This is a genomic window from Pseudarthrobacter sulfonivorans, assembly GCF_024391045.1.
GTDB lineage: Bacteria > Actinomycetota > Actinomycetes > Actinomycetales > Micrococcaceae > Arthrobacter > Arthrobacter sulfonivorans_B.
Genome location: NZ_JANFCZ010000003.1, coordinates 57,408 through 115,078 on the forward strand (window position 1 = coordinate 57,408; position 57,671 = coordinate 115,078).

55 protein-coding genes and 1 tRNA gene (2 of these 56 cut by a window edge) are annotated in these 57,671 nt (G+C 65.6%); 41 read left to right on the forward strand and 15 right to left on the reverse strand.

The window, feature by feature from the left end:
- Positions 1–306 carry the 3' portion of a metal ABC transporter ATP-binding protein gene (locus NQJ30_RS02980; RefSeq protein WP_255768248.1) on the forward strand. Its footprint begins 522 nt before the window's first position, so 306 of the gene's 828 nt are visible here — the last part of the coding sequence; its start codon lies beyond the left edge, outside the window; its stop codon occupies positions 304–306.
- Positions 306–1,181, forward strand: coding sequence for a metal ABC transporter permease (locus NQJ30_RS02985; RefSeq protein WP_255768249.1), 876 nt, complete (start codon positions 306–308; stop codon positions 1,179–1,181). The genes NQJ30_RS02980 and NQJ30_RS02985 overlap by 1 nt, the downstream gene beginning before the upstream one ends.
- A 16-nt stretch (positions 1,182–1,197) precedes the next feature.
- Here NQJ30_RS02985 and NQJ30_RS02990 read toward each other — a convergent pair whose 3' ends face one another.
- Complete coding sequence (locus NQJ30_RS02990; protein ID WP_255768407.1) at positions 1,198–1,686, reverse strand: Fur family transcriptional regulator; 489 nt, start codon at positions 1,684–1,686, stop codon at positions 1,198–1,200.
- Between the two features lie 106 nt (positions 1,687–1,792).
- Here NQJ30_RS02990 and NQJ30_RS02995 point away from each other — a divergent pair, with 106 nt between their 5' ends.
- A complete protein-coding gene (locus NQJ30_RS02995) occupies positions 1,793–2,449 on the forward strand; it encodes an MBL fold metallo-hydrolase (RefSeq protein ID WP_255768250.1) in 657 nt (218 codons plus the stop codon).
- Between the two features lie 4 nt (positions 2,450–2,453).
- Here NQJ30_RS02995 and NQJ30_RS03000 read toward each other — a convergent pair whose 3' ends face one another.
- Positions 2,454–3,530, reverse strand: coding sequence for a PLP-dependent cysteine synthase family protein (locus NQJ30_RS03000; protein ID WP_255768251.1), 1,077 nt, complete (start codon positions 3,528–3,530; stop codon positions 2,454–2,456).
- 121 nt (positions 3,531–3,651) lie between these two features.
- Between NQJ30_RS03000 and NQJ30_RS03005 the strand changes: the two genes are divergently transcribed.
- The 3 genes from NQJ30_RS03005 to NQJ30_RS03015 are packed head-to-tail and all read left to right on the forward strand — an operon-like array spanning position 3,652 to position 6,161.
- Positions 3,652–4,518, forward strand: a complete 867-nt coding sequence (locus NQJ30_RS03005; protein ID WP_255768252.1) for a sulfurtransferase — start codon at positions 3,652–3,654, stop codon at positions 4,516–4,518.
- A gap of 60 nt (positions 4,519–4,578) precedes the next feature.
- On the forward strand, positions 4,579–5,736 hold the full coding sequence (locus NQJ30_RS03010; RefSeq protein ID WP_255768253.1) for an NAD(P)-dependent alcohol dehydrogenase: 1,158 nt from the start codon (positions 4,579–4,581) through the stop codon (positions 5,734–5,736).
- Positions 5,733–6,161 carry an HIT family protein gene (locus tag NQJ30_RS03015; protein ID WP_255768254.1) on the forward strand — a complete coding sequence of 143 codons (429 nt, stop codon included), beginning with the start codon at positions 5,733–5,735 and terminating at the stop codon, positions 6,159–6,161. The genes NQJ30_RS03010 and NQJ30_RS03015 overlap by 4 nt, the downstream gene beginning before the upstream one ends.
- Positions 6,162–6,203: 42 nt before the next feature.
- Here NQJ30_RS03015 and hrpA read toward each other — a convergent pair whose 3' ends face one another.
- From hrpA to NQJ30_RS03050, 7 genes are all read right to left on the reverse strand, one after another.
- Positions 6,204–10,205, reverse strand: coding sequence for an ATP-dependent RNA helicase HrpA (gene hrpA, locus NQJ30_RS03020; protein ID WP_255768255.1), 4,002 nt, complete (start codon positions 10,203–10,205; stop codon positions 6,204–6,206).
- A gap of 64 nt (positions 10,206–10,269) precedes the next feature.
- A complete protein-coding gene (locus NQJ30_RS03025) occupies positions 10,270–10,569 on the reverse strand; it encodes a protealysin inhibitor emfourin (protein ID WP_255768256.1) in 300 nt (99 codons plus the stop codon).
- A 60-nt stretch (positions 10,570–10,629) separates the two neighbouring features.
- The gene (locus NQJ30_RS03030) at positions 10,630–11,748 is read right to left on the reverse strand and encodes a M4 family metallopeptidase (protein WP_304663774.1); all 1,119 of its coding nucleotides are present in this window, start codon (positions 11,746–11,748) and stop codon (positions 10,630–10,632) included.
- A gap of 135 nt (positions 11,749–11,883) precedes the next feature.
- A tRNA-Arg gene (locus tag NQJ30_RS03035) sits at positions 11,884–11,956 on the reverse strand.
- Positions 11,957–12,077: 121 nt separating this feature from the next.
- A complete protein-coding gene (locus NQJ30_RS03040; RefSeq protein ID WP_255768257.1) occupies positions 12,078–13,634 on the reverse strand; it encodes a ferredoxin--NADP reductase in 1,557 nt (518 codons plus the stop codon).
- On the reverse strand, positions 13,631–14,503 hold the full coding sequence (locus NQJ30_RS03045) for an FAD:protein FMN transferase (RefSeq protein ID WP_255768258.1): 873 nt from the start codon (positions 14,501–14,503) through the stop codon (positions 13,631–13,633). Before NQJ30_RS03045 ends, NQJ30_RS03040 begins: the two co-directional genes overlap by 4 nt.
- A gap of 3 nt (positions 14,504–14,506) precedes the next feature.
- Positions 14,507–14,977, reverse strand: a complete 471-nt coding sequence (locus tag NQJ30_RS03050; RefSeq protein ID WP_255768259.1) for an FMN-binding protein — start codon at positions 14,975–14,977, stop codon at positions 14,507–14,509.
- A 182-nt stretch (positions 14,978–15,159) separates the two neighbouring features.
- Between NQJ30_RS03050 and argS the strand changes: the two genes are divergently transcribed.
- From argS to NQJ30_RS03175, 25 genes are all read left to right on the forward strand, one after another.
- Positions 15,160–16,824 (forward strand): arginine--tRNA ligase, encoded by a 1,665-nt coding sequence (gene argS, locus NQJ30_RS03055; RefSeq protein WP_255768260.1) that lies wholly within the window; start codon positions 15,160–15,162, stop codon positions 16,822–16,824.
- Positions 16,821–18,302 carry a diaminopimelate decarboxylase gene (gene lysA, locus NQJ30_RS03060; protein WP_374113208.1) on the forward strand — a complete coding sequence of 494 codons (1,482 nt, stop codon included), beginning with the start codon at positions 16,821–16,823 and terminating at the stop codon, positions 18,300–18,302. The genes argS and lysA overlap by 4 nt, the downstream gene beginning before the upstream one ends.
- Entirely contained in the window at positions 18,303–19,619 is a 1,317-nt protein-coding gene (locus NQJ30_RS03065; RefSeq protein ID WP_255768261.1) for a homoserine dehydrogenase, read from the forward strand.
- Positions 19,620–20,726 (forward strand): threonine synthase, encoded by a 1,107-nt coding sequence (gene thrC, locus NQJ30_RS03070; protein WP_255768262.1) that lies wholly within the window; start codon positions 19,620–19,622, stop codon positions 20,724–20,726. It begins immediately after the preceding gene.
- Between the two features lie 2 nt (positions 20,727–20,728).
- Positions 20,729–21,703, forward strand: coding sequence for a homoserine kinase (gene thrB / locus NQJ30_RS03075; RefSeq protein WP_255768263.1), 975 nt, complete (start codon positions 20,729–20,731; stop codon positions 21,701–21,703).
- A gap of 298 nt (positions 21,704–22,001) precedes the next feature.
- Positions 22,002–24,185 (forward strand): transcription termination factor Rho, encoded by a 2,184-nt coding sequence (rho, locus tag NQJ30_RS03080; RefSeq protein ID WP_255768264.1) that lies wholly within the window; start codon positions 22,002–22,004, stop codon positions 24,183–24,185.
- A 201-nt stretch (positions 24,186–24,386) separates the two neighbouring features.
- Positions 24,387–25,460, forward strand: a complete 1,074-nt coding sequence (prfA, locus tag NQJ30_RS03085) for a peptide chain release factor 1 (RefSeq protein ID WP_255768265.1) — start codon at positions 24,387–24,389, stop codon at positions 25,458–25,460.
- A 24-nt stretch (positions 25,461–25,484) separates the two neighbouring features.
- The gene (gene prmC / locus NQJ30_RS03090; RefSeq protein ID WP_255768266.1) at positions 25,485–26,354 is read left to right on the forward strand and encodes a peptide chain release factor N(5)-glutamine methyltransferase; all 870 of its coding nucleotides are present in this window, start codon (positions 25,485–25,487) and stop codon (positions 26,352–26,354) included.
- Between the two features lie 15 nt (positions 26,355–26,369).
- The gene (locus NQJ30_RS03095; protein WP_255768267.1) at positions 26,370–27,182 is read left to right on the forward strand and encodes an L-threonylcarbamoyladenylate synthase; all 813 of its coding nucleotides are present in this window, start codon (positions 26,370–26,372) and stop codon (positions 27,180–27,182) included.
- Positions 27,179–27,952, forward strand: coding sequence for a WecB/TagA/CpsF family glycosyltransferase (locus NQJ30_RS03100; protein ID WP_255768268.1), 774 nt, complete (start codon positions 27,179–27,181; stop codon positions 27,950–27,952). The genes NQJ30_RS03095 and NQJ30_RS03100 overlap by 4 nt, the downstream gene beginning before the upstream one ends.
- A complete protein-coding gene (locus NQJ30_RS03105) occupies positions 27,949–28,908 on the forward strand; it encodes a glycosyltransferase family 2 protein (protein WP_255768269.1) in 960 nt (319 codons plus the stop codon). Before NQJ30_RS03100 ends, NQJ30_RS03105 begins: the two co-directional genes overlap by 4 nt.
- Positions 28,905–30,032: an MraY family glycosyltransferase gene (locus NQJ30_RS03110; RefSeq protein ID WP_255768270.1), complete on the forward strand. Its 1,128-nt coding sequence runs from the start codon at positions 28,905–28,907 to the stop codon at positions 30,030–30,032. The genes NQJ30_RS03105 and NQJ30_RS03110 overlap by 4 nt, the downstream gene beginning before the upstream one ends.
- 79 nt (positions 30,033–30,111) lie before the next feature.
- Positions 30,112–30,594, forward strand: coding sequence for a hypothetical protein (locus NQJ30_RS03115; protein WP_255768271.1), 483 nt, complete (start codon positions 30,112–30,114; stop codon positions 30,592–30,594).
- Entirely contained in the window at positions 30,587–30,925 is a 339-nt protein-coding gene (locus NQJ30_RS03120; protein ID WP_255768272.1) for a hypothetical protein, read from the forward strand. Before NQJ30_RS03115 ends, NQJ30_RS03120 begins: the two co-directional genes overlap by 8 nt.
- A gap of 81 nt (positions 30,926–31,006) precedes the next feature.
- Positions 31,007–31,807 carry a F0F1 ATP synthase subunit A gene (atpB, locus tag NQJ30_RS03125; RefSeq protein ID WP_255768273.1) on the forward strand — a complete coding sequence of 267 codons (801 nt, stop codon included), beginning with the start codon at positions 31,007–31,009 and terminating at the stop codon, positions 31,805–31,807.
- A gap of 80 nt (positions 31,808–31,887) precedes the next feature.
- The gene (gene atpE, locus NQJ30_RS03130; protein WP_003804776.1) at positions 31,888–32,106 is read left to right on the forward strand and encodes an ATP synthase F0 subunit C; all 219 of its coding nucleotides are present in this window, start codon (positions 31,888–31,890) and stop codon (positions 32,104–32,106) included.
- 53 nt (positions 32,107–32,159) lie between these two features.
- Positions 32,160–32,711 carry a F0F1 ATP synthase subunit B gene (locus NQJ30_RS03135; RefSeq protein WP_255768274.1) on the forward strand — a complete coding sequence of 184 codons (552 nt, stop codon included), beginning with the start codon at positions 32,160–32,162 and terminating at the stop codon, positions 32,709–32,711.
- Positions 32,711–33,538, forward strand: coding sequence for a F0F1 ATP synthase subunit delta (locus NQJ30_RS03140; RefSeq protein ID WP_255768275.1), 828 nt, complete (start codon positions 32,711–32,713; stop codon positions 33,536–33,538). The genes NQJ30_RS03135 and NQJ30_RS03140 overlap by 1 nt, the downstream gene beginning before the upstream one ends.
- A gap of 83 nt (positions 33,539–33,621) precedes the next feature.
- Positions 33,622–35,259 (forward strand): F0F1 ATP synthase subunit alpha, encoded by a 1,638-nt coding sequence (gene atpA, locus NQJ30_RS03145; RefSeq protein WP_255768410.1) that lies wholly within the window; start codon positions 33,622–33,624, stop codon positions 35,257–35,259.
- A gap of 76 nt (positions 35,260–35,335) precedes the next feature.
- On the forward strand, positions 35,336–36,229 hold the full coding sequence (locus tag NQJ30_RS03150) for a F0F1 ATP synthase subunit gamma (protein WP_255768276.1): 894 nt from the start codon (positions 35,336–35,338) through the stop codon (positions 36,227–36,229).
- An 80-nt stretch (positions 36,230–36,309) separates the two neighbouring features.
- On the forward strand, positions 36,310–37,764 hold the full coding sequence (atpD, locus tag NQJ30_RS03155; protein ID WP_255768277.1) for a F0F1 ATP synthase subunit beta: 1,455 nt from the start codon (positions 36,310–36,312) through the stop codon (positions 37,762–37,764).
- Between the two features lies 1 nt (position 37,765).
- Complete coding sequence (locus NQJ30_RS03160; protein ID WP_190989724.1) at positions 37,766–38,050, forward strand: F0F1 ATP synthase subunit epsilon; 285 nt, start codon at positions 37,766–37,768, stop codon at positions 38,048–38,050.
- A gap of 10 nt (positions 38,051–38,060) precedes the next feature.
- Complete coding sequence (locus tag NQJ30_RS03165) at positions 38,061–38,492, forward strand: DUF2550 domain-containing protein (RefSeq protein ID WP_255768278.1); 432 nt, start codon at positions 38,061–38,063, stop codon at positions 38,490–38,492.
- 4 nt (positions 38,493–38,496) lie between these two features.
- Positions 38,497–39,804 carry an alpha/beta hydrolase gene (locus NQJ30_RS03170; protein ID WP_255768280.1) on the forward strand — a complete coding sequence of 436 codons (1,308 nt, stop codon included), beginning with the start codon at positions 38,497–38,499 and terminating at the stop codon, positions 39,802–39,804.
- Positions 39,801–42,341: a bifunctional lysylphosphatidylglycerol flippase/synthetase MprF gene (locus NQJ30_RS03175; protein ID WP_255768411.1), complete on the forward strand. Its 2,541-nt coding sequence runs from the start codon at positions 39,801–39,803 to the stop codon at positions 42,339–42,341. The genes NQJ30_RS03170 and NQJ30_RS03175 overlap by 4 nt, the downstream gene beginning before the upstream one ends.
- Positions 42,342–42,417: 76 nt before the next feature.
- On the opposite strand, the gene NQJ30_RS03180 is transcribed toward NQJ30_RS03175, so the two are convergent.
- The 5 genes from NQJ30_RS03180 to nucS form a co-directional block, all read right to left on the reverse strand.
- Positions 42,418–43,440: an LLM class flavin-dependent oxidoreductase gene (locus NQJ30_RS03180; RefSeq protein ID WP_255768281.1), complete on the reverse strand. Its 1,023-nt coding sequence runs from the start codon at positions 43,438–43,440 to the stop codon at positions 42,418–42,420.
- Between the two features lie 86 nt (positions 43,441–43,526).
- Complete coding sequence (locus tag NQJ30_RS03185) at positions 43,527–43,994, reverse strand: MarR family winged helix-turn-helix transcriptional regulator (RefSeq protein ID WP_255768282.1); 468 nt, start codon at positions 43,992–43,994, stop codon at positions 43,527–43,529.
- Positions 43,995–44,099: 105 nt separating this feature from the next.
- Entirely contained in the window at positions 44,100–44,804 is a 705-nt protein-coding gene (locus NQJ30_RS03190) for an NADPH-dependent FMN reductase (protein WP_308215144.1), read from the reverse strand.
- A 192-nt stretch (positions 44,805–44,996) separates the two neighbouring features.
- The gene (locus tag NQJ30_RS03195) at positions 44,997–45,200 is read right to left on the reverse strand and encodes a cold-shock protein (protein ID WP_011692441.1); all 204 of its coding nucleotides are present in this window, start codon (positions 45,198–45,200) and stop codon (positions 44,997–44,999) included.
- A 306-nt stretch (positions 45,201–45,506) separates the two neighbouring features.
- Entirely contained in the window at positions 45,507–46,202 is a 696-nt protein-coding gene (nucS, locus tag NQJ30_RS03200; RefSeq protein ID WP_255768284.1) for an endonuclease NucS, read from the reverse strand.
- Between the two features lie 37 nt (positions 46,203–46,239).
- On the opposite strand from nucS, the gene NQJ30_RS03205 reads away from it, so the two are divergent.
- Both NQJ30_RS03205 and NQJ30_RS03210 read left to right on the forward strand, forming a co-directional pair.
- Positions 46,240–46,608 (forward strand): ATP/GTP-binding protein, encoded by a 369-nt coding sequence (locus NQJ30_RS03205; protein ID WP_255768285.1) that lies wholly within the window; start codon positions 46,240–46,242, stop codon positions 46,606–46,608.
- A 75-nt stretch (positions 46,609–46,683) separates the two neighbouring features.
- Positions 46,684–47,484, forward strand: a complete 801-nt coding sequence (locus NQJ30_RS03210) for an alpha/beta hydrolase (RefSeq protein WP_255768286.1) — start codon at positions 46,684–46,686, stop codon at positions 47,482–47,484.
- 66 nt (positions 47,485–47,550) lie between these two features.
- Here NQJ30_RS03210 and NQJ30_RS03215 read toward each other — a convergent pair whose 3' ends face one another.
- Positions 47,551–48,864, reverse strand: coding sequence for an AI-2E family transporter (locus NQJ30_RS03215; RefSeq protein ID WP_374113209.1), 1,314 nt, complete (start codon positions 48,862–48,864; stop codon positions 47,551–47,553).
- Positions 48,865–49,081: 217 nt separating this feature from the next.
- Between NQJ30_RS03215 and NQJ30_RS03220 the strand changes: the two genes are divergently transcribed.
- The 8 genes from NQJ30_RS03220 to NQJ30_RS03255 all read left to right on the forward strand — a co-directional run.
- Positions 49,082–50,776, forward strand: a complete 1,695-nt coding sequence (locus NQJ30_RS03220; RefSeq protein WP_255768287.1) for a hypothetical protein — start codon at positions 49,082–49,084, stop codon at positions 50,774–50,776.
- Positions 50,777–50,833: 57 nt separating this feature from the next.
- Entirely contained in the window at positions 50,834–51,829 is a 996-nt protein-coding gene (locus tag NQJ30_RS03225) for a tetratricopeptide repeat protein (protein WP_255768288.1), read from the forward strand.
- Positions 51,830–52,927, forward strand: a complete 1,098-nt coding sequence (locus tag NQJ30_RS03230; protein WP_255768289.1) for an NADH:flavin oxidoreductase/NADH oxidase — start codon at positions 51,830–51,832, stop codon at positions 52,925–52,927. It begins immediately after the preceding gene.
- A gap of 75 nt (positions 52,928–53,002) precedes the next feature.
- Entirely contained in the window at positions 53,003–53,794 is a 792-nt protein-coding gene (locus NQJ30_RS03235) for an ABC transporter ATP-binding protein (protein ID WP_255768290.1), read from the forward strand.
- The gene (locus NQJ30_RS03240; protein WP_255768291.1) at positions 53,776–55,347 is read left to right on the forward strand and encodes a transporter; all 1,572 of its coding nucleotides are present in this window, start codon (positions 53,776–53,778) and stop codon (positions 55,345–55,347) included. The genes NQJ30_RS03235 and NQJ30_RS03240 overlap by 19 nt, the downstream gene beginning before the upstream one ends.
- Positions 55,348–55,392: 45 nt before the next feature.
- Complete coding sequence (gene nagB, locus NQJ30_RS03245; protein WP_255768292.1) at positions 55,393–56,172, forward strand: glucosamine-6-phosphate deaminase; 780 nt, start codon at positions 55,393–55,395, stop codon at positions 56,170–56,172.
- 122 nt (positions 56,173–56,294) lie between these two features.
- Positions 56,295–56,636, forward strand: a complete 342-nt coding sequence (locus tag NQJ30_RS03250; protein WP_255768293.1) for a DUF3039 domain-containing protein — start codon at positions 56,295–56,297, stop codon at positions 56,634–56,636.
- Positions 56,636–57,671: the 5' portion of a DEAD/DEAH box helicase gene (locus tag NQJ30_RS03255; protein ID WP_255768294.1), read on the forward strand. The gene runs 746 nt beyond the window's last position; only the first 1,036 of its 1,782 coding nucleotides appear in the window; it begins with the start codon at positions 56,636–56,638; the stop codon falls past the right edge of the window. Before NQJ30_RS03250 ends, NQJ30_RS03255 begins: the two co-directional genes overlap by 1 nt.

Below are 57,671 nucleotides of genomic sequence, written 5' to 3' on the forward strand. Positions count from 1 at the left end.
GCCGTCAGTTCACTCATTAACAAGCAATGCCATGAGCAGAACAGCGCCGTGGTGTTTGTCACCCACGAAATCAACCCGGTCATCGACTACGTTGATCGGGTGCTTTACCTGGCGGGCGGCCGCTTCATGGTGGGAACGCCTGAGGAGGTCATGACCACGGAGGTCCTCTCGGAACTTTATGGCAGCCACGTGGAGGTCATCCACGCGAACGGGCGCATCGTCGTCGTCGGCCTGCCCGACGCCACCACCCACCACCACGACGACGTCCACGGCGATGTCCGCGCCGCGGTGGGGGAGGTTGCCTGATGGATGCGGACAGCATCTTCGCAGCGATCTTCAGCTTCGACAACTACGGCGAGCTCCTGGCGCTCGTGCAGAACTCCATCTGGGCAGGCGCCGTCCTGGGCCTGCTGGGCGGCCTGATGGGTACCTTCGTGATGAAGCGGGATTTGGCCTTCGCCGTCCACGGGATCTCCGAACTTTCCTTCGCGGGCGCAGCCTTTGCGCTGCTGATCGGCGCCGACATTGTGTTCGGCTCCCTCATCGGCTCGGTGGCGGCGGCGCTGCTCCTGGGCCTCATGGGGGTCCGGGCGCGGGACAAAAACTCGATTATCGGCGTGATCATGCCCTTTGGCCTGGGCCTGGGCATCCTGTTCCTGTCCCTTTACCAGGGCCGCGCAGCCAACAAGTTCGGCCTCCTGACCGGGCAGATCGTCTCCGTGGACACTGTCCAGCTGCAGGTCCTCGCCGGTGCTGCCGTGGCGGTGATCGCGGCGCTGGTGCTCATCTGGCGGCCGCTGAACTTCGCCAGCGTGGACCCCGAACTCGCTGAGGCCCGCGGCGTGCCCGTCCGGACCCTCGCGATCGTTTTTATGGTCCTGCTGGGTGTGAGCGTGGCGCTGTCCATCCAGGTGGTGGGGGCGCTGCTGGTGCTTGCGCTGCTGATCACGCCGGCAGCGGCCGCACTGCGGGTGACGTCCTCGCCCGTGCCCCTGGTGCTCCTCAGCGTCATTTTTGCCGTCACGGCAACGGTGGGCGGCATCCTGCTTGCCCTCGGCGGCCGCATCCCGATCAGCCCCTACGTCACCACGCTGTCATTCCTGATCTACGTGGTGTGCCGGGTCATCGGCGGCGCCCGCGCCAAAAAAGGCATCAACGGCCGGCTTGTGCACAGCCGCTGACGCGGTTGGGGTGCTGTCAGAGTTTGCCGGCGGCCCGGAGCAGGGTGCAGTCGGGGCAGAGGCCGAAGATCTCCACGGTGTGCGCCACCTCGGTATAGCCATGTTCGGCGGCGGTCCTCGCAGCCCAGGTTTCCACGGCCGGGGCCTCGACCTCCACCGCCTTGCCGCAGTTGCGGCAGAGCAGGTGGTGATGGTGCCCTGTCACGGCGCAGCGGCGGTAGACGGCCTCGCCCTCACCGTTGCGGAGCACGTCCACCAGGCCGTCGTCGGCGAGGGACTGGAGGATCCGGTAGGCCGTTGCCAGTGATACCGAGACGCCCTTGTTTTGCAGGATGCGGTAGAGCTCCTGGGTACTGACGAAGTCGTCCAGGTCGTCCAGGGCGGTGCTGACCGCCACTCGCTGCTTCGTGACGCGCTGCTCCTTGCCGGCATTCGCGCCAGAACCGGTGGCGGCGCCGGAGGGGGCATTCGACGGCGTCGCGTCAGCTTTGGTGCCGAACGGCATGGAGATACTCGCTTCCCTAAGGGACGATGGCAATCATCAAGATTACCAGCCGGCGCCCTGCGGGCCGCCCCTTGGAACTCCCGGAGCCGGAACCTAGGCTGGCGCTATGAAGCTGACTAAATACACCCACGCCTGTGTCCGGCTCGAAAAGGACGAAAAGGTCCTGGTGCTTGATCCGGGAACGTTCTCCGAGACAGCCGAGGCCCTGGATGGAGCCCATGCCGTGCTCATCACCCATGAGCACCCTGACCACGTGGACGTCCCGGCCATGACCCGGGCGCTCGGAACGGCGGCCGGCCTTGCCGTGTTCGCGCCGGCCGGCGTGGCTGCCACGCTGCGCCAGGAAGCGCCGCACGCCACAGACCGGATCCACACCGTCCAACCCGGCGCCGCGTTTGATGCCGCCGGGTTCGATGTTCGCAGCTTCGGCGGCCAGCACGCGCTGATCCATCCGCAGATCCCGTTGGTGGCCAACATCGGATACCTGGTGGAAGGAAACGTCTACCACCCGGGCGATTCGTTCATTGTCCCGGACGGACTCACCGTTCAGACCCTTCTGGTTCCAATCCACGCACCGTGGAGCAAGGCGGCCGAAGTGGTGGATTTCGTCATCAGCGTCCGCGCCCCGCAGGCTTTCCAGATCCACGACGGCCTGCTGAACGAGACCGGCCTGACGATGGTGGAAGGCCATGTGGCCCGCCTGGGCGGAAAATACGGCACCACCTTCACGCACCTCGCCCCGCGGGAATCGGTTGAGGTCTGACCGGCTAAGCGTCCCAGCGGCCGGTCTCGAAAAACCGGCGGATGATGTTCTCATAGGGCCCGGGGTCCAGGCCCTGGGCTGAGAGCCACTCCGGATTGTAGTAGTTGCCCGCATAGCGGTCGCCGCCGTCGCACATCAGCGACACGATGCTGCCGCGCTGCCCGTCGGCGACCATTTCTGCCACCAATTGCCAGACGCCCCACAGGTTGGTGCCGGTGGAGGGCCCGGCATGCAGGCCGGCGAGGGTGTACAGGTGGCGCATGGCCGCGACGGAGGCGGCATCGGGGACCTGGATCATGTGGTCGATGACGGCGGGAACGAAGCTGGGTTCGATCCGCGGGCGGCCGATGCCCTCGATGCGTGACGGCAGGCCGGTCACCCCATCCGAACCGTTCAGCCAGCCGGGATAAAAGGCCGAATTCTCGGGGTCCACGACTGCCAGGCGGGTGTCGTGGCCGCGGTAGCGCAGGTACCGGCCAATGGTGGCGCTGCTGCCGCCCGTCCCGGCGCCCACCACGATCCAGCGGGGGATGGGGTGTTCCTCCAAGGCGAGCTGCCCAAAGATGGACTCCGCGATGTTGTTGTTGCCGCGCCAGTCCGTGGCCCGCTCCGCGTACGTGAACTGGTCCATGTAGTGGCCGTTGGACGTGGCAGCTGCTTCCGCCGCGGCGGCGTAAACTTCGGCGGCATGCTCAACCAACAGGCAGGAGCCGCCGAACCGTTCTATCAGCTCGATCTTTTCCGGGCTGGTGGTGCGGGTCATGACGGCCACGAACGGCAATCCCAGGAGCTGCGCGAAGTAGGCCTCCGAGACCGCGGTGCTGCCGCTTGACGCCTCCACAATGGTGGTCCCCTCGCGGATCCAACCGTTGACCAGGCCGAAGAGGAACAACGAACGCGCCAGCCGGTGCTTAAGGCTCCCCGACCGGTGCGTGGATTCGTCCTTCAGGTAGAGCTGGACGCCCCAGTGCCGGGGGAGCGGTACCGAGTACAGGTGGGTATCGGCGGACCGGTTGCTTTCGGCTTTGATTTTCCGGATGGCCTCATCGGCCCATGGCCGGTCCGCGCGTGCGTTCTTCACCGGACCAACTCTAGCCGCGCGGGCCGGCTGGCCCTTCCTGCCCGCGGCCCGGCCGCAGCTAAAGTTGGAGCAGCGACTGCACCACTCACAACAGCACCACACACAACGGACAAGGAGCACCATGGGCCTTCTGATGGATGTACCGGGCCTGCAGGCCTTGCTCGCCTCGGGCCGGCGCACGGTCCTGCTCGATGTCCGCTGGGCGTTGGGGGACCCGCACGGCCGCGAACACTACCTCGAAGCACACCTCCCCGGAGCTGTCTTCGTCGACCTTGCCACCGAGCTCGCCGCGCCCGCGGTTCCGGCGCGCGGACGGCACCCCTTGCCGCCTGCCGCGGAATTCCAGGCCAGCGCCAGGCGCTGGGGAATCAACGCAGGCGACGTTGTGGTGGCCTACGACAACACCGGCAACCTGGCAGCGGCCCGCGCCTGGTGGATGTTGCGCAGTGCCGGTTTCCCGGACGTCCACCTGCTCGACGGCGGCCTGGCCGCCTGGCAGGATGCGGGACTGCCGCTGGAATCGGGGTCCGTTGAGGCAGTGCCGGGCGATGTTTCATTCAGCGGCGTGGGCATGCCCGCCATTGACTCGGCAGCGGCCGCGGAGTGGGCGGGCACCGGCATCCTCCTCGACGCCCGCGCCGGGGAGCGGTACCGCGGCGAGTTCGAACCCGTTGATCCGCGCGCAGGGCACATCCCCGGAGCCGTGTCCGCGCCGACGACCGAGAACCTGGACGACTCCGGACGCTTCCTGCCGGCGCCGGAGCTGCGGCAACGGTTTGCTGAGCTGGGCATCAGCGGCGACGTCCCGGTGGCCGTGTACTGCGGATCCGGCGTGACCGCCGCCCACGAGGTGGCCGCGCTGGAAATCGCAGGGATTCGCGCCGCCCTCTATCCGGGCTCGTTCTCCGAATGGTCGAATAACCCCGACCTTCCCGTCGCCACCGGACAAGCGGCAGGTACGGCTGCAGGGACGACCGCCGGAACATGACGGACCCATGCCGCGGGCCCGAGTGGAAATGCCGCAGCATGCGGGGGTAGCGTCGAAGGCATGACCCCAGGACGCCCCGTACCGCCGCCCCTTGCCCGCCCTGTCTTGCCCGCTGACAACTCCGTTCCCGGTTCCGCCGCCGGCCTGTTCGCTGCCGCGTATGGTGCTGTCTCCGGCCACAGCGGCCTCGTGCCGCTGACGCTGGCCCGGCGCGCCCCCAAAGCGGACGACGTGGAAATCGCCATCGAATTCTGCGGACTGTGCCATTCAGACGTGCACGCCACCCGCGGTGAATGGGGCGCCCAGAACTATCCGTTGGTCCCCGGACACGAAATAGTGGGCACAGTGAGCCGCGTCGGCTCAGCCGTGACCGACTTCGCCCCGGGCGACCGGGTGGGTGTGGGGTGCATGGTTGATTCCTGCCGTGAATGCGAGAGCTGCCTGGACGGCCTCGAGCAGTACTGCGAAAACGGCATGACCGGAACATACGGCGCCAAAGATGCACGGAACGGCGACGCGATCACCCAGGGCGGCTACGCCACCTCCGTGGTGGTCGACCGCCGCTACGTGGTCCGCGTGCCCGCCAGCCTCGACCCCGCCGCCGTCGCCCCGTTGCTCTGCGCCGGCGTCACCACGTTCTCTCCGCTCCGCCACTTCGATGTGGAGGAAGGCGACGTGGTGGGTGTCGTAGGCCTGGGCGGACTCGGCCACATGGCCGTGAAGCTCGCCAAGGCCATGGGTGCCGTGGTCAAGGTCTTCACCACGTCCGAAGCGAAGGTTCCGGCTGCCCTGGAGCTCGGCGCCGACGAGGTCATCCTGTCCCGCGACGAGGACGCCATGGCCGCAGCAAACCGCAGCATCGACCTCATTATCGACACCGTGGCCGCACCGCACGACCTGAACCCGTTCTTCCGCACCCTGCGCGTCGACGGGGCGCTCTTCCAACTCGGCCTGCCGTCCGAAGCCATGCCGCCCGTCAACCCCGGGTCCCTGATACGGCGCCGCATCGCCTATGCGGGTTCGTTGATCGGAGGCATCGCCGAAACCCAGGAAATGCTGGACTTCTGTGCGGAGCACAACGTGGTGGCAGACATCGAGCTGGTGCGCGCCGACCAGCTGAATGAGGCCTACGACCGAATGGTGGCAGGCGACGTAAAATACCGGTTTGTGCTGGATACCAGCACCCTGCAGGCCCCGGCCGAGGAGGCAGACGCATGAGCACCCTGTTCACCAAGATCATCAACGGCGAGATCCCGGGACGCTTCGTCTGGCGCGAGGCCGATGTTGCGGCGTTCCTGACCACGGGCCCGCTGGCCGACGGACACACCCTGGTGGTCCCCACCGAAGAGGTTGACCGCTGGACCGATGCCTCCCCGGAAACGCTCGCGAAGGTCATGGAAGTGGCCCGCCGGATTGGCGCCGTCCAGCTGGAGATTTTCCCTGCCGAACGGGCCGGCCTGATCGTGGCCGGATACGAAATCAACCACATGCACGTCCATGTGTGGCCGTCCCGAAGCATGGCCGACTTCGATTTTGGCTCGGTGGACCACAACCCGGACCCGGCAGTGCTGGACGCCAACGCGGAAAAGCTGCGGGCAGGGCTCCGGGCGGCCGGCTACGGGGAGTTTGTGCCCGAAAGCTAAAGGGCAGGACTCGCGCCGGCCCGCCGGGCTTCGGCCCGAAGGCTAAGCCGGCGCGAGTGCCTTGTTCAGGACGGCCCGGATCCGCTTTTCGGAGACCGAGTAGGCCGTCCCGAGTTCGACGGCGAAAAGGCTCACCCTCAGCTCCTCGATCATCCAGCGGACATGGGTCAGCTCGGCACCTATCCGCCGGCCGGGCAGCAGAGCCGATACGGCGTCGTCGTAGTCGTCCTCGAGCCGCTGGACGGCGGCCATGTTCAGGGCATCCCGCTGGACATTGCCGGGCAGCCGTTCGAGGCGTTTTTCGATGGCCGCAAGGTACCGGGGGAGCTGGCTCAGCTGGGCGAACCCGGTGCGGGCCACAAAGCCCGGGAACACCAGCTGCTCAAGCTGGGCTTTGATGTCGTTGAGCGCGCTGATCAGGGCCAGGCTGGTGGTTCCTTTGAGCTGCTTTTCGATCCGCCGGGTGCTGGCCAGGATGCGCTCCACCACGGCAGTCACGCTGAACACCGTGTCGATCAGTTCCGCGCGGACCTGCTCGTAGAGCGCGTCGAAGGACTCTTTGTCCCAGGGGACCTCGGCCGGGGTCAGCTTGTCTATGGCAGCCAGGGCACAGTCAGCGATCAGGGCTGAGACTGAACCGTGCGGGTTCTGGCTAAAGGTGAGCTTTTCGGTGTTGTTGAGGTGCTCCAGCACGTAGCGGTCCGGCGCGGGAACCCGCAGTGCCAGCAGCCGGATGACCCCGCCGCGCATGGCCGCCAGCTGTTCCGAGGACGTCTGGAACACGCGCAGCGCAACCGACGTTCCTTCGTCCACCAGCGCAGGATAGCCGGTGACGGTGTGGCCGTTGACGTTGTTGCTCACCTGCCGTTGCAGGGTTCCGAAGGTCCACTCGGTCAGCCCGCTCCGCTCCCTGAAACCTGCACCGTTGCCGGCCGCAGTGGCCCCCGCAGGGACACCGGACGACGACGCCGTCCGGCCTGAGCTGCCCGACGCGGACTTTGCGGATGACCGCGGCGTCGTGGTCCCCGGAGTTGCCCCCAGGGACTCTGCGATGGCGCGGCGCGTTGCCGGCGCCAGGTGTTCCTGGAGGGCGGCGAGGTCCTTGCCCTCGTCCAGCACCTTGCCCTTGCTGTCCACCACTTTGAAGCTCACCCGCAAGTGCGACGGCACGGCATCCCAATTCCAGGATCCGGGCGGGATGACCTGGCCGCGGATCCGGCGCAGCGCCAGTTCCAGCGAGGCTTCGAGTTCGTCGTGGGCCGGGTCAAAGTCCGCTTCAAGGGCGGCCACTGCCTGGCGGGCCACATCCGGGGCCGGGACGAAGTTCTTCCGGATCTGTTTGGGCAGGGATTTGATCAGGGCCGTCACGAGTTCCACCCGCTGGCCCGGGATCAGCCAGCGGAACGCCTTGTCGTCCAGCTGGTTGAGGAACAGCACCGGCACTTCGGCCGTGACGCCGTCAGACGGGTTGGGCGGCGAGCCCGGCGCCACCGGGTGGAACTCGTAGGTCAGCGGCAGCTCAAAGCCCTTGTGCAGGAGCGTCCTGGGGTAGGCGGCTTCATCCAGGTTGTCGGCTTCGTCGTTGAGCAGCAGCGACTTGTCGTAGTCCAGGAGGTCCGGGTTCTTCTGCCTGGCGTCCTTCCACCACTTGTCGAAGTGCCGCTCGGACACCACGTCGGGGCCGATCCGGGCGTCGTAGAACTCAAACAGCGTCTCGTCGTCCACCAGCAGGTCGCGGCGGCGCATCCGCGCCTCAAGCTCCTCCACTTCGAGGAGGAGGGCACGGTTGCGGTGGAAGAACTTGTGGTGGGTTTTCCAGTCGCCTTCCACCAGGGCGTGCCGGATGAACAGCTCCCGGGCCAGCACCGGATCCACCCTGCTGTAGTTGATCCGGCGCTGCGGGATGATGGGCACCCCGTAGAGCGTGACTTTCTCATACGCCATGACGGAGCCCATTTTGGTGGACCAGTGCGGCTCGCTGTAACTGCGCTTCACCAGGTCCGGGGCCACCTGTTCGGCCCACAGGGGATCAAACTTGGCTGCGACTCTCGCCCAGAGCCGGCTGGTCTCGACCAGTTCGGCCGCCATTACGAACGTGGGGGACTTTTTGAACAGGGCGGAGCCAGGGAAGATCGCGAAGCGGCTGCCGCGGGCACCGGCATACTCGCGCTTGCGGTCGTCAAGGATCCCGATGTGGCTCAGCAGCCCGGAGAGCAGGCTGATGTGGATGCCTTCGTGGTTGCCCACGGGATCGGCCAGCCGTTTGTTGTCCAGGCTGATGCCCAGGGGACGGGCCAGCTGCCGGAGCTGGGCGAACAGGTCCTGCCATTCCCTGACCCGCAGGTAGTTGATGAACTCGTTGCGGCAGAGCCGGCGGAACTGGGTGGAGGAGAGCTCCTGCTGCTTCTCCTGGAGGTAGTTCCAGAGGTTGAGGAATCCGGTGAAGTCTGAGTTCTCGTCGCGGAAACGGGCGTGCTTTTCCGCCGCAAGCTGCTGCTTGTCGGTGGGCCTTTCGCGCGGGTCCTGGATGGTCAAAGCCGCCGCCAGGATCATCACTTCACGGACACAGCCCCGCTTTCCGGCCTCAACGATCATCCGGCCGAGCCGCGGATCCACCGGCAGCTGGGCAAGCTTCTGTCCGACGGGGGTCAGCCCGCCACCGCCCCTGCCGGACTGCCGTCCGGTGCCCCTGCCGCCGTCGTCGGCGCTTTCCTGCGGCCGGGCGGCACTCAGGGCGCCCAGCTCACGCAGGAGCGTGACGCCGTCGTTGATGGCGCGCGACTCGGGCGGCTCCACGAACGGGAAGCTTTCCACGTCCTTGGGCCCGCGGGCGACGCCCATGGCCGTCATCTGCAGGATGACGGCCGCAAGGTTGGTGCGCAGGATCTCCGGGTCCGTGAACTGCGGCCGGGACTCGAAGTCGTCCTCGGAATAGAGCCGGATGGCAATGCCGTCGGACACGCGGCCGCACCGGCCCGACCGCTGGTTGGCCGAGGCCTGGGAGACACGTTCAATGGGCAGCCGCTGGACCTTGGTGCGGTGCGAGTAGCGCGAGATGCGCGCGGTGCCGGTATCGATGACGTACTTAATGCCGGGGACAGTCAGGGACGTCTCGGCAACGTTGGTGGCCAGCACAATGCGGCGCTTGCTGCCAGGGTGGAACACCTTGTGCTGTTCCTGCAGGCTAAGCCGGGCGAACAGGGGCAGGATTTCCGTTCCGGCCAACCGGCGGTTGGACTGGATCCTCGATTGGAGTGCATCAGCGGCATCGCGGATTTCGCGCTCGCCGGAGAAGAAGACCAGGATGTCCCCGGGCGCTTCGTCGGCGAGTTCGTCCACGGCGTCGCAGACGGCGTCGAGGGGATCTCGGTCCTCCTCGAGTTCGTCATCCGAGGCGTTGTCTTCATCGTCACCGGTTGCAGCTCCGCCGGCGGGCTGGGACAGCGGCCGGTAGCGGATCTCCACCGGGAATGTGCGGCCGGAAACTTCGATGATGGGGGCGGGCTCTTCCTCGGAACCGAAGTGCTTGGCGAACCGTTCAGGATCGATCGTGGCGGAGGTGATGATGATCTTGAGGTCGGGACGCTGCGGCAGGATGCGCTTGAGGTAGCCCAGGATGAAATCGATGTTGAGGCTGCGCTCGTGGGCCTCGTCAATAATGATGGCGTTGTATTTGCGGAGCAGCTTGTCGCGCTGGATTTCCGCGAGTAGGATGCCGTCCGTCATCAGCTTGACCTTGGTGGACCGGCTGACTTCGCCCGTGAACCGCACCTGGAAGCCGACTTCCTGGCCCATCTCCACGCCCAGTTCCTCGGCGATCCGCTCGGCAACCGTGCGCGCTGCGAGCCGCCGGGGTTGGGTGTGCCCGATCATGCCGTTATCGCCCAGGCCGAGCTCAAGGCACATCTTCGGGATCTGGGTGGTTTTACCCGAACCCGTCTCGCCGGCAATGATGGTCACCTGATTCGCTGCAATGGCAGCCATCAGGTCCTCGCGGCGCTCGGAAACGGGCAGCTCGGCAGGATAGGAGATATGAAATGTCATGGCTGCAGCCAGTCTACTGGGAGGGCGCCCGATTTCCGGCCCTCCGCGACGGGAAAGCCGTAGCCTACCTGGACTGTTCCGAGGCCGCCCGTGTGCTGTCGATGAGGACCCGCCAGGGCCCGGTTACCTGCTGTTCCGGCAAGGCCGCGCGCCGTTGGCCTGCCCTGATGGCGTAGATGAATCTGTCCGGCTGGCTGGCCTCCGCTTCGGCGGCTGCCGCCCGGACAGTCTTGGGTACGGCATCCCACGGGCACGCTTCGACGATCGGCTGCCATTCGCTCATGGCGCTTTCCGTCTTGGCCGTAACGGTCCACACCCGTGTCAGCGCGGCGATCCCGCCGGTTCGCTCCACACTAATTTTCATGGCCGGTTCCTGGGCTTCCCTGCAGCCTGGCTGCCACTGGCCCGGCAGCCAAGCCTTGTCCTAGATCTTGACCTTCACAGTTTCCCACGCCTTCCGGACGGCGTCATGTTCGGCGGAACCGGAACCGAACAATTCGACGGCGGAAGCCGCCGTCGCCCGCGCAAATACGCTGAAGGTGACGGTGGCCGGCAGGGAACCGCCGATGAGGGTGTCGTACCAGATGCGGCCCGGAGCTTCCCAGGCGTGGCCGCCCAGGGCCTCCGCGACGAGGTAGAACGCCCGGTTGGGGATGCCGGAGTTGATATGGACGCCGCCGTTGTCCGCGCTGGTCCGTACGTACGAATCCATCGAGTCCGGCTGGGGGTCCTTGCCCAGCACGTCGTCGTCATAGGCGGTGCCGGGGGCCTTCATGGACCGCAGGGCCACGCCTTGCACCTGTGCCGTGAAGAGTCCTTCGCCGATCAGCCAGCTGGCCTGGCCAACGGACTGCTTCTTCACGAACTGCTCAACGAGCGCGCCGAAGACATCGGAGAGGGACTCGTTGATGGCGCCGGCCTGGTTCCGGTAGGCGATCCCGGCCGAAAATTGCGTGACACCGTGCGTGAGTTCGTGCCCGATGACACTGAGCGAACGTGTAAACCGTTGGAAGACCTGGCCGTCACCGTCACCGAAGACCATCTGCCGGCCGTCCCAAAAGGCGTTGTCATAGAGCTTTCCGAAGTGCACGCTTGCATCCAGGGGCAGGCCTCGGCCGTCGATGGAGTCGCGGCCGAACACGTCCGCGTACAGCCGGTGGGTGTGCCCGAGACCGTCGTAGGCCTCATCCGAGGGCAGGTCTCCCGTCTCCGGATCGCCCTCCTTGCGGACGAGTTTTCCGGGCAGGGTCTCGGAACCGCCGGCGTCGTAGATGCTTCGGCTGGGCAGACCTGGCCGGACATCACGGAGGCTCGGCGGAGCGACGGGTTGCGGCGCTGTCCGGGCGGACTGGACCGACCGTACATGGCTCAGCGCCTCCTTGGCCGCCCGGGCTGCCGCGATGAGTTCGGGCGCGTCCTGGCGGGCCAGCCGCCGCAGGATGTAGGGCGGGATGATGAAGCACCGGCCGGCGGCTAGGTGCCGTCCCGACGGGCGGTGGCCTGCCGGACCCTGGGCCGTCAGGTGTTGGTCTGATGCGCGCATGAAGTACCCCCTCGGATTGTGGCATCAGCCTACGAGGAGGCGCCGACATTTTGACGCAGGCACACGCGGTCAGGCCGTGAAGGGTCCCAGACGAAAAGAACCCCACCGCACATGGTGCGGTGGGGTTCTCATAGGTGCCCTCGATAGGATTCGAACCTACGACCTTCTGCTCCGGAGGCAGACGCTCTATCCCCTGAGCTACGAGGGCAATTCAGGGATCCTGCCGTTGCTGGCGGGACGTCCTAGAGCTTAGCAGGAAGGTGGCCCGCAATGAAAAACGTGGCCCGGCGATCCTGCCCGGAGTGTCGGATCCAAGCCAACCGGTCCTCTCAGTAGCCGGAAAATGAGTCCACGTGCACGCGGCGCACACCGGCAGCCCTGACCGCACGGCGCAGCGAAGCGACGCTCCCGGGGGACCCGGAAACGTAGACGGCGCGCTCTGCAATATCCGGAACAAGGGCCTTCAAAGAGGGTCCGTCCAACCGGGCCCCGGATACAGATCCCGCCGTAGCGGCGGTCCCGGCATCGGCAGCAAACGACGGCGGGGCGGAACCGTCGGCGAGGCGGGCCACCACCCTGGCTCCGGACGCCGCCAGCTCGCTGGCGTAGGAAATCTCCCCGGCGTTCCGGGCCAGGAGCAGGAGAACCACATCCCGGTCCCTGCCGGCACCCGAGGCCAGATGCGCCAGGTACGGGGTGATGCCGATGCCGGCGGCGATGAGCAACACCGGCGCACGGGGATCGCGGGGCAGCACAAAATCGCCGCCCACGGCTGTCGCTGCCACACGGTCACCGGGTGTCAGGGCGAGGAGCGCCTTTTTGGCGGCGGACAGGGGCTCAGAGGTCCGCACGCCAAACGTCACCGTCTCCGAAGCCGGCGCGCTGGTCAGGCTGAACACCCGGCGTCGGCCTTTACCGTCCGATTCGGCGTGCGGCAGATCCAGTTCCATGTACTGCCCCGGCACAAAACGGACCGGACGGGACGGGCGGAAGACGAACTCCGTGGTGCTGGGGGTAAGGGCCCGGGAGCCTGAGAAGGTCAGCTGCACCCCGCCCCGCTGGCCCGCCAGGAACGCCAGCAGGTTGCCGGCCAGCAGCGCCAGTTCGGGGGAGTTGGCAAGGAAGCCAAAGTTGTAGGGCACTGCAAACAGCACGCCCACTGCGGCGGCAAGCGCGAGCTGCTGCCAGCGGCGCGGCGGCAGTGTCAGCGGCTCGGTCAGCATAAAGCCGACGAAGAAGAGCAGCGGCCGTTGCGCGAGGGCCTGCCACAGACCGCCGCCCAGGCTTGTCCCTGCCTGCAGCAGTTCCGAGGTCACAATCGAGGTGGCCACCAGAAGGAAGACGGCCGCCATCAGGTATTTCCGGGTGCGGTACAGCACCAGCAGGATGCCGGGCACCAGGAGCCACAGCATGGCGGGGGTCGCTGCCCACCAGGTGGCGATGTTCAGCCCCGTCAGGCCCGTTACGAAGGCCCCCGCAGCGGCAGGGTTGAAGATGTGCCGGCCCCGCCAGGCAAGCGCGTATTTGGAGGCGGAAGCCAGCCAACAGGCCAGGACAACACCCGCCACATCCAGGGGCGCGAAGGATGGCCAGAAAAGGAAGTACAGCAGCAACCCGGTGATCAGCGACGATTCCGAGTGCGGACGCACGTGGAACACCGCAGCCAGGGCCCGGTTGGAGGCATAGGTCATGCCGAGGCACAGGGCCAGGTGCACCAACATCCCGGGGATGCCGAAGGTCAGCCAGCCCAGGCCGTCAAGGACCAGGCTGTACACGGCCAGGGCAGCGAGCACCAGCAGGATCAGCCGGTACATCGTGTACTTGCCCAACAGGGTGTTCAGCCGGCCGGCCGGTGAAACGGCCTTGGGGGTATCAACGGGGCTCATGTGAACAGTGTCCCTTCAAATCCGGCCGAATAGGCGGCACTTCCATCCGAAAATACTGTCAGCCAGGAAAAATCGAAAACACCCTCCAGGTCGGCACCCGGGACGAAGAACAGGGCCGTGGCCAGCGCGTCCGCCAGCATGGTGCTCTCCGCCATGGTCCACGTGGCCACGGCCGTGGTGACGGGCCGGCCGGTGGTGCCGTCCAGGACATGATGCAGGCCGTCACCCCACACACGGCGGTTGGAGGCCGAGGCGCAGAGCGCTCCGCCGGCGACCGGCACCGTGCCGATGGCCTTGGTTGGATCGTACGGGTGCTCCAGGGCGACCGTGATGACGTCCGGACCGCTGTGCAGAAGGTCTCCGCTGGCATCAATGAGGAAGCTGTCGTGGCCGTGTGAACGGAGCTCCGCCGCCAGGAGATCCACCAGCTGACCCTTTCCGGCGGCGCCGATGTCCAGCACCACGGGCACATGGTTGGTGAGGACCGTGCCGTCCCAGTCCAGGGCATCCTCCCAGCGGGGTGCTGCCGCGGGCGGGCCTGCAGGCCGCAGCGAGTAGCCGGCGTCGTAGCCCAGCTGCTCAAGGGTGCCGCCGATCAATGGGGTCATCGCCCCTGCCGAGATGTCATAGAGGGAGCGGTACAAGCGGCCAAGCGGTGCAGCCTCCGGCGGAAACTTGTGCCGCCCCGGCTTGCGGGCCATGGCACTGACGGTGGAGTCCGGCCGGAACCGTGACCACTCGCCGTCGTACGCTTCCACCACCGCGAGGAGCCGTGCGCGGACACGGGCCGAAAGCGGCCCCGGCGTGGAGATTTCCCAACGGGTGCCGATCCCGTCAAAGCGGAATTCCTCCCAGCCGGGCTGCGGCATGGCCTAGTGGGCCTCCGACTTGATCTTTTCGACCGCCTGGTTGAACCCGCCGCTGGTCAGGGAGGAGCCCGCCACCTTGGACACCTTCAGCTGGTCAATGCTCTTGCCCACCACCTGCGAGGCGATCCCGCCGGCGAACTCGCCCTGGAATTTGCGGGTGTTCGGGTTGGAGGGGTGCTGGGTGATGTTGACGGCCGTGACCGTCCCGGACGCGAGCGTCAGTTCCACACCCACGGTTTCGGTGCCGTTCGGTGACACATAGTTGCCGTCGGCGCTGTACGTCCCGTCCTTGTAGGCGGAACCGCTGCCGGCCAGCGACGACGAGGTCCCGGACGGCGTGGTGGCGCCGGCGGAGTTGCCGGCCGAGGGTGGCGTTGCCCCCTGTGACGGCGTTGGCGCGCAGCCGGCGACTGTTCCGACGAGGGAAAGGCCGGCGATTCCGGCGAAAACACTCTTGCGGACTGACGGTCTCATAACGGGGCTCGTTTCGTGGGCTGGGTGCTTACGGTGTACTCAACGTCGCAAACAGCGTAATGGTTCAGCCTGTGAATCCGCCGGACGGCCGCTGCAGGCCATGATGCTTGCCGCGGAGGCCATCCAAGTCACCCTCCGCCGCTCAAATTCCTCCACGTGGCGGGCGCCGGTAGGCTAGAGGGGTGACTCCCGAAGAACTCTCCCTCGCCATATCCGCCTGCCTGAAAGCTGCCGTCGACGCCGGCGAGATCGGGCTGTCCGCATCAGCTGTTCCTGCTGAGGTGCGCGTGGAGCGACCGAAGAACCGGGACCACGGTGACTGGGCCACCAATATCGCCCTGCAGCTGGCCAAGCAGGCCGGCATCAATCCGCGCGAATTTGCCACCATCCTGAGCGCCCGGCTGAAAGCCATCGACGGCGTCTCGGCCGTGGACATCGCAGGTCCGGGCTTCCTGAACATCACCGTGGACGCCGCTGCCGCCGGTGCGCTCGCGAAAGCCATCGTGGAAGCCGGCCCGGAATACGGCACCAACACCGCGCTCGCCGGCCACACCGTCAACATGGAATTTGTTTCGGCGAACCCCACCGGCCCCCTGCACATCGGCCACACCCGCTGGGCCGCTCTGGGCGATGCCATCGCCCGGGTCCTGCGCGCTTCCGGTGCCGACGTCACCGCGGAGTACTACATCAACGACGCCGGCACGCAGATGAACACCTTCGCGCAGTCGGTCTACAACCGGCTCCACGGCCTCCCGGTGCCGGACGGCGGTTACCCGGGACAGTACATCGCGGACCTCGGCCATGAGGTACTCAGCGAACATCCGGACATCCGTGAACTGACTGAAGTCGCCGCGATTCCCGTGATCCGTGCTGCGGCCTACGAGGCCCAGATGAAGGACATCCAGGCCACGCTCGCGGACTTCGGCGTCGAATTCGACGTGTTCTTCTCCGAGCAGGAACTGCACGACGCCGGCGCGATCGGAAGTGCCGTTGCCCGCCTTCGCGAACAGGGCCACGTGTTCGACGACGGCGGTGCGGTCTGGCTGCGGACCACGGACTTCGGCGACGACAAGGACCGCGTCATGATCCGGGCCAACGGTGAGCCCACCTACTTCGCCGCGGATGCCGCCTATTACCTGTCCAAGAAGGACCGCGGCTTTACCGAGAAGATCTACCTCCTCGGTGCGGACCACCACGGCTATATCAACCGGCTGAAGGCCATCGCGGCCGCGGCGGGTGATGATCCCGAGGTCAACATCGAGGTCCTCATCGGCCAGCTGGTGTCCGTCAACGGCGCCAAGCTGTCCAAGCGCGCCGGCAATATCATCGAGCTCAAGGACCTCATCGACTGGCTTGGCAAGGACGCCGTCCGCTATTCGCTGGCGCGCTTCCCGGCGGATTCGCCGCTGACGCTGGATCCGGAACTGCTCAAGAAGCACAGCAACGAGAACCCTGTCTTCTACGTCCAGTACGCCCACGCACGTACCCGCGGCGCTGCACGCAACGCCGTGGCAGCAGGGGTGGAGCGCCGTGTGGACGGCAACGACTGCTTTGAAGCCTCGCTGCTGGACCACGCCACCGAAAACGAACTGCTCTCCTACCTGGGCAGCTACCCCTCCATCGTGGCCAAGGCCGCCGAGCTGCGCGAGCCGCACCGCATCGCCCGCCACCTTGAGGTCATCGCCGGCGCCTACCACCGCTGGTACGACGCCTGCCGCATCGCCCCCATGGGGGATGAGCCCGTAACGGACGTCAACCGCACGCGCCTTTGGCTCAACGATGCCACCAGCCAGGTCCTGGCCAACGGGCTGGACCTCCTTGGCGTCTCCGCGCCGGAACGGATGTGACGGCAGTGAACACCAACAACCGGGCCGCATCCCCGTTGGCCCCTGAGTGGCTTGCCGTTCCGGCAGATCTGAACGCCCTGCACCAGCCGCTGTGGGCCGGGGATGTTGACCGCAACGACGACGGCGAACTCGCCATCGACGGCATCCCGGTCAGCGAGCTGCAAAGGCAGTACGGAACGCCACTGTTTGTGATGAGCGAGGGTGATTTCCGGGCGCGTGCCCGCGCCTTCAGTGACGCGTTCAACAACGCGTTCGCTGATATCTGCGGGGGAGTGGACGTCTATTACGCCGGCAAATCGTTCCTCTGCAGCTCCGTGGTGCGGTGGGTCGAGGAGGAAGGCCTGCGGCTGGACACGGCCTCCGGCGGGGAACTGGCAGTCGCTGCGCGGGCCGGCATTCCCGGTGCGGACGTGGCGCTGCACGGCAACAACAAGTCCGACGGCGAAATCCACCGCGCCCTTGACATGAAGCTTGGCCGGATCGTGGTGGACAGCCTCGACGAGCTCCAGCGGGTGGCCAAGATTGCGGAAGGCCGCGGCGAGCAGGCCAAGGTCATGCTGCGGCTGACGCCAGGTGTGCACGCCCACACCCACGAGTTCATCGCCACCGCCCACGAGGACCAGAAATTTGGCCTTTCCATGGCGGCCGACAGCACAGACCAGGCGGGTCTGTCCGCGGCGGAAGAGGCCGTCGCGGCAGCAACCGGCTATGCCGGCATCGAACTTCTCGGACTGCACTGCCACATCGGATCCCAGATCTTTGAGCCTGACGGTTTCGCGGTGGCCGCGGAGAAGCTCCTCCGGTTCCTTGCCGCCATGCAGGAAAAGTACTCCATCGTGCTGCCCGAGCTGGACCTCGGCGGCGGCTACGGCATTGCCTACACTCCGGTGGACACCCCCCGCCCCGCAGCGGAGATCGCGGAGGCGATGGCCGCCGTCGTGCGTTCCACGTGCGCGGACCTCGGCATCACGTCGCCCCGGATCTCCATCGAACCGGGCCGTGCCATCGTGGGCAGCACCACGTTCACACTCTATGAGGTGGGCACCCTCAAGACCGTCCGCGTCGACGCCGACACCACCGCAACCGCCGGAAACCAGCCGGAAAACGTTACGTACCCGCGCCGCTATGTGTCAGTTGACGGCGGCATGAGCGACAACGCCCGCCCGGTGCTCTACGACGCGGATTATTCCGCCATTCTCGCCTCGCGCACGTCAACCGCCGCGCCGGAACTGTCCCGCGTGGTGGGCAAACATTGCGAGAGCGGCGACATAGTTGTTAGAGATGTATATCTGCCCGAGGACGTGGCAGCCGGTGATCTGCTTGCTGTACCGGGTACCGGCGCCTACTGCTGGGCCCTTTCGAGCAACTACAACTATCTGGCCCGGCCGGGCGTTGTCGCGGTGCGCGACGGATCTGCCCGGCTGATTGTCCGCGGGGAAACCGAAGAAGATTTGCTCAACCGCGACATGGGAGTCTGAATGACTGAATTGCGAACCCTGAAGGTGGCCCTCCTGGGCTGTGGCAACGTTGGGGCCCAGGTTGCGCGGATTCTCCTTGAGGACGCCGACACCCTCGCCGCCCGCACCGGCGCACGCTTGCAGCTGAGCGGCATCGCCGTGCGCAACGTGAACGCCAAGCGCGACGTCGAACTGCCGCAGGAACTGTTCACCACCGACGCCGAAACCCTCGTCAAGGACGCCGACCTGGTCATCGAGCTCATGGGCGGCATCGAGCCGGCCCGCACGCTGATCCTCTCCGCGCTCAGCAACGGCGCCTGCGTGGTCACCGGCAACAAGGCCCTGCTGGCCCAGGACGGCCCCACCCTTTACGAAGAAGCCGACAAGGCCGGCGTACAGCTGTCCTACGAAGCCGCCGTGGCAGGGGCCATCCCCATCCTGCGCCCCATCCGCGACAGCCTGTCCGGCGACCGGATTACCCGCGTGCTGGGCATCGTCAACGGCACCACCAACTTCATCCTTGACCAGATGGACACTACCGGCGCCCAGTTCGCCGACGCCCTCGCCGAAGCCCAGCGCCTCGGCTACGCGGAAGCAGACCCTACCGCCGACGTCGAAGGCCACGACGCGGCCGCCAAGGCAGCCATCCTTGCGACACTGTCCTTCCACACCCGCTTCGCCCTGGAAAACGTCCACTGCGAAGGCATCACGTCCGTCACCGCTGCTGACATCGCCGCGGCCAAGGACGCAGGCTTTGTCATCAAGCTGCTGGCGATTGCTGAAAAGCTCGTGGATTCCGACGGCGGGGAAGGCGTTTCGGTGCGCGTGCACCCCACGCTGCTGCCCCGTGAGCACCCGCTGGCCGCCGTCCGCGGCGCCTTCAACGCAGTATTCATCGAGGCCGAAAATGCCGGCGAACTGATGTTCTACGGCCAGGGCGCCGGCGGAACCCCGACGGCGTCTGCCGTCCTGGGCGACCTCGTCTCCGCGGCACGCCGCGTGGTGCTGGGCGGCCCCCAGCGGACCGAGACCACCACCGGGCACATCCCGGCGCTTCCCATCGAAGCGGCCACCACGAGCTACTACATCGGCCTGGACGTTGCGGACCAGCCCGGTGTGCTGGCACGCATCGCCCAGCTCTTCGCTGAGCACGGTGTATCCATCGAAACCATGCGGCAGACCATCCACACGGACGCCGGTTCCAACCGGGAATCGGCCGAACTGCGGATCGTCACGCACCGGGCATCAGAGGCCGCCCTCGCGGCCACCGTCGAGGCCGTGAAGGGCCTGGACGTCATCAATTCAGTTACATCCGTTCTGCGGGTAGAAGGAGTCTAAGTGGCTCACCAATGGCGCGGCGTCATCCGCGAATACGCTGACCGTCTGCCCGTAACGGAAGCCACCAGGATCATCACCCTGGGCGAGGGCGGCACCCCGCTGGTCCACGCGCAGAAGCTCTCCGAACTGACCGGGTCCACTGTGTACCTGAAGGTCGAAGGCATGAACCCCACCGGCTCCTTCAAGGACCGCGGCATGACCATGGCCATGACCGCCGCCGTCGAATCCGGTGCCAAAGCCGTGGTGTGCGCCTCCACCGGCAACACGTCCGCGTCTGCCGCCGCTTACGCCACCGCCGCCGGCCTCAAGTGCGCCGTGCTGGTCCCCGAGGGCAAGATCTCCATGGGCAAGCTGAGCCAGGCCATCGCGCACGGCGCGACGCTGCTGCAGGTTGACGGCAACTTCGACAACTGCCTGGACATCGCCCGGAAGCTGGGGGAGTCCTACCCGGTGTTCCTGGTCAACTCCGTCAACCCCGCCCGCATCCAGGGCCAGAAGACGGGCGCTTTCGAAATCGTGGACGCACTGGGTGACGCCCCGGACATCCACGTCCTGCCGGTCGGTAACGCGGGAAACATCACGGCGTACTGGAAGGGGTACAAGGAGTACTCGGCCCCGTTCGAGTCCGCCACCGCCGGGACCCTTTCGGCCGTGTCCACCAGGACTCCGCAGATGTGGGGCTTCCAGGCCGCCGGTGCCGCCCCGTTCGTGGCCGGGCATCCCATCACGGAGCCGGACACCATTGCCACCGCCATCCGGATCGGCAACCCCGCCTCCTGGGACGGCGCCATTGCGGCCCGTGACGAGTCCGGCGGCTTCATCGACGCCGTGACCGACGAACAGATCCTCGAGGCCCACCGCTGGCTGTCCGCCCGCGAAGGCGTGTTTGTGGAACCGGGCTCCGCTGCCGGCGTCGCGGGGCTCCTCAAGAAGCACGCCGCCGGGGAAGTTCCTGCCGGCAAGACCATCGTCATAACGGTGACCGGCCACGGTCTGAAGGACCCCCAGTGGGCCCTGCGCACCGAGGACGGCAGCGAAGTGCAGCCCGTCAAGGTCTCCAACGACGTCGTTACCGTTGCAGCTGAACTGGGACTGGAAGAAAAGTAGCCTTGGAAACCACCACGCCCGCCCCCGCTGTCCTGCCCCTCATCGAAGCAGGACAGCGGGTCACCGTCAGGGTCCCCGCCACCAGCGCCAACCTCGGCCCGGGATATGACAGCCTGGGCCTCGCCCTGGCCCTGCACGACACCCTGACGGTGGAAAGCCTCGAAACCGACGAGCTGGAGTTTGAGCTCAGCGGCGAGGGGGCGGACTCCTTGCCGCGCGACGCCAGCCACCTCGTGGTCCGTGCCATGGAAGCCGCCTTCTCACGCCTGGGTTACCGGCACGGCGGGCTCCGGATTACGGCAACCAACGTCAACCCCCATGGCCGCGGACTCGGCTCTTCCGCATCCGCGGTGGTGGCCGCAGTCTCCGCCGCCAATGCCCTGGTGCCGGCGGCCATGCAGCGCGGACGCGAGTGGATCCTGCAGCTGACCAGTGAGATGGAAGGCCACCCTGACAACGTCGCGCCCGCGATTTACGGCGGACTGGCGCTGTCATGGCAGGACAGTGACCAGTACAGGAGTACGTGCGCCACGGTGGCCGCTCCGGTCATCCCCATCGTCGCGGTGCCGGACTTTGAACTGTCCACCGAGGCGGCCCGGGCCTTGCTGCCTGCCTCCGTGGGCCATCACGCCGCAGCGATGAACTCCGGCCGGGCCGCGCTGCTCATCCACGCGCTGACCCAAAAGCCCGAATTCCTGCTTGCCGGCACCGAGGATTATCTCCACCAGAGCTACCGCGCAGAGGCCATGCGCCCCAGCGCGGCGCTGATCAGGGCCCTGCGTGGCGCCGGCCATGCGGCCGTGGTGTCCGGTGCGGGACCCACCGTGCTGGTCCTCGCCAACGGCGAAGGTGAAGCCGCGGACATACTGGCGCAGATCGAAGCATTCACAGCGGCCAACACGCCGGACATCGGCTGGCGCGTGCTGAAGCTGGCAGTGGACGTCGAAGGTGCTAAGGTGGAACTGCACCGGCGGTAATTCCGCCTATCTGATCCGCAACTGCATTTCAGTTGTAACCGGTCGTCTACTGCGCAATATTTTCCGGTGTCACCTGCTTGGTCTGTCGCAGGAATATGCAGCCTTTACATCTGCCCCTGAATTGTCAGTCCGGCGCCCCGCCATTAATCGGTGCGTGAGGTGAATCAGTATCCGGCCCTGCTGGCCGAAATCCAACCGGCAAGGCCGAAAATCCCGGCTGCAGATCTGAACTGCAGCCCAGATCAAATCATCGCGTCCAGCTCCCAGTCTGGACGCCGTCGAGGGGGAAGGATCCTTCGTGACCGAAACCACTGAGCTGTCTTCAGCTGTGGACACACCAACTTCTGCTGCCGGATCGTCAACGGCCGCACCCGCAAAGAGCAGCGGCCTTGCCGGCCTGAAGCTCGCCCAGCTGCAGGCGCTAGCCAGCCAGCTGGGGATCTCGGGCGGATCCCGCATGCGCAAGGGGGACCTGGTCACTGCCATTTCCGCCCACCGCGCAGGCACTTCGGCCACTAAGGCTCCGGCCAAGGCTGCTGAGAAGGCCACTGACAACCACGTTGCCTCTGCCGCTCCGGTGGCAGCCGCTCCCGCGGCAGGTGCGGGCGAAACCGCCGAGGCACCCGCCGCTGATGCAACCCGCGCCCGCGGCCGTGGCCGCAGCCGCCGCGCCGTCAGCGACGGCGTCGTGGCAGCTCCTGCCGCCGCCGCCCCGGAAGCACCGGTCGCTGCGCCCGCTGAAGCGCCGGTGGCCGCGCCCGCCGAGTCCGGCGAAGCAGCCGAAGGTTCCGCCGACCGCCGCCAGCCGCGCACCCGCAACCGCCGCCGCGGCGAAGCTGCCGCACAGGCAACCGCTCCGCAGGCCGGCGAGGTCACCGAAGCGCCGGCCGAGCAGCCTGCAGCCGAACAGCGCCAGGCCGACCGCACGGAAACCCAGCGCACGGAAACCCAGGGCACTGAATCCGGCGACGGCCAGCGCACCGAACGTCGTGAAAGCGGCCGCACCCGCAGCGGCCGTGACACCAGCGCCCGCGAAACCACCGACGGCGGCCGCGACAATGCAGGCAGCCGCGAGGCCGGCCAGCGTGAAGGCACCCGCCGCGACGACAACCGCGACAACTCCCGCGACCACGATGACTCGGACAGCGGCAGCCGTCGGAACCGCCGTAACCGGCGCGACCGCAACGACCGCAATGACCGCTCCGGCGGCCAGGACAACCGGGAAAACGCCCGCAACGACCGTTTCCGCGACCGCAACGACCGCCGTCGGGGACGCGCCCAGGGACCGGACGTCGACGACGTCGAGGTCACCGATGACGACGTCCTGCTGCCCGTAGCGGGCATCCTGGACGTCCTGGAGAACTACGCGTTCATCCGCACCTCCGGCTACCTGCCCGGCGCGAACGACGTCTACGTTTCCCTCGCCCAGGTCAAGAAGTACAACCTGCGCAAGGGCGACGCCGTGGTGGGCGCCATCCGTGCCCCCCGCGAAGGCGAAGACCGCAGCCAGCAGTCCGCACGGCAGAAGTTCAACGCCCTGGTGCGCGTCACGTCCGTTAACGGCAAGACGCCGGAAGAGCTCAAGGACCGCGTTGAATTCGCCAAGCTGGTTCCGCTGTACCCGTCCGAGCGCCTGCGCCTGGAGACCGACCCCAAAAAGATCGGCCCCCGCGTCATCGACCTGGTTGCCCCGATCGGAAAAGGCCAGCGCGGCCTGATCGTCTCCCCGCCGAAGGCCGGCAAGACGCTCATCCTGCAGTCCATCGCCAACGCCATCACCACCAACAATCCTGAGGTCCACCTCATGATGGTGCTCGTTGACGAACGTCCCGAAGAAGTCACGGACATGCAGCGCACGGTCAAGGGCGAAGTCATTGCCTCGACCTTCGACCGTCCCGCCGACGACCACACCACCGTGGCCGAACTCTCCATCGAACGCGCCAAGCGCCTCGTGGAAATGGGCATGGACGTGGTGGTCCTGCTGGACTCCATGACCCGACTGGGCCGCGCCTACAACCTGGCAGCACCGGCCTCCGGCCGCATCCTGTCCGGTGGCGTCGATTCAGCAGCCCTGTACCCGCCGAAGCGCTTCTTCGGTGCGGCCCGGAACATCGAAAACGGCGGCTCGCTGACCATTCTGGCCACCGCCCTCGTGGAGACCGGTTCCAAGATGGACGAGGTCATCTTCGAAGAGTTCAAGGGCACCGGCAACATGGAACTGCGCCTGTCCCGCCAGTTGGCGGACAAGCGCATCTTCCCGGCGGTGGACGTCAACGCGTCCGGCACCCGCCGCGAAGAGAACCTGCTTTCTCCCGAGGAAGTCAAGATCATGTGGAAGCTACGCCGTGTCCTCTCCGGACTCGAAACGCAGCAGAGCCTTGAGCTGCTGACCAACAAGATCCGGGAGACCCAGAGCAACGTTGAGTTCCTGATGCAGGTTCAGAAGACGACGCTGGGTGCGAAGTCGGATAACGACAAGTAGCTGAGTTACCGGGGTGGGGCCGTCGCATATTTTTGCCGGCCCCGCCCCTTCGCGTTGAGGCTGACGTACTGCGTACGTCAGCCTCAACGCTCCGACAGGCCCGATGCCACTCCCTGGCCGGCAAAAATATGCGACGACGGCCGCACGTCACCTGACGCTGAACGCGTCATTAGACTTGTAAGAGTCGAAAGAGGTTTTGAAATGTTTGAGTCCGTACAGGGCCTGCTTGATGAGCACGACTCCATCCAGGCGCAGCTGGGGGATCCTGCTGTTTATGCTGACCAGCGGCTTGCCCGGAAACTGGGGCGGCGGTCTGCGCAGCTGAACGGCATTGTTGAGGCCTATCACAAGTGGGAAGGCCTGCGCGATGACCTCGCTGCGGCGCAGGAGATGGCTGCCGAGGATCCCGAGTTCGCTGCCGAGGTTCCTGAACTGGAAGCGGCCCTGGAGACTGCGTCGGCCAAACTGCGGCGCCTGCTCATCCCGCGCGACCCTGACGACGCCCGCAACGTGATCCTTGAGGTCAAGGGCGGTGAAGGCGGCGACGAAGCTGCCCTTTTCGCCGGCGACCTCCTGCGGATGTACACCCGGTACGCCGAGTCACGCGGCTGGAAGACCGAACTTATTTCCGCCACCGAGTCTGACCTCGGCGGCTACAAAGACGTCCAGATGGCCGTCAAGGGAAACTCGAACGATCCCGCCGAAGGCGTCTACGCGCGGCTGAAGTTCGAAGGCGGTGTGCACCGCGTGCAGCGTGTCCCCGTCACGGAGTCGCAGGGCCGCATCCACACGTCCGCCGCCGGCGTCCTGGTACTGCCCGAAGTGGACGAGCCCGAAGAACTGGACATCAACCAGAACGACCTCAAGATCGACGTCTACCGCTCCTCGGGACCCGGCGGACAGTCTGTTAACACCACGGACTCCGCCGTCCGTATTACGCACCTGCCCACTGGCATTGTGGTGGCCATGCAGAACGAGAAGTCCCAGCTCCAGAACCGTGAGGCGGGCATGCGCGTGCTCCGCGCCCGCATCCTGGCCCACCAGCAGGAAATCATCGACGCCGAAAATTCGGCCCAGCGGAAGTCCCAGATCCGCACTATGGACCGTTCGGAGCGCATCCGTACCTACAACTACCCGGAAAACCGCATCGCGGACCACCGCACCGGCTACAAGGCGTACAACCTGGACCAGGTCATGAACGGCGACCTGGAACCGGTCATCCAGTCAGCCATCGAGATGGACGAACAGGCTCGCCTGGACGCCATCGGCGACTAGACAGTTGTTGGGAACTGCACAGATATGACAACCGGCTCGGAACAGTCGCTGGCGGCTGCCGTCAGAGCGGCCACGGCAGTCCTTCAGGCCGCCGGCGTTCCCAGTCCCCGCGTCGACGCTGAACTGCTCGCGGATCACCTGCTCGGCGTGGGGCTCGGCCGGCTCCGGGCGATGATGCTGGGGGACACACCGGCGCCCGAGGGGTACGCCGAACTCGTCGCCGAGCGGGCACAGCGCATCCCGCTGCAGCACATTACGGGCGTGGCCCACTTCAGGTACCTGGAACTCGCCGTCGGGCCGGGCGTTTTTATCCCCCGCCCGGAAACGGAATCCGTGGTCCAACTGGTCATCGACCATGTCAAGGGCATGGTCCGCCCGCGGATCGTGGACCTGGGGACAGGGTCCGGGGCCATTGCCGGCTCCATCGCCCACGAGGTTCCCGGCGCCGAGGTGTATGCCGTGGAGTACAGCACCCTCGCGCACGCATGGGCGGAGAAGAACCTCGCCCCGCTGGGGGTGGCGCTCACCCTGGGGGACCTGCGGAACGCTTTGCCGGACCTTAACGGAACCTTCGACGTCGTGGTTTCCAACCCGCCGTACATCCCCGCCGAAGCGATCCCCAACGAACCCGAAGTAGCCCTGCACGACCCTCCCGAAGCCCTGTACGGCGGAGGAGCCGACGGCATGGAACTTCCGACGGCGGCGGCTGCCTCGGCCGCCCGGCTGCTGGTTCCCGGCGGCTACTTTGTGATGGAACACGCGGAAGTCCAGGCCGCCTGGATTGCCCGCATGATGGAGCGCACCGGTGCCTGGACAAAGATCACCACGCACCTGGACCTGAACGGCAAGGAACGCGCCACCAGCGCCGTGCTTGCCGGTCCGCGCCACGACTGATGAAAGAATAGGCCAGTGACCACAACCTACAACTGCACGTCAGAAGACCAGCGCGCCCTGGGGCTGGAGCACGCCCAGCGCGCCATCAGCGAGAAGAAGTGCGTGGTCCTGCCCACCGATACCGTCTACGGGATCGGGGCCGATGCCTTCTCGCCGCAGGCCGTCACCATGCTGTTGGTCTCCAAAGGGCGCAGCCGCGCCATGCCGCCGCCGGTGCTGATTCCCCGGATCAACGCCCTTGACGGGCTGGCCACGAATATTTCCACGGACGCCCGCAAGCTGGCTGAGGCGTTCTGGCCTGGCGGACTGACGCTGATCCTGCACGCACAGCCGTCGCTGGACTGGGACCTCGGCGACACCCAGGGAACCGTGGCCCTTCGGATGCCCGCCGATGAAGTGGCCCAGGAACTCCTCACCCTCACCGGACCGCTGGCGGTTTCCTCCGCCAACCGGACCGGCCAGGCACCGGCGCAGACCGCCGCCGAAGCGCGCGCCCAACTGGCCGATTCGGTGGAGGTCTACCTCGAGGGTGGCTTCCGCCCGGTCGAAGGCACGGACGCTGTCCCCTCCACCATTGTGGACGCCACCGGGCCCGTTTTGCGGGTAGTGCGTGACGGCGCCGTTTCCCTGGAACGGCTCCGGGAACACGTCCCGGGCGTCCTGGGCCTGGGGGAGAGCCCGGCCGTCGGGGCTGAGGCAACTGAGGCTGAAGTTACTGGAGCTGCGGATTCTCAGCCTGCGGACGCGGCGCCCGCCGAAGACGCGGGAGACGGCATACCGGACGAGCGGGAAACCGCAGCGCCCGCCGAAAAGGATCCGGAGGCATGATCCTTGGCCGTGACCGCTTAAACCTCCTGGACGTTGAGGTCACCGCCGTGCCGGAAAACCGCATGGCAGAGGTCCTCACCGGACTCATCGCAGCCGGGGGCCGACGCACGGTGGTCGGACACAACCTGCACAGCTGCTACCTCTATCACACGCTTCCGGCATTCCGGGAGCTCTACGATTCAGCCGACGTTGTGCTCATGGACGGCGCACCCGTGTACGCGCTTTGGAAGCGGCAGGGACACGCCGCCGCGCCCGATGCCAGCTTCCGCGTGGGGTCGACGGACTGGATCAAGCACCTGGGTTCCGTGCAGGGCCTGGACCGCGTGGCTGTGGTTGGAACCAACGTGCCCAGCAACGCGCTGGCATGCCGCAGGCTGGAGACGCTCTTGCCCGGCACCAAGGTTCTCGGCTGGGCCGGGGAAAACTGGGGCCCGGAAAAGGAAGCAGCCATCGTCGATGAACTTCAGGCCTTCGCCCCGAACCTTGTCCTCGTCGGGCTGGGCATGCCATTGCAGGAGAACTTCCTGTGGCAGCGCCGCAATGACCTTCCTGAAGCTGTGTACGGTGCCGTCGGCGGAGCGCTGGACCAGATCTCAGGACACCAAGTGCTGGCACCGCGGTGGCTTGGCCGCCTCGGGTTCGAATGGCTCTGGCGGCTCATGATCTCCCCGCGCAGGGTTTTCGGCCGGGTGTTCATCGAGCCCTGGAAACTGGCTGCCGTCCTGGCCGGCAGGAAATTTCGATCCACGCAAGCAGGGGCCAGCAAATGACCAAGAACGTTGTCGCCGTGGTTGTCACCTATAACCGGCGCGAACTCCTCGAAACCACTCTTCACGGCATCACGTCCGGAACCGTTCAGCCCGCCGCCGTTGTCATCGTGGATAACGCCTCCACCGATGAAACGGCAGAATTCCTGGCTTCCTACAGCGGCCCGGTCCCCACCGACACCATCCGGCTCCGGCAGAACCTGGGCGGCGCCGGCGGTTTTGTTGTGGGCATGGAACGGGCCGTCCTGGACCATGGAGCGGACTACGTCTGGATCATGGACGACGACACGGAACCGCAGCCCGACGCCCTCGCAGAGGCCCTGGCCGCCTCGCGCGCCTACGCCGCCGTCGCCGGGGATGAACCAAGCTTTGTTGCCAGCCGTGTTGTCTGGACCGACGGACGTGACCATCCGATGAATCGGATGCGGCCGCGGCTCGGCGCCAGCGAGCAGGACCGTGACCGCGCCGTCCGGGCCGGGGGAGTGCAGATCAGGACGGCATCGTTCGTCTCAATCCTGATCGACGCCGGCGAGATCCGCCGTCATGGCCTTCCCATTGCCGACTACTTCATCTGGAACGACGATCTGGAGTACACTGCCCGGATCTCCCGCCGCCGGAATGCCATCTCGGTGGAGAAATCCGTGGCAAGCCATCACACCAAGTCCTTCGGGGATGCCGGTGCCGATCCCGGTGCTCGCTTCTACTACGAGGTGCGGAACAAGTTGTGGGTCTACACCCGCTCAGCAGCACTCACCCCGTGGGAGAAGCTGCTTTATTCGGGGGCATCAGTGCGCAACTGGACCCGGACCATCGCCGTCTCACCAAACAAGCGGCTGCTCCTCACAGGCCTCCTGCGGGGGCTGCTGCACGGTCTGAAAGCCCCCCGAAGCAACGAACAGGTACTCAACGGAATCTATCCGCTCCGCGACGTGTGCCTCACCGGGAGGCCCGCCGCATGATCATGTACCTGCTGATGGGGCTGACCGCTGCGGTGGTGTCCTACGGGGCCACCTGGGCGGCACGCGTCGTGGGCAACCGGCTCGAACTCCACATGCCCATCCGCAGCCGCGACATGCACTCGACGCCGGTGTCCCGGCTCGGCGGCGTGGCCATCTTCCTGGGCGTGCTGGTGGGGCTCATCGTGGCCAGCCAGTCCTTCTTCGTCAAAGACATTTACCGGAACAACTTCTCACCCTGGGGGGTGCTTGCCGGCGCGACGCTGATCGTGCTGGTGGGCGTGGCGGATGACCTCCTGGACATCCGCTGGTGGGTGAAGCTCATCGGCCAAAGCGCCGCGGCCCTGGTGGTTGCCATCTGGGGTGTCCGGATGACCATTGTGCCGTGGGTGCCGGAGCCGATTTTCCTTCATAACGACATGCTCCGGATAGTGCTGACGGCCGGGCTGATTGTCACCACCATGAACGCCTTCAATTTCATTGACGGCCTGGACGGACTGGCAGCCGGCGCGGCCATCATCGGCGGGACCGCCTTCTTCTTCACTGCGTACTGGGTGCACCGCAATGCCGTCCTGCTGGACTACTCGGACCTCGCCACCCTGCTCACCGCCGTTTTGGTCGGCAGTTGCATCGGCTTCCTGCCGCACAACTGGTTCCCGTCCAAGATCTTCATGGGTGATTCGGGGGCCATGCTCATCGGCCTGCTGTTCTCCGCCGCCAGTATCGTGGCCACAGGCCAAATCACTTCCGGCATGTACGACAGGGCCAACGGTATTTCGACGGTCATCCCCATCCTGCTGCCGTTCGCCGTACTGTTTCTGCCGCTGCTTGACCTGGGACTCGCTGTGATCCGGCGGACGGCGAAGGGACGCTCACCCTGGTCCGCGGACCGCGGCCACCTCCATCACAAACTGATGGACATCGGCTACTCACACCGGACCGCGGTCATCCTTATGTATCTGTGGACCGCGGTGGTGTCCTTTGGCGGCCTGGCCTTCGCGGTGTTCCCGTGGCAAATTGTCCTGGCGGTGGACCTTTTCGCCACCCTGGTCATGGGACTGGTGACGGCATGGCCCTACCTCCGGCGGAGGAGCGACGAACCGGCCGCGGCACCGGGTTCGGAATAATTTCTATCTCGTGTAGAATTTAGGGGCAGCCAAAGCTGCCCCTCCAAACCAGCCCCAGGGCGCCGACGATTGGAATCTCATGACGTCCAACGCGGACCCCGGACCTACGTCCGGCAACGGATCCGCTGGCGTCTCCGGTCCCACTCAATCGCTGTGGCTTCGCCTGCTGGCGCTGAGTTCAGCCGCCGGCGTGGCTGCCATCATTCTGGCCGGCATTCCTGCCGTCATTATGAACGGGGCCGACGGCGTCCTGTCCAGTACGTTGGGCGGCCTCCTCGTGATGGTGTTCTTTGCCATCAGCCTGCTGGTAGGGCACTTCATCGGACGCAATAATCCGTCAGGCGCGATCGGAATGTTCGTGGCCACCTACTTTGTCAAAGTGGTCGGGTTCGCGGTTGTCCTTTTCCTGATCGGCGCCCCCGCCTGGCTGCACGGCCGCTGGTTCCTGATTGGCGCCGTCGCCACTGTTGTGCTGTGGCAGGCGGCCGAAATCTATGGTTTCAGCAAAGCGCGCCTGCAAATTTACAACGATCCCGAACCGAAGGAGCCCAACGATGTCTGATCGGAAACGACTGGCAAATAATGGTTCCCCCGCGTCCGGAAATACATCCTCCGCGCCCGGAGTCTCACCCGATAACAGTGATGGTGGCTACAACGCCGGCATGGCTGTCTTCAGCTACATTATTGGCGGAATCATCGTCTGGAGTTTGATAGGGTGGGGTCTGGATAATCTGTGGGGAACCCGCTGGATTGTGCTCGCAGGCGCTCTGCTTGGAGCTCTCGGAGGATTTTATCTTTCCCACATGCACGGCCTTACCAGTTCCAGAAACAGCACTGGTAAGAGCGGCGCGGATAGCGGCCCGTCCGCGGACGGAAACACTAATGCCAAATAATTTCACATGGGGAACTGCGGAGCAAGAATCCGCTGCACCCAGCCCAACGCCCAATGACGGACACTGCAGAGAGGAATCGCGTTGATCGCGCTTGCGCTCCCGGCCCAAGATTCAGGAGATTTTGCCCCTCCTGGTATCGAACAAATGCACCTGCCGGCGATCCTGCCGTGGGGGGCGGCAGACGGATTCTCCAAGCAGATGCTGCTGGTAATCCTGTCGGTCGTCATTATCGCCACATTCTTCCTGCTGGCTGCGCGGAAGCAGCAGCTTGTCCCCGGCAAGCTCCAGTTCGCTGGTGAAATGGCTTATGGCTTTGTCCGTAACGGCATTGCCAAGGACATTATCGGCGGCAAAGACTTCATGAAGTACGTCCCGCTGTTGTTCAGCCTGTTCTTCTTCATTCTGGTGAACAACATTTACGGTGCCATTCCCGTACTCCAGCTGCCCAGCTTCTCCCATGTTGGCGGCGCCTATGTCCTCGCGGGCATCGTGTACATCACCTGGATCGTCATCGGCGTCCGGAAGAACGGCCTCAAGTACTTCAAACTCGCCACCGTTCCCACCGGTGTCCCGATGTACATCCTGCCGATCGTCGTTCCGATCGAAATCATCTCGAACTTCCTGGTACGGCCCGTAACGCACAGCCTGCGTCTCTTTGCCACCATGCTGGCAGGCCACCTCATCGTCATGATCGCCGGATCCGGCATCGAGTTCCTGATCATGCAGGAAAGCGTCCTCCTCAAGGGAGCCTCGGTCCTCGTCCTGGCCGGCTCCGTCGCCATGTACATGCTGGAAGCACTGATCATGGCCTTGCAGGCCTACGTCTTTACGCTGCTGACCGCCATCTACATTGAAGGCGCACTGCACGCGGACAGCCACTAAGGCACCCACAGTCTTCCCCTCACGGGGATGAAGCAACCCAAACAACCTGCCACACGGGTGGCATCTTGAAAGGAAGAAAAATGGAAGGCTCCATCAACGGCTCCCTCAACCTCATCGGCTACGGCCTCTCCGCCATCGGCGGTGGTATCGGTGTTGGTCTCGTGTTCGCGGCTTACATCAACGGTGTGGCACGTCAGCCGGAAGCCCAGCGCGTCCTGCAGCCGATCGCATTCCTCGGCCTCGCGCTGACTGAAGCCCTCGCCATCCTCGGCCTGGTCTTCGCTTTCGTTCTCAAGTAAACCTTCAGAACCTAGCGAACATCCAGAACCGAGTAGAAAAGGACGGGTGAATTATGAACCAGGTGATCATCTCAGCCGCCACAGAGGGCGAGACTAACCCACTGGTACCCAACGTCTGGGAAATGGGCGTTGTCCTCGTCGGCTTTGCTGTCCTCATGTTCATCGTGGTCAAGTTCGTTGTCCCGATGTTCGAGAAGACGTTTGCAGAGCGCGCCGAGGCCATTGAAGGCGGCATTGCCAAGGCTGAAAAGGCCCAGGCAGAGGCATCGGCCGCCCTCGAGGAGTATAAGCAGCAGCTCACGGACGCCCGCGCGGAAGCCAACCGCATCCGCGAGGAAGCCCGTGCAGAAGGCGCCCAGATCCTTGCTGATCTGAAGGAAAAGGCAGCTGCTGAATCGGCCCGCATCACTGCGCAGGCCCACGTGCAGATCGAATCGGAGCGTCAGGCCGCAGTAGTGTCCCTGCGTTCCGAGGTGGGCACGCTGGCCACCACGCTGGCAGGCCGCATTGTTGGCGAAGCACTCAACGACGACGAGCGTTCCGCCCGTGTTGTTGACCGTTTCCTGGCAGATCTGGAGACCCAGAACGCAGGTGTAGCCAAGTAATGTCAGGTGTATCGAGCCAATCGCTGACCACGGCCCTGACCACGCTGGAAGCCAAGCTTCCGCTGGCCTCGCTGCAGTTGGCTAGGGAACTCTTCGGAATCCTGGGTACGGTGGACAGTTCGGCCGGCTTGCGCCGTGCCCTGACTGACCCGTCGCGTACCGGTGACGAGAAGTCGGCGCTGATCAAGCAGCTCGTTGGCGGAAAAGTCTCCGCGGACGCAGCGGACATCGCGGGCGGACTGGCCAGTTCACGCTGGGCATCGGCCCGAGATATCGGCGATGCACTCGAGACGCTTGGCGCGACGGTGGTAATCGCCGTCGCTGAAAACAAGTCGGCCGTTTCTGCCTCCGGTGTCTCTGGGCTGGAAGAGCTGGAGAACGATCTGTTCTCCTTCAACCAGGCCGTTGCCTCCGACCACGAGGTACAACGTGCTCTGTCGGAGCCGCAGGCCAGTGCTGCCGCGAAGATCAGGCTTGCTGAAAAGCTGGTTCCCGGTGCAAGCGAGGAAGCAAAAGTCCTCATTGCCCAGGCAGTGTCTGCGCCGCGCGGCATCAAGCCGACCAACCTGGTAGCCCGGTTCGCCGAGCTGGCAGCTAAGCGGCAGCAGCGCTGGATTGCGACGGTCAGCGTTACGCGTCCTTTGACTGAGGCGCAGTTTGCCCGCCTGCAGGCAGGGCTTAACGCCCTGTATGGCCGCGAGCTCAAGGTCAACGTCAGCGTTGATCCTGAACTGATCGGTGGAATCCGCGTCCAGGTAGGTGACGAAGTGCTTGACGCTTCGGTCATCACCCGGCTGGGTGAACTCCACCGCCAGCTGGCCGGTTAGCCGGACAAGCACAACTTAACGAAACGAAACCCCGGTCATCGTGAGCAACGATGATCACGAAAACAGGAGAGCAGGGACTGCAGATGGCCGAATTGACCATCAACGCCGACGACGTCCGTAATGCGTTGAACGAGTTCGCGGCGTCCTACGAACCCGGAAACGCCGAGCGCGTAGAGGTCGGCCGTGTAACAACCGCAGGTGACGGCATCGCCCGTGTTGAGGGCCTTCCCTCGGTCATGGCGAACGAGCTGCTTCGCTTCGAAGACGGCACCCTGGGCCTCGCCCAGAACCTCGACGTCCGCGAAATCGGCGTCATCGTGCTCGGTGACTTCACCGGCATCGAAGAGGGCCAGGAAGTTCACCGCACCGGACAGGTTCTGTCCGTGCCGGTCGGCGACGCCTTCCTCGGCCGCGTGGTTGACCCGCTGGGCCAGCCCATCGACGACCTCGGCGAGATCAAGTCTGAGACCACCCGTGCGCTGGAACTCCAAGCACCCGGCGTGACCCAGCGTAAGTCGGTCCACGAGCCGATGCAGACCGGCCTCAAGGCCATCGACGCCATGATCCCGATCGGCCGCGGCCAGCGCCAGCTGATCATTGGTGACCGCCAGACCGGTAAGTCGGCCATCGCCATTGACACCATCATCAACCAGAAGGCCAACTGGGCTTCGGGCGATGTGAACAAGCAGGTTCGCTGCATCTACGTGGCCATCGGTCAGAAGGCGTCCACCATCGCGGCCGTCCGTCAGACCCTTGAGGACAACGGCGCCCTGGAATACACCACCATCGTGGCTTCCCCCGCGTCCGACCCCGCCGGCTTCAAGTACCTGGCGCCCTACGCCGGTTCGGCCATCGGGCAGCACTGGATGTACGGCGGCAAGCACGTCCTCATCGTGTTCGATGACCTCTCCAAGCAGGCTGAGGCCTACCGCGCGGTATCGCTGCTGCTGCGCCGCCCGCCGGGACGCGAAGCCTACCCGGGCGACGTCTTCTACTTGCACTCCCGTCTGCTTGAGCGTTGTGCCAAGCTCTCCGACGAGCTCGGTGCAGGCTCGATGACCGGTCTGCCGCTCATCGAAACCAAGGCGAACGACGTTTCGGCTTACATCCCGACCAACGTGATCTCCATTACCGATGGCCAGATCTTCCTGCAGTCGGACCTCTTCAACGCCAACCAGCGCCCGGCCGTCGACGTGGGTGTCTCTGTGTCCCGCGTTGGTGGTGCTGCACAGGTCAAGTCCATGAAGAAGGTCTCCGGTACGTTGAAGCTGGAACTGGCCCAGTACCGTGACATGCAGGCTTTCGCCATGTTCGCGTCGGACCTCGACGCCGCATCGCGTCAGCAGCTGACCCGTGGCGCACGCCTGATGGAACTGCTCAAGCAGGGCCAGTACTCGCCGTTCCCGGTCGAGAACCAGGTTGTTTCCATCTGGGCCGGCACCAACGGCCACCTGGACGAGGTTCCGGTTGAGGACATCAACCGCTTCGAGAGCGAGTTCCTGGAGCACCTGAAGCACAAGTCCTCCATCCTGACCACGTTGGCGCAGACTAACGTTATGGACGATGACACCGCTGAAGCACTGAAGGCCGCAATCGTGGACTTCAAGAAGGGCTTCTTCGGCGAGGGCGACAGCCTGCTGGTAGGTGCCGGCCACGAGGAGCACGACGCTATCTCGGAAGCCGAAGTCGACCAGGAAAAAATCGTCAAGCAGAAGCGCTAGTTTCGCTGGCAGGGACTGCCGGGACCTTCACCGGTTCCGGCAGTCCCGGCCACCGGGATCTTAGGAAAGGATAAGTATGGGAGCCCAGATTCGGGTCTACCGCCAGAAGATCAGCTCGACCACGTCGATGCGCAAGATCTTCAAGGCGATGGAACTGATCGCTACCTCGCGCATTGGCAAGGCCCGCGCACGCGTAGCGGCTTCACTGCCTTACGCAAACGCGATCACGCGTGCCGTTTCTGCTGTCGCAAGCCAGAGCGAAATCGACCACCCGCTGGTCACCGAGCCGGAGCAGATCCGCCGCGCCGCCGTCCTGGTCATCACCTCGGACCGTGGCCTCGCTGGATCATATTCGGCAACGGTGCTCAAGCAGGCGGAAGGCCTGATTGAGCTGCTGCACGAAGAGGGCAAGGAAGTCAAGACTTACGTCATGGGCCGCAAGGCGCAGGCGTACTTTGATTTCCGGAACCGTCCCTTCGAGCGCGCATGGACCGGCAACACGGACGCTCCGGTGTTCGCAGTTGCGCGCGAAGTCGGCGCTGCCTTGCTTGAGGATTTTGCCACCGCCTACGAAGAGGGCGGCGTGGATGAGATCCATGTCGTTTACACCCGCTTCAAGTCCATGGTGACCCAGGAGCCGACGGTTATCCGTCTGTTGCCGCTCGAGGTTGTCGAAGAGCAGGCTGCGTCCGAATCGGACCTCCTGCCGCTCTACGAGTTCGAACCGGAAGCGGAGCAGGTTCTTGATGCTCTCTTGCCGCGCTACATCGAGTCACGCATTTTCGCCGCCATGCTCCAGGCCGCAGCTTCCGAGCTCGCAGCCCGTCAGCGGGCGATGAAGTCCGCCGGCGACAACGCCACGGACCTCATTAAGAAGTACACGCGTCTGCGCAACACTGCCCGCCAGGCTGAAATTACGCAGGAGCTTTCCGAAATCGTTGCCGGTGCCGACGCCTTGAGCGCGTCCTAACCTGCACGATCCGGTCCAGCTATACCTGCACCAAAGAAACAAACTTAGATCCACGCCATCTACTGAGTGAAGTGAGAGAGATGACTGCCACTGCTACCGAACACGTAGCCGCAACGTCCGGTGCTACCGGCCGTATTGCACGTGTTATTGGCCCGGTTGTCGACGTCGAATTCCCGGCTGACGCAATCCCCTCGATTTACAACGCCCTCACCACCGAGGTAACCCTCAACGGTGAGACCCGCACCATCACGTTCGAGGTTGCCCTGCACCTGGGTGACAACCTGATCCGTGCCATCTCCCTGCAGGCCACCGACGGACTTGTCCGCGGGACCAACGTAGTGGACACCGGTTCCCCCATCACCGTGCCTGTGGGCGACGGCGTCAAGGGCCACATCTTCAACGTCCTCGGCAAGCCCCTGGACGTCCACGAGTCCGAAATCCAGGCTTCGGACTACTGGCCGATCCACCGCAAGGCTCCCGCCTTCGCAACCCTCGAAGGTTCCACCGAGATGCTGGAAACCGGCATCAAGGTCATCGACCTTCTCACCCCGTACATCAAGGGTGGCAAGATCGGCCTGTTCGGCGGCGCCGGCGTCGGCAAGACGGTTCTGATCCAGGAAATGATCACCCGTGTGGCCCGCAACTTCGGTGGTACTTCGGTATTCGCCGGTGTTGGCGAGCGTACCCGTGAAGGTAACGACCTCTGGGTTGAAATGGAAGAGGCAGGGGTCCTCAAGGACACCGCCCTTGTGTTCGGCCAGATGGATGAGCCGCCGGGAACGCGTCTGCGCGTTGCACTGTCCGCACTGACCATGGCGGAGTACTTCCGCGATGTGCAGAACCAGGACGTGCTGTTGTTCATCGACAACATCTTCCGCTTCACCCAGGCAGGTTCCGAGGTTTCCACCCTCCTCGGCCGCATGCCGTCGGCTGTGGGCTACCAGCCCAACCTTGCTGACGAGATGGGTCTCCTCCAGGAGCGCATCACGTCCACCAAGGGCCACTCCATCACCTCGATGCAGGCCATCTACGTTCCCGCGGATGACTACACCGACCCGGCTCCGGCCACGACCTTCGCACACCTCGACGCGACCACGGAACTTTCCCGTGAAATCGCCTCCCGTGGTCTGTACCCGGCCGTTGACCCGCTGACGTCGACCTCCCGCATCCTGGATCCGCAGTACATCGGTCATGATCACTACAACACGGCTGTCCGCGTGAAGCAGATCCTGCAGAAGAACAAAGAACTCCAGGACATCATCGCCATCCTTGGTGTTGACGAGCTCTCGGAAGAGGACAAGATCGTCGTGTCGCGTGCACGCCGCATCCAGCAGTTCCTTTCCCAGAACACCTACACCGCCAAGCAGTTCACCGGCGTGGAGGGCTCCACGGTTTCCATCAAGGACACCGTTGAAGGCTTCACCGCGATCTGCGACGGCGACCTCGACCACATTGCAGAGCAGGCGTTCTTCAACGTGGGTGGCCTGGATGACGTTGAGCGCCAGTGGGCCAAGATCCAGGAACAGACCAAGTAATATGGCTGAGCTTGAGGTTGAGATTGTCGCAGCGGATCACTTCGTGTGGTCCGGAGCGGCCAAGATGGTCAAGGCCCGCACCAGCGATGGTGAAATCGGAATCCTGCCCGGCCACTCGCCCCTGCTGGCGATCCTGGCCGAAGGTGAACTGGCCATCGAGCCGGTTTCCGGGGACCGTATTGCCGTTGTTGTTGACGGCGGATTCTTTTCCGTCGACAACAACCGCGTGGTGATTGTTGCTGACAACGCCCAGCTGGGCGACGCGGCTACTGCTGGGATCCGCTAGCACCAACCAGATGGACGCCCAGACTCTCTCGTTCATCGCCCTGGCAATCACTTTCGGATTGCTGATATTTGCACTGTGCCTCGTGGGGGTGCGCCGCTTCAATCTGCGGCGCGCCCTCGGCACGGTGGACGCCTCCATTTGCACGGCTGGAAACAGCTGGCAGATGGGGGTTTGTCGTTATCAGGACAACGACCTTGAATGGTTCCGCCTCGCGTCCCTCAGCCTGCGTCCCAAACACAAGTTCAGGCGGAGCTCCCTTGAGCTTCTGGGCCGCCGCAAGCCAACTGAGGCCGAGGCAGTCAAAGTCCAGCCCGACGTCGTGATCGTGGAACTGCGGTGCGAGGGCCAGGAACTGCGGCTGGCCATGAAGTTCGATGCCTACACGGGATTATCGTCCTGGCTGGAAGCCGGGCCGGTCATCGGCGTCGGCACCTGGCGCTAGTCGCGTGGACTGGATCTCGGATGTCCGTCTGACGGACGGCCCACTGTACTGGTCCGCCTGGGTTCTTGGCGCTGCCGCTGCGCTCCACCTGGTCTGGCGCCCGTACGCCCTTGGACGCCGCCGCTGGTTCATCAGCGTGGCCGCCGCGCTGGCTGCCGCCGTGGGACTGGTGCTCCTGGTGCACTGGATCCTCATTTACCTCACGTCGGTTTTTCCTGACGAACTGCCCTCGCTCGTGCTGGCCTGGGTGTTTGCTGCGGTAGGGGGACTGTTGCTGGTTCTGCTCCGCCTGCCTTGGGAGTCATGGGGGCGCCGTGCCCTCGACGTTGTTGCCCTGCTGGCCGTGGTGCTGCTGGCCGCGGTGCAGGTCAACGCCTATTTTGGACTCAACCGTACGGTTGCCGACCTCACTGGAACGGCACTGACACGCATCCAGCCCCTGGAACCCGCACTTCAGCGCCAGCCGGGGCAGTCCGGTCAACCCCTCGCAGGATGGACGCCCGCCGGCGATCTGCCCGCCGATGGCGTCCTCAGGACGGTATCGATTCCCGGCACCGTCTCCGGACTGCAGGCCCGCACCTCCTACGTCTACCTTCCGCCGGCGTACTTTGCCGCGAACCGCCCCAGCCTTCCGGTCCTGGTGCTCGTTGCCGGCCAGCCCGGCGGTCCGGCGGACTGGCTCTCTGGGGGTGCATTGCTGCCACGGATGGCGGATTTCGCAGCCCGGCACGGGGGAGTGGCGCCGGTAGTGGTGGTGGCTGATCCCAACGGCAGCCAGTCTGCCAACAATCTCTGTATGGACAGCGACCTTGCCAAGGCGGACACCTACCTCTCCGTGGACGTTCCGCGCTGGATAGATGCAACGCTGGACGTGGATACCGATCCCGTGCAACGGGCTGTGGGCGGCTTCAGCTTCGGGGCCACCTGTGCCGTCCAGATGGCGACGCGCCATCCAGACGTTTATACGGGATTCCTATCCTTCGCCAGCGAGCGGGAGCCTGCACTCGCCAAGGAACGCCAGAAGACCGTTGATGCTGCGTTCCATGGAGACACCGCCGCCTTCGATGCCCAGGTGCCGTTGACCCTGATGAAGGAACGCCGCTACGACGGCAACGTTGCCTACTTCGCGGCCGGCGCTACAGATCCGGAGTTCGTGGCGAACCTGGAAACCCTGGCGACGGCCGCCCGTGCGGCTGGATTCACCGTGGAGTCCGACGTCGTCCAACGGACAGGACACTCCTGGGACATGCTGACTCCCGGCATGGATAATGGGCTTGAGCTGCTGGCAAAGCACTGGGGGTGGGAGCACTGAACGCCGTCCGCGAAAGAAGCGCCCCGGCCCTGTTCTGGTCCACGGTGGGGCTCCCGGCCGTTCAGCGACTCGCCGGCTACCTTCGTTCCGTGCCTCTGACGCTATGCATTCTCGGCATTTTCCTGGCTGCAGGTTTCCTGACTGACAGCTTCCTCGGTGGGCCGCCGGAGGAACTCCTGCCCGTGGCGGGGGTTAGCGCCCCCGGCCTGCGGGCGGGCCACTGGTGGTCGCTGGTGACCTCCCTGTTCTTCGCCACCAATCCGCTGGCATACGTGGTGGCTTCCCTGATGATTCTTCTGCTGCTGGGCCTGGCGGAAAAGAAGCTGGGCAAACTCCGGACCGCCGCCCTCCTGCTGGGGGGCCAGTTCGCCGCTGTCACAGTGTTCCTGCTCGTCACCCAGTTGGCTCGGTACGCCGGTGACGGGTGGCTGGGGCTGATGACGGACAGTGCCCTGATTGGTCCGTACGCCGCCGTACTGGCGGTGTCCATGGCGTCCAGCCGCAAACTGCCGGTGCTCTGGCGGCGCCGGCTTCGGACCGCAGTGCTCTCGGTCGCCTTGCTGCTGGTCCTGTACGTGGGGCATGCCGAAACGGTTATCGGACTCGTGGGCGCCTTGGTGGGTCTTGCTGCGAGCTGGTGGGCTGAAACTGAGCATGGGCCCCTCCACGCGCCCCGCTCGACCGGCCGTGAGACCAGGAACCTGCTCGCGCTCACAGTGGCGGTGTTCGCTGTGGGACCCATCCTCACCACGATCACCCGGACTCCGACCGGCCCGCTGGCGCTGCTGCGGGACGTGCTCCTGAATCCCGTGCCCACCCTCGGCCAGCTCGAAGCGAACTGCGGTCCCACAGTGGAGGCCTCGTGCCTGGAAATCGGGCGTGCGGGCTTTGCCGGTCCCTTCGGGCTTGCCCTCACGGTGGTCCCGGTGATTCTTCTCCTGATCTGCGCCGACGGCATGCGCCGGGGGCGCAGTATGGCACTGCGGATTACGTTGGTCATCCAGTTGGCGATCACAGCCCTGGCAGCCGTGTACCTCGCCCTGTTCGCCCTTATTCCGCACTATCCCTCCCGCCCGCAGACAGCGGCCATGGGTTCCGGCTTTGCCCATATCCTGCCCCTGGTGACGGTGCCCCTGGTGCTGGCCGTGCTGCTTTGGGTTAACCGGTGGCAGTTCCGGGTGGAGACCGTTCCCTCCGCCCGGCACAGATTGGCGTTGGTGGTTGGCGGCGTCTGGCTGGTCCTGGCCGGCGGTTACACCGTGGCGTGGCTGGCTGCCGGTGGAATGATGCGCGACGGCGGCCCGTTGGGATTGCTCGCGGAGCTGGCCAGGCAGTACCTCCCCGTGCCCTTACCTAACCTCTACCGCAGGGTCTTTGCCGAGCGGGACAGCATCGAGGCGCTCATCTTTGCCTATTCCGGGCCGATTTTCTGGCTGGTGGCGCTGGCCGGAGTCTGGTCCGTGCTGGTGGGACGGCACCACGGCAGCGATTCCGGGCATAATGACAGAGCCACGGTCCGCCAGCTGCTGCATGAGGGCGGCGAATCACTGTCATGGATGGCGCTCTGGGAGCCCAACCGGTATTGGTTCAGCCCGGACGGCAACGGTGCCGTAGCGTACCAGCAGCATGGAACCGTGGCCCTGACGCTGGCAGGACCTTTCGGGGCAGCGGACAGCCGGGCAGCGACGGCCACCGGCTTCATCGATTACTGCGGCAGCCGTGCGTTGGCGCCGGCCTTCTATTCGTGCGACGGGACGCTGTGGCCGGTGCTGCAGGAGCGCGGATTCCAACGCGTCCCGGTGGCGCAGGAAACCAGGCTGGCGGTCCGTGAGCTCGACTTCAAGGGCAAGGAATGGCAGAACGTACGCACAGCACGCAACCGCGCGGCCAAGATGGGCATCACCGCCGTTTGGGGGACGTACCACGGCCTTCCGTCCGCCCTGCGCGCCCGGCTCAGCGAAGTCTCGGAGGAGTGGGCGGCAGCCAAAACGATCCCGGAAATGGGCTTTACCCTGGGCGGCATGGATGAACTGATGGACGAGGAAGTGCTCTGCTGCCTCGCCGTGGATCCGGAAGGGAACGTGCACGGGGTCACCAGCTGGCTGCCCGTATACGACGGCGGGAAGCTGGTGAGCCGCACGCTGGATGTGATGCGCCGGGGTGCTGAAGGATTTCCCGGGGTGATGGAATTCCTGATAGCCGCCGCCGTGGTGGAGTTGCGGGAAACGGTGGAGGTCATATCGCTCTCCGGGTCACCGCTCGCCAGCCTGCCCGACGACGACCCGTCCCCTGACCACGTGCCGGCGGAAAACCTGCTGCGCATCCTTGATGTGGTGGGCCATGCACTGGAGCCCGTCTACGGGTTCCGGTCCCTGGCAGCCTTCAAATCACGATTCCAGCCGGAGTACCGGACCCTGTACTTGTACTATCAGGACCCGCTGCAGCTGCCTGCCATCGGCCGTGCGCTGACCCGCGCGTATTTGCCCGGCCTTTCGCTGCGCCAGGGGGCCCGGCTGGTCCGCGAACTCGTGGGTTGAGACGGACTACAGCCGGCCCTGCGCGGCAGATGGGACCACACGCCGCCTGAGTACCCGGGGAATCAGTATCGGCCCCTTAGCGCCAGCCGAGCTGCGGCGCCACATCCTTCAGGATCGATTCGATGACGTGGGCGTTGTAGTCCACGCCGAGCTGGTTCGGGACCGTGAGGAGCAGGGTGTCCGCCGCGGCGATGGCCTCGTCTTCGGCCAGCATCACGGCTAACTCGTCCGGGGCCCCGGCGTAGGACCGGCCAAAGACCGCCCGCGTCTTCTCGTCGATGTTGCCCACCTGGTCGGAGCTGTGGCGATCGCGGGCGAAGTACTGCCAATCGCGGTCGTCGGTCAGTGCGAAGATGCTGCGGCTGACCGAGACGCGCGGCTCCCGCTCGTGCCCCGACTCCGTCCAGGCCTGCCGGTAGAGCTGGATCTGCTCGGCCTGCTGGACGTGGAACGGTTTGCCGCTCTCGTCATCCTTCAGCGTCGAGCTCTGCAGGTTCATGCCAAGCTTCGCCGCCCAGACGGCCGTGGCGTTTGAGCCGGAACCCCACCAGATGCGTTCGCGCAGGCCCTCCGAGAACGGCTCCACCCGCAGCAGGCCCGGAGGGTTCGGGAACATCGGCCGCGGGTTCGGTGCCGCGAATCCCTCGCCGCTGAGCACCTCAAGCAGACGCTCGGTGTGCCGGCGGCCCATGTCGGCATCCGACTCGCCCTCTGCGGGTGCGAAGCCGAAGTGGCGCCAGCCGTCGATGACCTGCTCGGGTGACCCCCTGCTGATGCCCAGCTGCAGCCGGCCGCCCGAGATCAGGTCCGCCGCTCCGGCGTCCTCCGCCATGTAGAGGGGATTCTCGTAACGCATATCGATGACGCCGGTACCAATCTCGATGCGGCTTGTCCGCGCCCCGATCGCAGCGAGCAGCGGAAACGGCGAGGCGTATTGCTGCGCGAAGTGGTGGACGCGGAAGTAGGCGCCGTCGGCGCCCAGCTCCTCAGCTGCAACCGCGAGGTCGATGGCCTGCAGCAGCGCATCCGACGCCGTGCGCGTACCGGACTGCGGGTGGTCGGTCCAGTGGCCGAAGGACAGGAATCCGATGTTCTTCACACCCGCACCAACCATGGTGGCGGCGGTTCTTATTCCCGCGCTTCCTCAGCCGCCGGAATCGCCGAGCATTCGGGCGCACTGCGGGACTAGCCGCATTCGGGCTGCAGCGCGGCAATGATTTTGCCGCTCACCGAAGCCAGCGCATCCTGTTCGTCACGCGTGAGGTGGTCGAAGAAGCGGGTGCGGACAAAGTCCACATGACCGGGCGCCGCGAGCTCGATGGCATTTCTGCCGTCCCGGGTAATCTCCACGTCCAAGCCACGGGCGTCGGAGGAACAGTGCTTTCGCTTCAGCAGGCCTCTCGCTTCCATCCGCTTCAGCAGGTGGGACAGCCGGCTGCGGTCCCAGCCGAGGGACCTGGCCAGATCGCGGGCACGCACCACCCCGTCCGCCTGTTCGGAAAGCGGGACCAGCACCGCAAATTCGGCCCCGGAAAGCTGCGATTCCTGCACCAGCTGGCGGTCCATGGCGGCCACCAGCTGCTGCGATGCCTCAAGGAATCCGCGCCAGACCCCCGTCTCGCGCTCGTCCAGCCAATTCGTGTTCTTCGTCACAAGTTCTCCCACTCTCTGATGCTTCAAAAGCCGGCGGCCGCGACGTCGTCCCGTTGGGGTGTCGTCGCGGCCGCACGGTGAGCTCGGCAGCAGTGCCGGGATGCTTTAGCGGATGGTTGCGAAGCCCTTGGCCCACGAGACCAACTGGTCAACCATCGGGGCCAGGGTGCCTGCGTTCTGCTCAGTCGGCTTGAACTCGGAGAAGTTCTCGAAGTCATTGAACAGGGAGAACATGACCTGGTTGCGCACGTGCGCAACTTGGAGCTCGGAGAGGATCTCGCGCAAGTGCTCGACGGCGCGGGCGCCGCCGGCGGAGCCATAGGACACGAAGCCTGCGACCTTGTCATTGAACTCAGCGTTCAGGTAGGACATGGCGTTGGTGAGCACCGGACCGGCAGTGTGGTTGTACTCGTGCACCACAAAGATAAAGCCGTCGAATTCGCTGATCTTGGCCGACCAGGCCTTGGTGGCCGCGTTCTGGTAGTTCTGGTAGGCGGCGGGGTAGGCCTCGTCAAGCAGGGGCAGGTTGAAGTCGGCGATGTCCACCAGCTCCACGTCCGCGTCCGAGCGGCCGGCAACCTGGGCCAGAACCCACTCGGCGACGGACTTGTTCACGCTGCCCGGCCGGCTGGCCCCCGTGATAATGGCAATCCTGGGCAGGCCGCTGCCCTTCAGCGGATCGGCTGACAGAGCAGCCTCCGGGACCACCGCGACGGGAGCCTTGGCGGGAGCGGTACTCACAACCGGGGCTGCCGACGCCGCGGAATGGCCGGGCTTGGACTTGCGGGAAAAGATTTTGAACCAGGACATGGCGCCTCACCATTCGGAATAGTTGATGTTTCAATTATTCTACGCACCAATTTGATGATGCGTCAACAAAATCCCGTTCCTCCGCAACCGGGCGCTCGGTGCCCTCGACGCCTCCAAACAAAAGAATCCCCGGCACGAATGCCGGGGATTCTTTTGTTTGGAGGCCGCTTCGAGGCTGCCTCCGGGGGCTTACTAGACCAGCGTTACGCCGGTGGCCTGGGGGCCCTTGGCGCCCTGACCGATTTCGAACTGAACACGCTGGTTCTCGTCGAGGGTCTTGAAGCCACCGGTCTGGATCTCAGAGTAGTGAACGAAGACATCGCCATCGGAGTCATCCGGGGTGATGAAGCCGAAGCCCTTTTCAGCGTTGAACCACTTGACGGTTCCCTGTGCCATTTATTTCTCCTCATTGTGGAACTTGTCTAAGCCCGGCACACCTCGTGCCGAGCTTGGTCACTCCGCGAGAAGAATCCTTTACCGCCGTCCCGAAGGGGACGGGCTGTGCAGGAGCTTCACGCTCGCAACATGTCTTGCGAGCATGAAAAAACACCTACACAAAGACTGATCTAAGAATTTCATGCCCTCTCCGTCTGGTCAACGGTCTGTCACCCTAAATGCGACAAATTTCGGTAACGAACGGATGAATCCCCTTGTCAGGGGTCGGTGCCTCCCGCGCCGCCCGGGCCGGTGCGGCACCGGACGTCAGAAAAGCCGGGATTCGGTGTCGTCCACACCGCGCATGGCGTCGTAGTCGAGCGTGATGCAGTCAATGCCGCGGTCGTTGGCGAGCACTTTGGCCTGGGGCTTGATCTGCTGGGCTGCGAAGATTCCACGCACTGGCGCCAGCAGCGGATCCCGGTTCAGCAGTTCCAGGTAGCGGGTCAGCTGCTCGACGCCGTCAATGTCGCCCCGCCGTTTGAGCTCGATGGCCACAGTGGCGCCGTTGGCGTCCCGGGCCAGGATGTCCACCGGCCCGATGGCGGTGAAGTACTCGCGCCGGATGAGCGAGAAGCCCGTGCCGAGCGTTTCGATCTGGTCCGCGAGCAGGCGTTGCAGGTCCGCCTCGACGCCGTCCTTGATCAGGCCGGGGTCCACCCCCAGGTCATGGGAGGACTCATGGATGTGTTCGTGGATGTTGATGATGAGCCGGTCATCGGTTTTGGCGGACTGGACCGTCCACTGCTCCGTGACGCCAAGTTCCAGGTCAACGTCCTCCGGCGTGGAAACGCGCAGCGATGCCGGCGGGCTCATCCAGTTCAGCGGCTTGTAGGAACCGCCGTCTGAATGGACCAGCACCGAGCCGTCCGCCTTGACCAGGAGGAGCCGGGTGGCAAGGGGGAGATGGGCTTTGAGCCGGCCTACATAATCAACTGAGCATCGGGCTATCACAAGTCGCACGCCGTACACACTACCGGTGCTGGGGCAGAATGGAGGCATGCCCCGTTCCAACCGTCCCCGCCGCCCTGCCTCCGGAAAAGGCGCGGCCGCACGGCCCGGCGCCGCTGGAAGGGCGGCCGGAAAGAAGGGTAACGGGGACGTTCCCGAACTCGACCTGGAGCGGGCGCGGGCCGGCATTGCGCGGCGGGAAAGCGCTCCCGACGGCGAGTGGATGGTCCGGACCATGACCGCCAGGAACGCAGAAAAGACGTACATCTGCCCCGGCTGTTCCACCGCAGTGGTTCCCGGCCTGGCGCATCTGGTGGTGTGGCAGGACGACCATATCTTCGGCGCCGCCGCCGGGCTCGCCGAGCGCCGCCACTGGCACACCAACTGCTGGCTGTCCCGGACCTACCGCTACCGCTGACCCTTTATTTCCGGGACGGGCCCTGCAACGCTGCCGCGGGGCCGCGCGGTGTCCGGACTCGCTAAGCTGGCAGGCATGACTTTTGATCCGGCGTCGTACGAATTCACCCAGCCTGCAGGCCCCGCTCCCATCCGCGCTTCCACTGTCCTTCCGGCGAAGCGGGAAAACATCGAACTGCACACCGAGGACGGCCATAGGCTGGTTGGGGAGCTTGCCGTGCCGGAATCCGGTCCCATCACTGCGACGCTGATCACGCTGCATCCCCTCCCCACGCACGGCGGCTTCATGGACTCCCATGTCTACCGGAAGGCGTCCTACCGGCTCCCGGCGCTGGCGGGCGTGGCAGTGCTCCGGTTCAACACCCGCGGCACGGAATCACCGCGCGGCACCAGCGCAGGTTCGTTTGAAGAGGGGATCGGTGAACGCCTCGACGTGGAGGCGGCGGTGCGTTTCGCCGTCGAACGCCAGCTGCCCAACCGCTGGCTGGTGGGCTGGTCCTTCGGGACCGAACTGGCGCTGATGTACGGTGCCGTGGAACCGGTGGCAAGCCAGGTGGAGGGCGCCGTGCTGCTGTCACCGCCGCTGCACCGGGCCACCGACGAACACCTGCGGATGTGGGCATCGGCCGGGAAGCCGCTGACCGTCCTTGTGCCCGAGCACGACGACTACCTCCAGCCCGCGGCGGCGGCAGAACGCTTCAGCCTGGTGCCGCAGGCCCGGGTGGTGGGGGTCGACGGCGCCAAGCATCTGTGGGTGGGCGAGAAGTACGCGTCCCGCGTCCTGAACGAGATCGTAGATGAGGTGACCGAGGCAGGCTCCGGTCCCAACGGCCTGCCGACGGAGTGGAACGGCCCCGTGGCCACCTCGGCGGCCTGAGGCCTGCAGCCCGGGACCCTGCTCCCCGGGACCCTGCTGCCGGGGGACCGGGTGCCGTGCCTGGTCTTAGTGCTTGTCCTGGCGGGCGATGTAAATCTCCTTGACCAGCAGCAGGGTGGCGGCCGCCGTGGGGATGGCGATCAGGGCCCCCAGCACGCCAAGCAGGCTGCCTCCGGCAATGACGGAGATGACAGCCACGGCGCCCGGTACCGCAACCGCTTTCTGCATGATGCGCGGGGAGATGAAGTACGCCTCGAACTGGAGATAGGCGAAGTAGCAGATCCCGAAGACGGCGGCCGTCTGCCAGCCCTCGGTGAGCGAGATCAGGACCACCACGATGCCTGCGATCATGCCGCCCACCAGCGGGACAAACGCGAGAAGCGCCACCACAAAGGCCAGCAGGAGGGCAAACGGAACCCCCACGATGGACATCACAATGAAGGCGAACGTGGCATTCAACAGGGCAACACAGGCCTGCCCGATGACGTAGTTGCCCACCGAACGGGTGATTTCCTCGGAAAGGGCGGCCACGCGGGGCCTGCGCGAGCGGGGTGCCAGCCGGTATCCCCATTTCTTCATGGAGGGAAGGGCGGCCAGGAAATAGAGGCTCAGCACCAGCACAATCAGGGCACCAAAGAGCCCGTTGGCCAGGGTGGATCCGAAACCCACCACCCCGCCGAATATTCCGCCCATGGCGGCCGGGTCATTGACGAATTTCTCCAGCTCCACGGTGATGCGGTCACGGATCCCGAACTGGTTGTCAACGCTCTTGAAAAAGTCTGAGTCCAGGAAGTCCCGGACCCAGGTGGGCGCCTGGGCAATAATCTGGGTGACCTGTTCCACGATGGTGGGTATCAGGGTGGCGAAGAAGCCGGCCACGGCGCCGATCAGGACCGCGACGGACACCAGGATGCCGGCCGGGCGGGGGATCTTCCGGTTCTCCAACCAGCCCACCACCGGTTCCAGGCCCAAGGCGATGAACAGGGCAGCTACAATCCACAGCAGCAGCTGGGTGGTGTTGGAACCGATCCAATAGACCAGGAGCGCAAGGCCCACGCCCACGGTTCCCATGAAGCCCAGGTACAGCGGATGCTGGGGGGAAATGCGGGGCCCGGGACTGCCGAACTGCGGTGCGGCATCGCCCGCCGCGGCGGCTTCCTCCTCCGCAACGTGGTACTCCGGCGGAAGGTCCGGGGGCATTTCAAAACGGAGCCGTGGCTGGGCGCCGGGCAGCGGCTGGCGCAGGCGCCGCACCAGGGACCCCACGGCCGCGGCTGCCCGCCCCGCCGGTTTCCGCGATGTCCCCGGCCCGGACGGAGCAGTGCCGGCCGCCGAGTGATTTTCGTGTCCTGCTGAGGACTCGTCGGTCTTGTCAGTCACTGGTTTTTGGAGCCTGTTCCGTGCGTGGCACCGCTTTCGCGGGCGGGTGTGATGATCATCGCAAACACTATCAGCAGCCTTGCTAACCGTTGCGGGGACGCCCGGCGGACACTTAAATCGTTGCCCGCCGGAGGGTGTCCCGGCGGCCGCATCCGGGGTCCTGGTAACAAAACCGTTACTATTGAAGGCAAACCCCCGCTGATGATAGGTGTTTCCTTTGCGTTTCAAGACTGCAGTCGCACTCGTGCTGCTCGGCCTCCTGACACTTCTGGCCGGTATCGGCCAGAAAACCATCTGGGCTCCGTCCGAGACCTTCACGGCCTCGGCACCCTCGGACGCCGCCAAGGCACCACTGACCGTCATTGACCAGAAACTGCGCACCCAGCAGGGCGGAACAGTGAAGATCAACGTGGAGGGCGACGGCAACTTCCTCCTGGCGGTCGGCCGGCCCGACGACGTTGCCGCCTGGGTAGGCAAAACGGCGCACAACACCGTCACCGGGGTTTCAGAGAAGAAGGACGCCCTGGTGGTGGAGCATGCCGACGGCGACGCCACAGCCCCGAATCCGGCCGGATCAGACCTTTGGGTGTCCACTGAAAGCGCAAGCGGTGAACTGCAGTACTCGTGGACGCCTCCGGCGGACGGCGAGTGGTCCCTCATGCTGGCAACGGACGGCACCCAGCCTGCGCCGTCGGCCATCTCCATGACCTTCCCGAATGACACCTCCACCCCCTGGGCCGTTCCGCTGATGGTCATCGGCGGCCTCCTGATCCTCGCCGGCATTGCCCTGTCCATCCTCTCCGCACGCAAGCGCGACGGTGAAGGCGACGGTCAGGGCAGCCCCTTCGCGCGGCGTGCGCGTGCCAAGGCCGAGTCGAAGTCCGGCCGGCTGGGCATGGTGTCCGGCGGCATGGTCACCGCCGCCGTCACGGCAGTGGTAGTGGCCGGAACGGGCCTCGCAGCCAATGCGGCCACCTCGCCCGCCCCGGCCCCCACCGCGGGAGCGGCCACCGCTCCCGTCCAGCCGGCCTCGCCTGTCCTGCTGGACGCCCAGTTCCGGCGCATCCTTGAGCAGGTCTCCAGCGCTACGGACGCCGGTGACGGCGCAAAGGATGCCGCCAAGCTCGCAGACCGCGTGGGCGGCACGGAGCTTGAGGTGCGCACGCAGAATTACAAGATCCGCTCCCAGGTGGGCACGTACGAGGCCCGGATGCCGGTGCGCTCCACCAAGCTCCTCACCACCGTGGTCACCAGCGACCGCAGCTGGCCCCGCTCCGTCCTTGCCGTGACGCAGGGTGAGGGCAACGTGGTCCCGCAGCTCCTGACCCTCGTGCAGCCCTCGGCTCGGGAGAACTACAAGCTGACAGAGACCACCCCGCTGCAGCCGGGAACCACCTTCCCCGCCATCAGCCGCGACGGCACGCAGACAATGGCTGCCAGTGACAAGGACGGCCTGCTGTACAGCGGCGAAGAAGCCCTCGCCGGGCTGGCAGACCGCCTGACCAACCCCGAGTCCAGCTTCAAGGACAAGGTGGTGGAAGGCGAGTCCTCGCCGTACATCGCCGACACCCTCTCCTACCAGGCCGAGGTTGTTTCCTCCGGCGCCAACGGTAACTTCTCCTTCACCCACAAGGTGGTGCCGGAAAGCACTGTTGTGTTCCGCACTGCCGACGGCGGCGCCCTGGTGATGGGCCGGATCAACTTCGGCTTCGACGGCACGCCCAAGGCGTCCGGTGACAAGCTCACCATCGGTGACGACGCCGCAGCGCTCGCGGGCGGCAAGGAAACCACCACCGGCATGGTGCTGAACTTTGCTGAATCGATGGCCGTCTACGTGCCGCCGGCAGGATCAACCGATCCCATGCGGCTGGTCGCCGCCACGCGCGGCCTGGTGGGCGCAAGCTTCAAGTAACCGCCCAATAAGCGTTCGTTACTCCTGGCAGCGGCCGGAGTGGCTAGAGTGGAAAGCATGAGTTCGCCAGCTTCCCGCCCTGTCCCTCCAGCCGCTGCCAACCTGCTTAACCTGCGCGGCGCCGTCGACCTTTCATCCCTCAAGCAGCGCCCGGCGTCCCCCGCCGGCAGCGGCGCTCCGGGCGCCCCGGCAGCCAGCGGAACCGCCGCCAACGGAACCGCAGATGCGGGGACCGCGCCGCTGCGGGTCACCGTCACCGAAGGAAACTTCCAGGACCTCGTGGAGCTTTCCGCCCAGGTTCCTGTTGTCTTCGCCCTCTGGGCTACCTATTCGCCGGAGTCGGCCGCGATGGTGGACTCCCTGGAACAGGTCATCAACGGCTACGGGGGCCGGCTGGTGCTCGGCGCCGCGGACATTGATGCCTTCCCGCAGCTGGCACAGGCCTTCCAGGTCCAGGCCGTCCCCACCGCGGTGGCAGTGATCAAGGGCCAGCCGGTGCCGCTCTTCCAGGGCGGTGCCGACGACGCCCAGATCCGGCCGCTGCTGGATGAACTGCTCAAGGTTGCGGCGGCAAACGGGGTGACCGGGAGCCTGGGTGCCGGCGCACCCCAGGACGCCGAACCGGCACCGCTGCCCCCACTGCATCAGGCGGCGTTCGACGCCATCGAAGCGGGGGACTACGAAGCCGCCGCCGTGGCCTACCGCCAGGCATTGCTGGAAATGCCCTCGGACGCCGACGCCAAGGCGGGCCTGGCGCAGGTGGAGCTGATGGCACGGCTGCAACCGCTGTCTGCCCAGGACACCGAAGGCCTGCGCGCCCTCGCGGCCAACGAACCCGACAAACTTGACGCCCAGCTCGGCGTCGCGGATCTTGACGTGGCCGGCGGCCATGTGGAGGACGCGCTGAACCGCGTGGTCAGCTTCATCGGGCGGAACTTCGGCCCGGAACGGGAGACGGCCCGCCTGCGGCTCCTCGAGCTCTTTGACGTGGTGGGCACGCACGATGACCGCGTAGCCAAGGCCCGGCAGGCCCTCGCCCGGGTGCTGTTCTAGATGTCCGCACTGTTCCAGCCGCTGCAGCTCCGGTCGCTTGAGCTCGCCCACCGGGGCTGGGTCTCGCCGATGTGCCAATACAGCTGCGATCCCGACGACGCCCCGGGGGTTCCGACCGACTGGCACCTCATGCATCTGGGCTCCTTCGCCGTGGGCGGTGCCGCGCTGATCCTCACCGAGGCGGCGGCAGTGAACCCGGCGGGCCGCATCAGTCCACGGGACGCCGGAATCTACAACGACGCACAGGCTGAGGCCTGGGCCCGGATCAACGCTTTTGTGCACCGCCATGGCGTTGCCGGCACGAAAACGGGGGTCCAGTTGGCCCACGCCGGCCGGAAGGCGTCCACCTACTGGCCGTTCTCCGGGCAGCGGGGGAGTGTGCCCGAATCCGACGGCGGCTGGACCACCGTGGGGCCGTCGGCGTCCGCGTTCGAAGGGTACGCCGAGCCCGCCGCGATGACCGCGGAGCAGATCAAGGACGTCATCGGCGACTTTGCCGCGGCTGCCGTGCGAGCCGTGGAAGCAGGGTTCGACACCATGGAAATCCACGGTGCGCACGGTTACCTGCTGCACCAGTTCCAGAGCCCGCTGATCAATACCCGGACCGACTCCTGGGGCGGGGACGAGGCCGGACGCAACCGCCTGACACTCGCCGTCGTTGATGCCGTGCGCGCGGTTATTCCGGACGGCATGCCGCTGCTGCTGCGCATCTCCGCCACCGACTGGGCAGAAAACGGGATCGACATCGGGGCGTCGGTGCGCCTCGCCAAGGAAGCCCACGAACACGGCGTGGACCTCATTGATGTCTCCAGCGGGGGCGCAGTGGCCCACCAGCAGATCAAGCCCGGCCCCGGCTACCAGACCGGATTCTCGGCACGGATCCGGCGTGAAACCGGCGTTCGCACCGGCACCGTGGGACTCCTGACCTCTGCCGGACAGGCCGAACACGCCGTGGCCACTGCCCAGGCGGACGGCGTGTTTATTGCCAGGGCCGCCCTCCGCGACCCGCACTGGTGGCTCCGGGCGGCCTTCGAACTGGGCTACGACATCACCTGGGCCCCGCAGTACGAGCGTGCCGTGCCCCGGCATTCGTTCTAGGCGCTTGTCCTACGCCTTGGGACCTACTCCTGCGGGAGGACCCGGGCACGGGAGCGGCAGGACTAGGCTGGCGGTATGACTGCTCCGCAACCAGACCCGGCGCAACCGGGCCCGATTCCAGCACTGTCCATCCGCGGCCTTGCCAAGCGGTTCGGTGACAAGATTGCCGTGGACGGCATCAGCCTCGACGTTCCGGCAGGCTCATTTTTCGGCATTGTCGGACCCAATGGCGCCGGAAAAACCACCACCCTGTCCATGGCCACGGGACTGCTGCGGCCCGACTTCGGCACGACAGTGGTCCACGGGGTCGACGTCTGGGCCAGGCCGTTGGAAGCCAAGCGGCTCATGGGGATCCTCCCTGACGGGGTCCGCCTCTTTGACCGGCTCACGGGCGAGCAACTGGTCACCTATGCCGGGCTGTTGCGTGGCATGGACAAGGACGTTGTGGCGTCGCGCGTGGCGGAACTGTTGTCAGCGCTGGACCTGGCCCAGGACGCCGGGAAGCTGGTGGTGGACTACTCGGCTGGCATGACCAAGAAGATCGCCCTGGCCTCGGCGCTGATCCACGCTCCGCGGCTGCTGGTGCTGGATGAGCCCTTCGAAGCCGTTGACCCCGTCTCCGCGGCAAACATCCGCTCCATTCTGGACAGCTACGTCTCGTCCGGGGGAACGGTCATCGTCTCCAGCCACGTGATGGACCTTGTCCAGCGCATGTGCGACAACGTTGCCGTGGTGGCCGCCGGACGCCTGCTGGCTGCAGGGACCGTGGACGAAGTCCGCGCCGGCGCATCCCTGGAGGACAGGTTCGTCCAGCTGGTGGGCGGACGGAGCCACACGGAGGGCCTGGAATGGTTGCGCACCTTTTAAGGCTCAAACTGACCCTGCTGCGAAATGGCCTGCGGCGCAGCCCCTGGCAGCTGGTGGGCTTGGCGGTCGGCGGCCTGTACGCGCTCGGAATTGTCGGTTCACTGGTTGTGGCCCTGCTGGTGTTGAGGCAGGAAGGCCACGAGCTGGCGCAGACTGCCGTCGTCCTCGGCGGTTCGGCGGCCCTTCTGGGCTGGGGCATTCTGCCGGTGGCTACTGCATCAGCAGACATGACGCTCGACCCTGCACGCTTCACCACCTTCGCGGTTCCGATGCGGCAACTCCTGGCCGGCCTGGCACTGGGCGGCCTGATCGGAATTCCGGGTGTCGCCACCACGCTGGTAGCCCTGGCAACGGTATGGACGTGGTCCCACGGCATCGTTTCCGCGCTGGCGGCGCTGGTTGGCGCGGTCCTGGGTGTCTTGACCTGTGTTGTGCTGTCAAAGGTGGTCACCACAGCCACCGCGAGCCTTGCTTCGTCGCGCCGTTTCAAGGACATCAGTGCGGTGATCTTTATGGTTCCGCTGGTCCTCCTGGGCCCCATCGCGGCCGGTGTGTCGCAAGGGATCACGGCGTCCGCCGGTTTCCTGCCGGACTTTGCGCGAACTCTTGCGTGGACGCCACTGGGTGCTGTGTGGTCCCTGGGCGGGGATGTTGCTGCCGGACAGCCGGGAGCGGCAGCCCTGAAGCTCCTGATTGCACTGGCCACCCTTGCCGGTTTGGCCTGGTGCTGGAAAGTGCTCCTTGAGCGCGCCCTCGTTAATCCCCCGTACGCCGGCGGCGGGAACCGGAAAGGCGGCAAGCTGGGACTGTTCGCCGTCCTGCCTGCAACGCCGACGGGTGCCGTAACGGCCCGGGCGCTCACCTATTGGTTCCGCGACCCCAGGTACGGCGGATCGCTGATCGTTATCCCGCTGCTCGCCGTGGTGATGTTCTTCCAGGGAAGTCAGGGCAGCGGCTTCGGGCTCCTCGCGGTCATGGGCCCGCTGACGGCATTTTTGATGGCGTGGTCCATCTCGGCTGATGTCTCGTACGACAACACCGCCTTCGCGCTCCATCTCACCACCGGGGTGAGCGGTGTCGCGGACCGGTTGGGACGGGCCCTGGCCTGCCTGACCCTGGCGGTCCCGGTGGTTCTGATATTCGCAGTGGTGCCCTTCGTCTTCACGGGCACCTGGGAGTGGCTGCCCGGAGTCCTGGGGCTGTCGGCGGGTATCCTGCTGACCGGCCTCGGTCTCTCCTCGGTACTGTCCGCCCGCTACAACATTGCCGTTCCGTTGCCCGGTGACAGCCCTTTCAAGAAGCCACCGGGCAACGTCGGACAGACCATGGCGGTCCAGTTTGGCGGCATGGGGGTGCTGGCCATCCTGGTCCTGCCCGAGGCCGTGCTGATCATCGCGCAGAGTGTGACCGGCGATGTCCTCTTCGGCTGGCTGAACCTGGTGGTTGGCCCGGTCCTGGGACTGGTACTTTTCGGAGTGGGCATCAGGATTGGCGGGCGCTGGCTGGACCGGCGGGGGCCGGAAATGCTTGCCCAACTGACCGTGAACCGCTGACACGGCAGAACAGCAGGAAACAGGACTCCAGAAAGGGTGGCCGCAGTGGAAGTAGTGATCCTTCCGGGCAGCAAACAGATCGGGAAACTTGCCGCAGACGCTGTCGAGGCACTCCTGCTGCGCAAGCCCAACGCTGTCCTGGGGCTGGCCACCGGTTCCTCGCCCCTGCCTGTCTACGACGAACTGGCTGCCCGGCACGAGCGCGGACTGGACTTCAGCGCCGCGCACGCCTTTGCCCTGGATGAATATGTGGGCCTCGCGCCCGGGCATCCGGAATCGTACCGGGAAGTCATCAGGCGCGAGTTCACCAGCCGGGTGAACATCCTTCCGGAGAACGTCCACACCCCCGACGGGTCCGCGGCTGACATCCCGGCGGAATGCCGGGCCTACGAGGACCGGATGCAGGCCGTAGGCGGCGTGGACCTCCAGATCCTGGGCGTGGGAACGGACGGCCATATCGGCTTCAACGAGCCGGGCTCATCGCTCGCGTCCCGGACCCGCATCAAGACCCTGATTGAGCAGACTCGGCGCGATAACGCACGGTTCTTCTCCGGGCTTGCCGACGTGCCCCACCACGTTCTGACGCAGGGACTGGGCACCATCCTGGAAGCCCGGCACGTTGTCCTGGTGGCCACGGGAGCGCAGAAGTCGCCCGTGGTGCGCGACTTCGTGGAAGGGCCTGTCTCCGCGATCTGCCCGGCGTCGGTCCTCCAGTTCCACCCGCACGCCACTATCCTGGTGGACGAGGCCGCGGCGTCTTCGCTGCGGCTCGCCGACTTTTACCGGCACACCCATGACCACAAACCTTCCTGGCAGGGGCTGTAACACTTCCCACATTCCGGCGGCCGCCCCCCGGCGGTTTCCGGGGGAACGGACGACGGCGGCGGGTGCGGCGGGAGCGAAACGGACCTCCCGGCGTCGAACGGCCGCCGTCCCGGGACGCTAAGATGGATGCCATGACTAGCATGACGGACCCTCTCGAAAACGACCCGATGCGCGAGCTTTCCGGGGCTGGAACGTCCACGGCCACTATTGAGCGCGAAGAGCTGCGCCAGGAAGTGGAACCCGGTGACCGGGAACGCTTCTCACACTATGTGCGCAAGGAAAAGATCATGGAGTCCGCGCTGACGGGCGAGCCCGTCATTGCCCTGTGTGGCAAAGTGTGGACGCCCGGCCGGGACCCGCAGAAGTTCCCGGTCTGCCCCATGTGCAAAGAGGTTTATGACGGCCTCCGCCCGGGCAACGACGGCGGCAAGGGTCCCGGAGGGGACTCAGGCACCAACAAATAGTGACGGAGACGCTCTTTGGCGGCCCCACCCTGCCTCCGGCCTACCCGGAACGCGCAGCCTGGGGAACCGCCCCGAAACTCCGTGCCTGGCAGCAGGAAGCCCTTGATATCTACTTCACCCGTGCGCCCCGGGACTTCCTGGCCGTAGCCACGCCCGGCGCCGGTAAGACCACCTTCGCCCTGCGTGTCGCATCCATGCTGATCGAGTCGGGGACGGTCAACCGCGTCACCATCGTGGCGCCAACGGACCACCTGAAGCGTCAGTGGGCCGATGCCGCCGCCAAAGTAGGTATCGCCATCGATCCCAACTTCAAGAATTCGGACGGCCAGCACGGCCGGGGGTTCATTGGCGTGGCCGTCACGTATGCGCAGGTGGCGAGCAAGCCTATGCTGCACCGGGCCAAGACGGAGGCTGCCCGCACGCTGGTGATCCTCGATGAGATCCACCACGGCGGCGAGGCCCTGTCGTGGGGTGACGGCCTGCGGGAAGCGTTTGATCCCGCCGCCCGGCGGCTGTCCCTGACGGGCACGCCCTTCCGCTCGGACACCTCGCCCATACCCTTCGTGGAATACGCGGAGGACCGGGACGGCATCCGCCGCTCGAAGGCCGATTACACCTACGGCTACGGGAACGCCCTGCGTGACCATGTGGTGCGGCCGGTCATGTTTATGGCCTACTCGGGCCAGATGCGGTGGCGCACCAGCGCCGGCGAAGAGATGGCGGCCTCCCTAGGCGAAGCAGCTGTCACGAAAGACATCACCGCCCACGCCTGGCGGACTGCGTTGAACCCGACAGGTGAATGGATCCCCGCGGTCCTGGCCGGCGCGGACAAGCGCCTGAGCGAAGTGCGGCGTTCGGTTCCGGATGCCGGCGGACTGGTCATCGCCACCGACCACGAGGACGCCAGGGCCTACGCCGGGCAGCTGAAGCGGATCACCGGCGAATCACCCACCGTGATTCTCTCCGACGATGCCAAGGCCTCGGAGAAGATCGAAGAGTTCACCGCGAGCGAGAAACGGTGGATGGTTGCCGTCC

Coding starts and splice junctions, on each gene's coding strand:
- NQJ30_RS02985 (WP_255768249.1), top strand. CDS start 306: ATGGATGCGGACAGCATCTTCGCAGCGATCTTCAGCTTCGACAACTAC.
- NQJ30_RS02990 (WP_255768407.1), bottom strand. CDS start 1,686: ATGCCGTTCGGCACCAAAGCTGACGCGACGCCGTCGAATGCCCCCTCC.
- NQJ30_RS02995 (WP_255768250.1), top strand. CDS start 1,793: ATGAAGCTGACTAAATACACCCACGCCTGTGTCCGGCTCGAAAAGGAC.
- NQJ30_RS03005 (WP_255768252.1), top strand. CDS start 3,652: ATGGGCCTTCTGATGGATGTACCGGGCCTGCAGGCCTTGCTCGCCTCG.
- NQJ30_RS03010 (WP_255768253.1), top strand. CDS start 4,579: ATGACCCCAGGACGCCCCGTACCGCCGCCCCTTGCCCGCCCTGTCTTG.
- NQJ30_RS03015 (WP_255768254.1), top strand. CDS start 5,733: ATGAGCACCCTGTTCACCAAGATCATCAACGGCGAGATCCCGGGACGC.
- hrpA (WP_255768255.1), bottom strand. CDS start 10,205: ATGACATTTCATATCTCCTATCCTGCCGAGCTGCCCGTTTCCGAGCGC.
- NQJ30_RS03025 (WP_255768256.1), bottom strand. CDS start 10,569: ATGAAAATTAGTGTGGAGCGAACCGGCGGGATCGCCGCGCTGACACGG.
- NQJ30_RS03030 (WP_304663774.1), bottom strand. CDS start 11,748: ATGCGCGCATCAGACCAACACCTGACGGCCCAGGGTCCGGCAGGCCAC.
- NQJ30_RS03040 (WP_255768257.1), bottom strand. CDS start 13,634: ATGAGCCCCGTTGATACCCCCAAGGCCGTTTCACCGGCCGGCCGGCTG.
- NQJ30_RS03045 (WP_255768258.1), bottom strand. CDS start 14,503: ATGCCGCAGCCCGGCTGGGAGGAATTCCGCTTTGACGGGATCGGCACC.
- NQJ30_RS03050 (WP_255768259.1), bottom strand. CDS start 14,977: ATGAGACCGTCAGTCCGCAAGAGTGTTTTCGCCGGAATCGCCGGCCTT.
- NQJ30_RS03065 (WP_255768261.1), top strand. CDS start 18,303: ATGACTGAATTGCGAACCCTGAAGGTGGCCCTCCTGGGCTGTGGCAAC.
- prfA (WP_255768265.1), top strand. CDS start 24,387: ATGTTTGAGTCCGTACAGGGCCTGCTTGATGAGCACGACTCCATCCAG.
- prmC (WP_255768266.1), top strand. CDS start 25,485: ATGACAACCGGCTCGGAACAGTCGCTGGCGGCTGCCGTCAGAGCGGCC.
- NQJ30_RS03100 (WP_255768268.1), top strand. CDS start 27,179: ATGATCCTTGGCCGTGACCGCTTAAACCTCCTGGACGTTGAGGTCACC.
- NQJ30_RS03105 (WP_255768269.1), top strand. CDS start 27,949: ATGACCAAGAACGTTGTCGCCGTGGTTGTCACCTATAACCGGCGCGAA.
- NQJ30_RS03110 (WP_255768270.1), top strand. CDS start 28,905: ATGATCATGTACCTGCTGATGGGGCTGACCGCTGCGGTGGTGTCCTAC.
- NQJ30_RS03115 (WP_255768271.1), top strand. CDS start 30,112: ATGACGTCCAACGCGGACCCCGGACCTACGTCCGGCAACGGATCCGCT.
- NQJ30_RS03120 (WP_255768272.1), top strand. CDS start 30,587: ATGTCTGATCGGAAACGACTGGCAAATAATGGTTCCCCCGCGTCCGGA.
- atpE (WP_003804776.1), top strand. CDS start 31,888: ATGGAAGGCTCCATCAACGGCTCCCTCAACCTCATCGGCTACGGCCTC.
- NQJ30_RS03135 (WP_255768274.1), top strand. CDS start 32,160: ATGAACCAGGTGATCATCTCAGCCGCCACAGAGGGCGAGACTAACCCA.
- NQJ30_RS03140 (WP_255768275.1), top strand. CDS start 32,711: ATGTCAGGTGTATCGAGCCAATCGCTGACCACGGCCCTGACCACGCTG.
- atpA (WP_255768410.1), top strand. CDS start 33,622: ATGGCCGAATTGACCATCAACGCCGACGACGTCCGTAATGCGTTGAAC.
- NQJ30_RS03150 (WP_255768276.1), top strand. CDS start 35,336: ATGGGAGCCCAGATTCGGGTCTACCGCCAGAAGATCAGCTCGACCACG.
- atpD (WP_255768277.1), top strand. CDS start 36,310: ATGACTGCCACTGCTACCGAACACGTAGCCGCAACGTCCGGTGCTACC.
- NQJ30_RS03160 (WP_190989724.1), top strand. CDS start 37,766: ATGGCTGAGCTTGAGGTTGAGATTGTCGCAGCGGATCACTTCGTGTGG.
- NQJ30_RS03165 (WP_255768278.1), top strand. CDS start 38,061: ATGGACGCCCAGACTCTCTCGTTCATCGCCCTGGCAATCACTTTCGGA.
- NQJ30_RS03190 (WP_308215144.1), bottom strand. CDS start 44,804: ATGTCCTGGTTCAAAATCTTTTCCCGCAAGTCCAAGCCCGGCCATTCC.
- NQJ30_RS03195 (WP_011692441.1), bottom strand. CDS start 45,200: ATGGCACAGGGAACCGTCAAGTGGTTCAACGCTGAAAAGGGCTTCGGC.
- NQJ30_RS03205 (WP_255768285.1), top strand. CDS start 46,240: ATGCCCCGTTCCAACCGTCCCCGCCGCCCTGCCTCCGGAAAAGGCGCG.
- NQJ30_RS03210 (WP_255768286.1), top strand. CDS start 46,684: ATGACTTTTGATCCGGCGTCGTACGAATTCACCCAGCCTGCAGGCCCC.
- NQJ30_RS03225 (WP_255768288.1), top strand. CDS start 50,834: ATGAGTTCGCCAGCTTCCCGCCCTGTCCCTCCAGCCGCTGCCAACCTG.
- NQJ30_RS03230 (WP_255768289.1), top strand. CDS start 51,830: ATGTCCGCACTGTTCCAGCCGCTGCAGCTCCGGTCGCTTGAGCTCGCC.
- NQJ30_RS03235 (WP_255768290.1), top strand. CDS start 53,003: ATGACTGCTCCGCAACCAGACCCGGCGCAACCGGGCCCGATTCCAGCA.
- NQJ30_RS03240 (WP_255768291.1), top strand. CDS start 53,776: ATGGTTGCGCACCTTTTAAGGCTCAAACTGACCCTGCTGCGAAATGGC.
- NQJ30_RS03250 (WP_255768293.1), top strand. CDS start 56,295: ATGGATGCCATGACTAGCATGACGGACCCTCTCGAAAACGACCCGATG.